This is a genomic window from Mucilaginibacter ginsenosidivorax (genome assembly GCF_007971525.1).
In the GTDB taxonomy this organism is placed as follows: Bacteria; Bacteroidota; Bacteroidia; order Sphingobacteriales; family Sphingobacteriaceae; genus Mucilaginibacter; species Mucilaginibacter ginsenosidivorax.
The window spans coordinates 6,332,640-6,390,310 of the sequence record NZ_CP042437.1 but is presented as its reverse complement, the minus strand read 5'-3'; the positions used below and the strand labels follow the sequence as shown (position 1 = coordinate 6,390,310).

Here is a 57,671-nt window from a genome sequence, read left to right as displayed (position 1 = left end):
GACGTAGACGGTTGTTTTACCATCTACCAGTATTTTAGGATCAAACCCGGTTTTTAAGGATTGTTGTAAAGCCGGCGATTTCAGGAAATCCGTTGCCTGTAATACCGATGATATTATCCCGCCAAACGTATCCTCACCGGCGGATTGTAATTTTAATATTTCCAACCCAGCATTTTTAATGGTGCCTTTGTGCAAAGCATGGTCATTAACGGCCATATCCTGAATGATTTTGTCCCAATCATCCGCCTGATATCTCACCCATTCCCACAATGTGGTTAATGTATGTAGTTCTTTGGGTTGCGAAGTAACAATATGCAACAGCAATCCTGAAACAATGGTACGCGCGGAGTCCGTCCAAAAGCTGTTTTTTTCATCATGACTAACAGGGACAATCATTTCAGCGATCACTTGAATATCATCTACCAAATGCAGGGATTCAATCGCCAGCATATCGAGCGGATTGTAACTTTGTGCCGTCCCAACATTGGCAGCAAGTAAATCCCAGGGATTTAGGATAATAACATTTTGGCCGATTTCCCGCTGATACCGTGCTGTTATGGCTGCGTTTTCCCCTTTTGGGTCAATAACGATCCAACTGGTTTCAAGGCCGCCAGCGCCTAACAAATTAGGAATGATAAGATTAGTTCCTTTGCCGCCCCTTGTTCCCGCTACAGTCAGGATATGGCCTTTATAATGAAATTTATGACCTTGTCCGATGTAAAAACCGCTTTGGTTTTGTAATGTGGTCAATTCATGTTCACGGGCAAAGCGGGCCGATCCAAATTTTTTACTCTCAATCATGGTGCTACTGATGCGAGATTGCCAAAACATGAACACACTAAGAACAAAAATTGAGGTAACGGAATTTACGATGATATAAATCGTTATGAGTTTAGGTGTGAAACCACTATTTGAAGCTAAAAAACTCAGACACACGATAAATAACAGAACAACAAGCCATGCGATGACACCGCCAGTAATCATCGCAACTCTGATAATCGGATTGTTCAGGTATAAGACTGGCGCTAAATCTTTGTCTTTGAAAAATCGATTATAGGCGCGGACATAACCAATTAACGCTCCTCCTAATGAAATCGCCGTAAGTGATATGCCCACCATTAACATGGTGAATCTGTTTTTGGTTTCGGGGCCTATTTCAACAGCAATAAGCTTTTTAAAATCTTCACGGGAGATTAAAAAACTTTGACTGAATGATGAAGATTGTACAGGGAGGCTAAACTTATTAGGAAGTTCGTTTGATAAGTTGGTTTTAGGGTTAGGTTCTTTTTCATTCATAAGGTTGCAGGTTTGATTTTCTGAAAGTCGGAAAATCATTTATTATTAGCAACAGTAATTCATATTTATTTTTTCAGGTTCACTAATCTTGTTTGTTATTTACAAACCCAGATTTCCATGAAAACAGCCTGATATCCAGTATATTATTCGTAAGTTGCAAGATGTGGTTTGTAGCTACAAAAACCGTTGGTTTTTTCCGTACAAACCATCTTGCAAGGGGGGACGTTTCACTCCCCCGCTTGACCCCCCTCGGGAAAATTGAGGGAAAATTTAAACACGAATAATTTTAGGTAACATGCCACGACCTGTAAAAACGGATGACGACAAGCGCAAGCTTGTCATACGCTTGCGCGTATCGTCATCAGAAAAATCCCTTATTTGGCAACTTGCCAAAAGCGCCGGAAAAACGCCGAGTGATTTTTTGCGTGGCTTGGCAATCGGTGCCAAGCCGGCACGGAGCGTGCCGACCCTTGATCGTGAAATCTTGCTCAAAATTTTATCGGAGTTAGGCAAGCAAGGCAGCAATCTGAACCAGATTGCCCGTGAACTGAACCGCCGCCAAGACCATGACGAACATGACCGCGACGGCTGGACGGGTATTGATAAAAAACAATTCAATCATGTGCTGGAGCATACCGATGAATTGCGCGCCCTTATCATGGAGGCTTTGGCCGTATGATTTTACGGGCCAATATCCGCAGTGACGGGGCGCAGCTTGCGCAATACCTGGTCACGTTGAAAGATAATGACGCAATCGAAATTCTGGAAGTCGATGGCCGGGAAGATGCAGACAAACTGTTTTTGCAGCAAGTTATTATGGAGATGCAACTCAATAGTGAGTTGACCAAAACTAACAAGGCTTTTTTTAATGTGCAGATCAACCCCGCTTACGGGGAAGATCAAACCATGACCCGTGAAGACTGGTACAAGGCGGCTGATATTTTAGCTGCCGATACAGGATTTGAAAATCAGCGCCGTGTTATTGTCCTGCATACAAAGAAAGGCCGCACCCATGCCCATGTCGTATGGGAACGTTATAATTTTGAAACAGGCAAGGTAATCCCAGCCAAGCACTTTATCCTGAAAGTGGATAAAGCCCGCCCCAAGATAGAAGAAGCTTTAGGGCATAAGCGCACTAATTACCGCAATCCACAACGTAAAGAACTGAAAGAAGCCGTTACGCAACTTTGGAATGATACCACCACAGGGCCGGAATTTATCAAATCCGCGCGTAAAGCAGGATATATGGTTGCGGCAGGCACAGGCAACAGGCCGTTTATGATTGTTGATGAAAATGGCCGGGCGTTTGACCTTGTGCGGCAGATTGATGGCGTTCGTACCAAAGAGGTACGGGCCAGACTTCGCCATGAGATGCTTGTTACCGATAAAGAAGCCATCGACCTGATGCGCCAAGAACAAGGCACATCATCCGGTAAACGTGAACAGGAGAAAGCCGAACTTAAACCAGTGGTGCAAGATCTTGCAGCCAGCTTTGCCGAAAGCCGCGACGATGCAACGAAAGAAAGAAAGCCCGACAAAGACAAGCGCAAAAACGATGACATCTTTGATGACTTCAAGGATAGTGGCAAGGATAAAACCGAGCCGCCACCGCCGCCGGAAAAAACCGACCAGCAGCGCAAGCAGGAGATTGCAGAACAGTTCCTTGATAATAAGCAAAGCGGAATTGATGAAAAATCTACCCAACAGGAACTTGAACGGCAAAAAATTATCGCCGAACAGGAACGCCAGCGGCAGCGCAACCGTGAAAGGAAACGCACCCGCCACTTTAGCGGGCAAATTCCTATCTTAGAGCAGATAAAAGAATTTTTCCATGACATTGCCGGAATTATACGAGCAGCAACAGCGCGAAATAGAACAATTCAAAACAATCCGCGATAAGGCTTGGGCTGATCTACGAAAAGAACAGGAAGAAATTATTGGGGCTTTTGGCTCAGAAGATAACTTGCCAGAAGATATCCGCAAGCGAATGGATAACCAAATGAACAGTTATCTAAATACTTGGTCAATGGAAGGTGGCGAGCATTACGAAGCTATTATGAAACGGCATGATGAACAGCGGGAGTTAATGGGTGTTAAGTCTGTACCCGGTAAATTACAGCCCAAGCCAGAAACAAAAAACGATAGCGATCAATTGACCGAACGGCAAATTGAATTACAAAAAATTATCCGGCAACAACAAGCTATCCGCGCAAGGCAACAAGAACAGAAAAGAAAGCGATAACGTCAAGATTAAACAAAACAAAAGGTTCAAAGCTTTTCATTAAATCCCTTTTTACCAATGTCGCGGGGATTAATATAACCTATATTACTACGAACTGTATTGCTCAATTTCTACATTCTGATCACCATATTTAAATATCAGTTTACCGCTATCAATTATTTCCTGTTCTACGTCTAATTCTTTTGTTAATGCAAGAAAATCGTTTTCATTAAGATACCATTTTAAATGAAAACTCGGGCTAAGGAAATAGCCGCCGAACTGATAAGGGTTTATAGGTTTGGAGTCACCTTCGGCTTTATCTTCTTGGTTCCAGTAATCGAGAAATTCATATAAATCTTTCTTTGTTATCATCATATCAATTTTAATGTTATTAACACGAATATATCCAATAAATTGATTACTATTTGCACAACTGCAAATCAGCTTATCCGCTTTATTTTGTGGAATGGGGTTTTGTATAAAAGTGTTTCCTATCCCCCGTTAATGTCTCAACAGCGGTATCAATGTCACCAATAAGTTTTTCTGCAAGCTTATAAACATTGCTGCCGATTGGCGCTTTAGTACAAACCAAAATACATTTTCCGCGCCAAACCCCTAATTCCTTTAATAGGCCTTCTTTATCGTAGTCACTGAAAGTTCGTTTTGTCGCAGCCGCCATCTAATTTTTGTAGTCAGCCAAAATAGAAAACTCCTTACAATTACTAAATTTATTAGCAATATAAATTTCAACAATCTGTTAAAAATCGAAGCCCCCTAACACTCGCTGCTTGGGGGCTTCACCTAAACCTTATCACAATGTAAGTGTTGGTCACTTACAAGATTTTCGAATATAGGATTAAGTTCATTCATTGCAACCATATGAATAAAATAATCGCAATTATTTATCCGAGGTGTTCTTGCCTTATTTGAACTGCCCAAATAATAAAAAGTGCAATGATTACGATTGAAACCAAAAACACACCGAACATTATAAAGGAATATGAATTGCGATAATTTTCGTTTCTGTCATTAAGATGATCCCAAAATATAATTCGACAGTATTGTACAATGCATGCGATAAAACAGATAATGGCCGATACAAAAACAAAAGTTTCACCACTATCAAGTTTACTAAATGGGCTACTCCCAATCCAGTCAATCAACCAACTGACAGCTAAAAATAACACTACAAAAACACCTATGGCGCCATATACAATTAATTTACTACGGGTATCAATTTCCACGTAATGGTAATTCGCATTAGTATTTGCAGATTGATTAATATTTTTTGTTGTTGTGTTTGGATAGTACGTTTTATAAACATTCAACTTTTGCCGTTGCTCGTGATCAAGGACTATATCGAAGTCAGATGCTCCACCACCGTATTTTTGTTTATTGATCTGCCTGTTCAAATATTCTTCCGATGCCATGATTATAATTTTTAGTTGTTTTTCATTTTTTTTAGTTGCTCCAAAGTGGGCGTAACACCCCATTATAGAGATTAGCTTTTGCCGTTTGCTGCTTATAAAATTCTATCGTCGGTTCTGCCTTGATAGTGCCACGGTTATAATACAGCCGTAACGTTCCATTATTATAGTTATCAGCCGTTAAAAACAGCCTGTATTGATTATAACCGCATACTTTCGGATCAAGTCCTGATATTCGTAGAAATGCTTTATTGACGGTATCAGATGGATAAGCAAACTGATCTACATCGCCACTTTTGATATTGGGTAAACTGATGTGATAAGTTGCATCAGCATCTTTGATGATTGTTCCTTTATCAATATTTACCCATTCCAGTTTGACATTGGTGCCGATATGGTTGGCATAGCCGTTATCATCCGGCATAAATTCAGCCCTAAAATAATTACCGGTAAAATCCATGCCCAGGATACGATCCTGCCCAATGTTATAGGTAGATATCCCGTAGGCGATATTATCATCCCTTGTCAGATAAGGGTGTTCAGATAATGGTTTTGCCATTTCCACCAGTTTGACACCGATTTTACCGCTATAGAGTTTTTTGATAAAATCCGCACCATAATCATCATTGGTTTTGCCAGCCGCCTTGTTCATCTTCACATAGGTATAATTCTGGTAATACCCGGCATTGCCGACCTCATTGGCAAACACTTCATCACAAAACACCACATTCAACTGATTATAGCCCGTTTTGCTTTTATCAAATCCTTTGATCTTAAAGACGGTGCCACTGCCAGCCGTATCAATCACGCTGCCGTTATCAATCGGCACATGGACGCACCCCACTCTTAATTCAGGATAAGAAGCTCTTGTTGCGGCATACAGGGAGGTTACACCCATTTCAACGGTGTTGGTCGTGCCAGAGGTCAGTACAACGCGGTTACCGCCGCCGTACAGGTCGGCTACGATTATTTTATTATTGTCATCAAGAGACACCCGCGCACGGCTGATGCCGATTGTTTTTACTACATAGCCGTTGTAGGACGTTTCATTGCCTTTATTAACTGGTGCGTTTGGATCAACCACTGGCCCGACTATCGGTGGGGCCGGATTATTACCCTTACCGCCACAGCTATATAACAGGCTGGCGATTGCTAGTCCTATTATCATTATAAGTTTTTTCATGTTCATTGGCTTTAGGTGGATTATTTAAGTTCAACGGCTTTACAGGTTTCGCCGCAATTGACGGTCACAGTTCCGGTGTAGGTCTTCCCTGTACAGGATAAAGTGTATGTATAGCTGTAACCCTGTTCAACCGACACAACCACTGTTCCCGCATTGTTGGTGCCGCAAGCCGGGGCGACATCATAAAAGCGGTCAATCTTGCCACTGAAATTAGGGTAATAGTCGCTACCTGTCTTTTGATTAACGATCTTGTTAAACGTGATTGGACCGCAATGCGAATCCGTCATAAGATAAAACATGACGACCGCTTGCGGCTCTTGGTTGATACCACCGCCCTGTACGGTGCAGCCTGATTTTTGTTTATCTTTTTTGCAGGAGATAATCAGTACCGTTATCCCGATCAACACGGTAAGTGCCATGCTGATAAATAATAGATTGCGTTTCATTGGGCTTTAGATTTTAGGTAAGCGGCTACATTGTCGGCATTCATGCGCTCAAATTCCATCGGAAATAAATCGCCCACGTTACGCGGATCAGTCAAAAGCAGATGGTCTTTGTCCTTTAGGTATTTAACGTTACAGGTCGTACCGCCAATAAACCCACTAATCGTTTTATATTCTTTGTTATAGATGAGTTTAACAGTATCGTTTGGTTCAAATTGAAATTGAACAAATGAAAATCGGTCATTGTCCATTTTGTCAATCTTCACATTCCAGATACGGTTGCCTCTTTGCAGCCGGGCATTAGGAAGATTGCTCCAATAGCCGGTAATTTTATCATTACTGCCGGAGCAGCTTGTTATTAAAAGCGCGATTGCGCCAATAAACAGGTACAGGATATTTTTCATGATTAAGATATTAAAATGGGGGGACTGGTTTTTGGATGGGCTGTTATAAATTCAGGAGTTTCTTTTTCATGGCATCATATTCCGCTTTGGATATAGCGCCCTGATCTAACAGCTTTTTGTACTTAGCCAGTTCATCGGCTGGCGATAGCGTTGCGGGTGCAACGGCGGCGACTTCACCTTTTTTCTTGCAATCAGCAATCTCGCAACTGGCAATTGCATCGTCAATATACATGTCGCAATTACTGATCGAGCCTAAACCAACGGTAAAAATCACCCGGTCAAGCTTGTGGTATTTTTCCGTTCTAATCTTTTTAATAATCGCGCCGGAACCTGCAAAGCTTCTGTCCAGGTTGTATTGCGACGAACCTTGGCTTGGTTCGGAGAACACCACTTTTGCCCAGCCGCCTTTTTGAACATACATGAAGTTGCCTTGCGGGTCGGTGCCATGACCCATTTTGATGGTATCGCCTATGTGATAGGTGATACCGTTGGACGCCAAATACTCGGTTTGTTTTTGCTTTGGCTGTGCAAAGCCATTGCCGATCATCCCAATCAGCAGCAGGAGCAGTAAAAAAACTTGTTTCATAAAAAAGGAGCTAAATGTCTTAGCCCCTATCAGACAGGTTTTTAAAAATTACGTGGGGCCTCACCAGCTACCACGCTCGTCGAAAAGCGTACACACGAATGATATAACCCCACGCATAGCGTACAGCACAATCATCACTCGTGTGTTTTTGCTTTGAAATTTTCGACGATTCGGTAGCTAAAACGAGTGCGTAATTACAAGAAATGTATTCTCAAATTTACGGACTAATTCTTCGCAATCAAATATTACAACGAATTTTAATTAACATTTAGCAAGGGGAAACATCTTATGCCCCCCTTGCCTTAGGTAGCTAACCTTTTTTGATCCTGTCGGATAGGAAGCTATCGCTGGTGTTGCTGCCGTATTTGTTATGGCGGCCGCCGTTATCAACGATTATCCCTTGTCCCGGACGTACGGTAACGGTGCTATCCCCATTTTTAAATTTGTAGGGATCGTTCGTTTCCTTATAGCCACCATCTTTGATCACTTTGTTTGTGCTCATGGTATTAAGGTTTCTGATATTGCTTACTCTTTTACAGCGTTTTCGGCTAATTCGCTACCTGATGTTTAAGTGTTTCGGTGTGATCACTATCTTAATATTTAGATGTTGACAAAGCACTAATTATGTATTATGTATATATCCCTTTAAAGACGATATTGAATTAACAGGTAGCAGGTGGCCGAGTGACTAATTTTTTTGATGATTTCAATTACTACGGCGGATACGATGGTGAAGAAAAAGAACATCTGAATAAAGCCAACGCCAAGCGTCTCATTAAAGAACACGGAGAGGAATGGACCAAAGGCTATTTGGCGGCACTTGAAACGGCTGCAATTAAGATTGCAGATATTTTGTATCCTGAAAAGGTTGCCGGTATTCCGCAAACGCCGCACATGGTGCGTAATAATATTAAGAAATATTGGTCTGAAAATAAATCCGTGATGCTGTATTTGATGTCTCATATTGAATCGTCATTAGATGATAAAAATAAACCTCAACCTTAATTGTGATACAAATTGAGGAGTTTTAAACTATATCGATCTTTTTAGTAAAAACTATTTTTTCTAAAAAATTAGATATCTTCTCCTGAAAATTCTGATTTTAACGATATGATACGAATAGATCCATTTCTCCACGAAGAAATGCTTAGAAGATTCGAGCAAAGAGTATGGGACGATGAAATAACACCGGAGCAAAAGGCGTCGGTAAACAACAACGTTAGGCGTGTATGGGAAATAATTAAGGTAGGTAATAAAGGAACAAATTTTTTTGACAGGTTATTTAAAGATGACTATACCGGAACTGCAAGAAATCATTTTATTAGAAAAATCGCCGCCTATCCAAGCGGAAACATTCCAATAAAGGAAGAATTTTTAGAGACCATTTTAAATTATATAGGAATCACTTTACCAGAGGGAACCAGATTAAGAGAGTCCTATATTGATGAAAAAAAGGCAAGATTGTTATACAGGGTATTTGAAGAGCAATTGATGAACGAAAGCGAAATGCTTTCTAATGCAATTCTAAATACTCCACCTACAAATGTGGTTGCAGAGCCTAACAGAAAACTATCCTTATCAGAAAACCAAGACGACAATGTTATCAGTGTCATCCCGAATATCGACAATGAGAAATTTGATAACCAAAAAATAAAAACAAAATTAGTTCATCTTATAACTCAATATTTCACTGCTTTATCCAGTAAAAATTACAATAAAGCATTTGAATATTGGAGTGAAGAAAGCCGTAGTGCTGAATATCATTGGAGTGGTGATCTTTTAAAATACATCAGAGAACATTATTCAATAAAAATGATAGAGCTTGAAGATTGTTCAGACTCGTTTTCTGCCGAAAACAAAACTTTCTGTTTCAAAATTCAATATAAAACAGTGCTTAATTCTTTTTCTTCAGATGAATTGGATGATATTAATCATGAATGGACATCTCTTCGAGAATTGTCAAAATCTGTTAAAAAGATGAATACCGTTTTAGAGCGGGCCAATAGAAATGATTTAAACTTGTTGGTGTTACCTATACAAAATTTTTTAGGTTATGAGATTGTTGAAAAAGTTCAATCTATGGCTTTCAATAATCAAGAGAAGGTAAGGGCCATATTTCCTAATAAGAAGATAATCTGTTATTCAAATTACGCAAAAATATTTTTCACTCAAATATCACAAAATGAATACCTTATCAGTGCTTGGTCTGTTTTGGCAAAATGGCCAATCCCTACACCTTATGAATTTAAGGAATAATCTGCTTATAAATGGTAAATGACTTAATCGTAGGTGTTACTATTATTGCTATTACAATTGTCGCAAAGAAAAATGTAAAGGGTGAGTTATGGCTCTTAGAGGATTTCTTTTTTGGAATTGAACTAACTTTGGTTTCTTTTCCAAGAGTAATAATTGCCTTAATAAATGCAGGTACAAGATTTAGCATTGTGAAACTTCTCCCTTGGTATTCTGATATAGTGGAATATTTGGGTTATTTAGCTTTTTTAGCTATGGTGTTTTACACTCAAATGCTAATATTTGATGACATCAAGGATGTTAGAATATCACAAAAAAGCAAACGCTTCATAATTTGGACTGGGAATATCGTATCAATTGTTTTGTATATTGTTTTTGCTTTAGTTATAAATTAGTTCATGCTGATAAATAAATTCATCGGATTAGTAATTAGTACATTTCTGTTTATTTTAGGATTGTCTATTTTTGAAAATTCATTTTTGAGAGGGTGTGTTGGTGTAATTTGTTATGCTGTTTTAGCGTATTCATCGTATTACGTTTTAGGATTTGAAAAGATATATAAACGTCGTCGTGGCGATGAAAATTAAATGCGTAGAGATTACAGATTTTGTATTATTTCCAGTTTAACAAAGTCGTGCCATTACATCATCCATTGCGCTATCAATTTCTTCATTCACAAAATTATTACCCATATAACCCTCGGTTGTTTTAAGGTCGGAATGCCGGAATATCTCTTGTAATGCCGAGGCGCTGATAACACCTTTCGCCATTTGTGCGAAGCTATGGCGGGATTTATGCGATGTAGCTTGTTTGTTTACATTGGCTTTTTCGGTTGCTTTTAACATGTGCTTATTGTTCGCCTTGATACGAACCTTGATATATTCCTGTACAGCTGCCTTGTCTTTCAGATCGACCAGTTTTTCCAGGTCAGGGAATACTAGATTGTGCTTAGGATTTTCCCGCCTGTATTGTGCTAAAATAGCCTCAATCTTTGCCGATATTTTTAAGGAACCGCCTTTTTCATTTTTGCCCATTGTATAATAAAGGCGGCCATCTTCAAAATCGGACCATTTCAGGCGCAAAACGTCAGATGCGCGCATCCCGCCACAGTAAAAGGCAAACAGCCACAAATTACGTGCATGGTTGGCAACGCCTGTTAGTTCAACATTTTCCAGTGCCACAATGTCCGCAGGCATTAGGCCGCTCTTTTTGCTATCCGGAAACTTGATAACAATGCCGCCTTTGCCAAACGGATAATATTTAGGGTCAACCAGTTTATCGGCGATAGCCTGATTATAAATTGAACGAATAACCACCAAGTGATTTACAGCCGTGCGCTCCGTTATCGTTCGGGTGCCTTTTAACCACGCTTTAAAGTCTTTTAGAAATGTAGCATCGATTTCAGGGAAATGAATATCCCGGTTATTCAAAAACTCTTTTACTCGTTTGATCCGTGGCTTTTCGGCAGAGGTGCGGTTAAAGTTTCCTGATTTTTCAAGGCGGGCAATGTATAAATCGGCCTGTTTGAAAAACGTGTTATCCTTTGCCGCTTTCACAGCTTTGCCAATAACACGCGCCGAAGTATCGGTGTTATTTACTTCAAGCTGTATCAGCTTGTCATTTGCTTCGGCTACGCGCTTGGCAATAAGGTTATTCAGCCAAGTAGAATTGGAATGTGATTTTTTGACCTTTGCGTTCTTTTCATCCCAATCCGTTTTTTTGACTGAATGCCCGACTGACAGCAGGGTATTTTTACGATCTTTAACTACACGGATTACAATTGGGTATTCGCCGTTTGCATTTTCCCGGGCGCGAAGCATTACTTTTATCGAAGCCATATATTTGTTGTTTGCTATGCTAAATATACGGATTATTGGTCTAACATTGGTCGAACATATTGCGTTTTTTTTCAACATTAAGCGGTTTTATCTGATATAAAAACTTCGTTTTTGAGCCGTATAGGCACTTTTTGGCTCGAATGAAACCGCAAGTCACATGACTTAAAATCCTGTTCCCGTAAACGGAGTGCGGGTTCGATTCCCGCTCTGAGTACTTGAAAATGAGGCGATTAGGTGAAAGACACTAATCGCTTTTTTATTGGCTGAAAATTTGAGGCTAACATTGATCCAACATTTGCAGGGTGTTGAAATTACTCAAAAAATTCTATTAGGATATCAGAAGGCCTTCACGATATAAAAAAACGAAAATAAATATCGCCTGATTACGCGATAGCGGCGAAATTGAAATCTCGCAACCTTCGAAGAAAGTTAACACCGAAGGTACTTATTTTGTTATCCATTCACTCGAAAGGTTTTTGGTTATTGAATTTAAACGTTATCAACTTTCAAATCACAAAACTTTAATTTGAAAAATTCTATGTGAAAGATATTATTTTCAATAATAAAGACTTATTCCTAAATTAGTCGGGAATGAAACTTAAACACTTATTTTATATCTTACCTGTTTATCTGGCTTTAAACACGCTGCTATCGTCTTGTAAAGAGTTTATAGAACCATCCATTGCCAAAAGACAGGTGATACTTCAAGCACCTGCAGACCAGTACCTAAGCACTAAATACACGGTAAACTTCTGGTGGGATGAGGTGGAGGATGCACTAAGTTACCGTTTGCAGGTTGTTACACCCGGTTTTGATTCCGTTGGCAGCCTGATACTGGATACACTTGTTAAGGGCAATAAATTTACCTCGACACTGGAACCCGGAAACTATCAATGGCGGGTAAGAGCCGAAAATGGTAGCTCCCAAACAGCTTATTCGCCGGCCAGGCGCTTCGTTGTCGAAGAGTCTTCACTAACCAATCAAACTGTCACTCTTTCATCACCCGCCAACAACGTTGTAACAAATACAAATGCAGCCCTTTTTAAATGGAACAGCCTATTTGGCGCTACTAAATACCAGGTACAGATTGATACAAATAACTTTGCAAATGATAACGTATTGGTTTATAACCAGGTTGTACCCGGGCTCCAGGTTAATTTTACCTTTCCAAAGGATCAGGTATACGGTTGGCGGGTTAGGGCCGAAAATGAAACAGAGCAATCTAAATGGTCGGCTATTAATTATGTAACCTATCAATTGCCGCTGCCCCCCCAGGTTAGCCTTGTGTCGCCGGCTAATGGAAGTAGCGTTAGTTTACCGGTGCAACTGAGCTGGAATTCGGTTACAGGTGTATCAGGATATAAATTATATGTATTTAAAAGCGATTCGACCACGCTGTATAGTAACAATTTCCCAATGACGGTCAATTCTACAGGTTATAGCTTTACACTTGGTGTTACAGGCGAGAAGATATATTGGAAAGTAAGTGCGCTAAATGCCTCGGGTAAGGAAGGGAAAGCCAGTGCGCTTAGAAATTTTGTACTGTTTTAAGCCAATAGGTCATGGTCAAAAAAAATAAAGCATTAACATACGTACTGATTGTTGTTGTATTGCTGGTATGGGGAATCATCATTTACCGGATAGTTATTGCATACAGCGGCGGTCATGATGACAGTTATGTGCCACCGCCACCACCTAAAGAGGTTTTTAATGATTATGCTGTGGCAAAAGATACCGCTCGCCTACTACTGAATTACCGTGATCCGTTTGGGATTGCTACCCGGAAAGACACCGCAAAGCCGCTGCTAAGGGTTCACCAGAACACCGGAATTGCACGAGCCAATGTCCCCCCGTCTTTCAACTGGGATGTTATACGATATTCAGGATATATCAAAAACCCAGGGTCTAAAAAACTGATTGCCTTTATGAAAGTAAACGGCCAGGAAGCTATGATGAGCGAGGGAGAAACGATAGGGCAATTTAAACTGATTCGGAATATGAAAGATTCTGTACTGGTTAAGAGCGGAGGCAAAACAAAATATATTCATATCCAACCTGCAATTTAATGAAATTCATTTATACAGCACTTTTTACCTTCTTTTACTGCTGCTCATTCGGGCAAAAAATGCCCGATTATGGTTTGCACAGCGTAAGGATAACAGATACCGACCGAACAATACTGGCAGAAATTATACCTGTTAATTCAAATCCGGATGTGCAAAGCACCCTTACTTATTACTGGTATGCCACAAACAAGGTGCATACCCTTCAGGGCGGATTCAGTGGCCGGCTGCTGAACGGCGCCTATACCGAAACATACCTGAACCATAACACCCGAACCCTGGGCACCTTTAAAAAAGGACTAAAGGACGGAACCTGGAGGGATTGGGATGAGCGTGGTATACTGATACAGGTAGTCAACTGGCGCAGTGGGATACGTTCGGGTAGCTTTAGCTTTTTTAACCCTGATGGCAGTTTAAAGGAAAGCGGCGAATACCACAAAAACGAATTGGATGGCCCTGTGATATTTCACGAAAGCCGTGATTCTTCGAGAGTAATTTATTACAACAATGGCAAGGCTTTGAATGGAAAGCCGCGTTCGCTTTTTGACAAGATCAATATTTTTAAAAAGAAGCCCAAGCCGGGTAAGGGTCATGCTTAAAGGCTCGGCACTTTATATCGTTATTATTATCAGCCTGGTAATTGCCTTAATATGCTCTACCCTTGTGCTTGCAGCATATTTTTTCAGGGGGCAATACCTTGTAAAATCGCGGTTCGACCGTTTACAGGATAATCTTTCGTCAGGCATTCATATCCTGCTACGGACAAATGATCCAGCCTACTTACAAGGGAAAACATTGAATTTGTTCAACAATGTTGATGATTCTGTGCGGATCAAAAATACTCCCTGGGGTATTTATGACATCGGCGTTGTAGAAGCATTCAAACAGAAAGACACGCTAATTAAAGTATTTTCGACTGCTTTTGCGATTGATTCATCCAAATGGGCCGCTATCTACCTGATAGACGAAGACCGGTCAGTTTCGGTAAGCGGAAAGACTGCTATTCGCGGTAACGCATACCTGCCAAAGGCCGGCGTAAAGGCAGCATATGTGGATAATAAAGCCTATGAGGGCGACAAAAGACTGGTTGTGGGTAACATTCACGACAGCCAGCGTAGCCTGCCCCCGTTAAATGATATTCGCCTAAACGGTTTAGCAAAGCAGTTTAATAATCCGGGGGGAACCGTCAATAAGAACTGGCATGTAGATACGCTTGCAAATTCATTTCGAAGCCCTGTTAATATCGTTAACCTGGGCAATGGCCCAAATACTTTAAAAAATACCAAACTGTCGGGCAATATTATCCTGTATGCAGATACGCTGCTTACTATAGATAGTACCGCGACATTGAATAATGTGCTGGTTTTTGCAAAGGCCATCGTTATTAAAAGCGGTTTCCACGGGAGTTGCCAGCTCTTCGCTTCAGATTCTATCAGTATTGACAAAAACTGCCTGCTGGAGTATCCTTCATGCCTGGGCCTGTTACGTTACAAGTCGCCGACCATTGGTTTTCCTCCACAAATCGTCATCGGGCAAAACGCCCAGATCAGTGGGGTTATATTTACTTACGAAAAAGAAGCTTCTGCCCTGCCTGCAACCATCAGTTTGGGCAAAGGAGCCCGGGTGAACGGACAGATATATGCGCAACATATTCTCTCAACCAAAGACAGCGTCGCGGTTAAAGGGAGTGTTTTTACCACGCGTTTTATGTACCAAACCACGTTTAGCCGGTATGAAAACTACCTGATAAACCTAAAAATAGATGCACCCGCTTTATCAGCCTATTACCTCACCAGCGACCTTATTCCTGTTGCCTCGTCCGAAAAAAAAATTCTGCAATGGCTGGAGGTAAAATAAATAAAAACGGGATGCTGAAGGCGGCTACCATTGTAGAGGTAGTGGTGGCCCTGGTAATTATTGTTGTGGTTTTTGGTATGGCCATGATGATATTTGCCAATGTGACACAACAAGCAATATCCACAAAAAAAATACGGGCCACGGCTGTACTCAGGAATGTCCTGCTTAAAGCAGAACAATCGCGGCAATTGCCACAGGAGGCTTTTAGCCAGGATGGCTTTAGGGTTATACCTGTGGTTAAACCATTTGAGAGCGGAACAGGCCTTAGCGAGTTTTATTTGACCGCCTATGATGAAAACCAACAGGAGATAGCAAAGGTTTCGGAAATTATGATCAATAACGACAATGTTAAACCATAAACTAAAGGCCTTCACTATTATGGAAGTAACCATTGCACTGCTGGTGTCGGGGATACTGATCGCTATTGTTTATGTGGCATTTGCGGTTGTTGGCAACTCGTACCACACGTTTGTATTCAAAAACGAGGAATCTGCAGATTTGGCACAGCTCGATCTCTTGCTCAGCCGCGATTTCCGGCGCGCCGACCTGATTGAAAAAACTGATTCCGGTTTGTTTTTTAAGAACAATAAAGACAACATACGATACGTGCTTAATAGTGATTATATTGTGCGTACCAATGGCATAACAGACACCTTTAAGTTTAAAACAACCCGTACCAATATGCTTTTTGAGCAACACGCCGTTGAAACCGGGCCCGATGCTTTGAATAACAGGGTTGACGAACTCGAACTTGATTTGTTACTACACAATGATAAGGTGACTTTTCATTATTATAAATTGTACAGTTCTGCTAACCTTTTTGAACAAGATACACATGCCGGCAATTGACCTGAGCCAATACGAAAAAAAGAAAACACCCAAGCCTGTCAAACAGGAACGTGATGGTGGCATTATTGGATTTTTAAACCGGGACATCAGTTTTGGAAGCAAGGAACTTAACGATAAAAAGAAAGAATACCTATACCTGGAGCTAAGTTCGCTCCTATTAGCTGGCATCAATTTAAAAACCAGCCTGGAACTGGTAACCGCCGAACAGGAAAAGGAAAGCGACAAAAAACTATTTGCAGCCATACAGGATAGTGTAGTGAATAACGGCATAGCCCTTTCCAAAGCCCTTGAAAAATCGGGGAAGTTTTCCCTATACGAGGTATATAGCATACAGATTGGCGAAGAAACCGGCCAACTGGCCATGGTGCTGCAGGATCTGGCCAAATATTACCAGGGCAGGATAAAGCAAAGGCGCAAGATAGTTTCCACACTTTCCTATCCATGCATGGTACTGCTGTCGTCATTTGGCGCGGTGTATTTTATGCTAAAGGTGGTGGTGCCCATGTTTGCCGATGTACTTAAACGTTTCGGCGGGCAGCTGCCCTGGATCACCGAGCTTGTGATTACGATATCTAAGGGAATGGAAACCTATTTTCTGCCCGCTTTTCTATTAATTACCGCTATCGTTGTTTTCCTCTTCCGGGTGCGCAAAACCATACCTTACCGCAAAATATCTTCCGGTTTTGTATTGAGGGTTCCGGTGGCAGGCAACCTGGTGAAAAAGATATACCTGGGCCGCTTCTGCAATTCCATGAGGTTGCTTACAGGTTCGCACGTGCCGTTGTTAAGAGCTATAGCTTTGAGCAGGCAGATGGTGGGCTGGTACCCTATTGAATCATCACTCCAAAAGGTAGAAGACGATATCCTGAACGGCAAATCGCTGCACCAGAGTTTGCAGCAGTTCAAGATCTATCCCTCCAAAATGATACAACTGGTAAGGATTGGCGAAGAGTCAAACAAACTGGACTACTTTTTTTCCAAAATAGCCGAACAGTACGGCGAGGAAGTAGAATACCAGACAGCCTCCCTAAGCAGTATTATGGAGCCCCTTTTTATCATCGTAGTGGGCTTCCTGGTGGGGGTGATTATGATTGCCATGTACCTGCCGATGTTCCAGATGGGCAATACATTTCAGTAGAAACCGCAACTGTAGGCGGCAGCGGAAGTATGCTGAATACCAGCTACGAAGCATGCCCGCAACAAAGAATTGGGTTAACATAACTTAACATAATTCAAAAAATATTTTTATAAAATTTTGATTATCAATATATTATAAAAAATCATGATTTACATGTTAACCCAATTATTATACTGTGAGTTACAAACCCGCGGCAACGGCGCTAGGCGTTAAGGCCTTCCGTTACAAGTCTTCGCGTTGCCTTTGCCGCCCCGGCCTGCCCGCGCTGTGGGCTTTTCACTGCAATCGTTGATGAGCGTTGCGGGTATACAAAAACACCCGGATTAAACGAACATCCGGGTGTTGCATATATTTGGCTAAAATACGGTAGTTACAAACTACAAGCATAGCCGTTCGAAGTCAGAGACATTCGAACAGCGGTAGACTACGAACAACTGGGGTAGCTGCACGAAGTTAAACACCCCGCCCTTAACCACTCCCATTTCTATTAACTGATTTCGTATATTCCACTACCGCCCAAGGATATTCCTGATTCTGATATTGCCGGAATTATCAATGCAAAATCGGTAATCTCGTACCCCTTAATCAGCGATTGCCAAAAAAGTTCATTTATCAAGCTTACATTCGAATCAACTAAAGCGTCATAATCAAACCTTTCTATAAAATCCCAGAATGCAAGTTTGTTTATAAATAACAATAGTCCGGTATCGGTACTCACAACATTCTTTTTAGCCAGAAGAGACTTATCATATGTAACTTTTTTTATTCTACTTACGTCAAAAATTGCTACATCGGCAACAAATTCACCTAAAGCCATCGCATTATACGAAAATACCACTTCTTGAATTTCTTCAATAGATCCGCTTTTTTCCGAAGTCTTAATAGAATTCTTAATATCGCCCACATAGAGCCCATCAATGATAACATAAGTTGAGCCAGTAGCCAATCTTATCGATTCGTGGTTTAAAGAAATATTATTCATTGCCTTTCAGAACCGATTTTTGAAGTTTCGAGGTAACACACGGTGTTTATCAATATTTTCCAGGCTGTTAAAAAATACAAACTCCCGGATGAAGTTTACCTCCGGGAGTTATATATTTATCACTTAGCTTGGCGTATACCTATCAGCGGGCCACAAGACTGGAGAGCCGGACGAGTGCCGCCCCGACAAACGCTTTCGGAAGTTGCGAGAATTAGCGCTGGTATCATGATTGCCGTAAACTATGATTAGCTCGGTTGATACAATAACTCCGATTTCTTTAACTTTTCAAGTTTTTTATTATTCTTATTTTCAGCTACTTTTTGTGCTGTGTATTCACGTTGGCTTAATAAACCACCTACTTGTTTAACCCATTGTTCAACATCGGCACCGCACAATTTAAAATGGCTTCGGTCCCAGTTTTGGCGTTCAATATTTTCAATCAATGTATATACTTTTTCTATGTCCCCTGTATATAGGGCCACCTCAACACCGAACTCCTTTAACTTAGCCTGTAAAAATGACAGGGGAGCTGCGCTTAAAGGTGGAGTCTGAGCATATAGGTCCAGCATATTTAAAAACTCGTTGAGGAATACATCACGATTAAACGGCAATGGTAACTGTTCTTTAACCCGTTCGCAAATCTTTGGAAACAATTCGTGATGTTTGATATAAGGCACTGCAAATGATCTTTCCGCTTCGTTTTTGAATTCAAGCAACATGGTGGGTGCGGATAAGCATTCATCAAGGTCATTTCCAAACAATGAATAACATACGAAGTAAGGCCTGTAGTCTTCAGATCGGGGAAGTTTTATTAATTCTATTCCTATAATGACAGGCCCTACAATCTTGAACAATTTATTTCCCCCCATTTGTACCAGATCAGGAAACGCATTTCCCCAGTTAGTTATTACAGTCTTTTTATCACTCATGGTTTAATTTGTTTTATAATATATCCGGCAAAATTACGAGCATATTTCGCTTGCTGAGCTCCCCCTAATTTAGCAGCTCCAAATTTAAAATCGTAAATTTTTTGACTCGCGTGGTCAACCACGTCCAAAAAACCTTTATTGCCAATGCCGAGACTTTGCTCATTATTAAAATACTCTTTGAATGTTAACCCTCTATCGCCATAAATATTTTGATACCTTTCTAACAATTTTGTTGCAGCCTCATGTTTTGCCGTTCCCAATGCTCCTGGGTTTTTCGCTTTGGTTACAAACTCATCCGCAAACTCAGCTGCTCTTTTAACTAATTGGTCATTAGTAAGGGCATTTTTTGCCTCTGTTTCAACCAGCTCCTTAGTCCCAACCTCAGCCAACTCTTTAACACCCGTTTTTATTCCTCCCTCAATCAGCGAAGAACTTCCAAGCGTGGCCACATCAAGAATTAAACCGCCTACTCCCAATCCCGCCTGCAGCCAATTACCATCGCGGATGCCCTGGTAAATATCCTTAGATGAGCCTACGATGGGAATAAAATTAGTGCCGATATCTAAAGCCTGTTCTGCGAGCGATGGACCAGGTTTGACATCAACTACCTTTACCTCTGCCAGGTTATAACGCGATAATGATTTTGTTCCATCGGTGTTAAACCATTCCACTTGTCCGGTTGCCTCATATATTCCCCAGCCCGATGGTCCTATATTAGTATAGCCTGCATGCGCCCCACTTCCCGGAAACCAAACTGCCTTTGTTTTATCTGTTTCTCCATCGGGTAAATACCAGTCCCACAGCCCATCGGGATCTATCCGGTTAACCGGATTATTACTCACATAGTTGTAAGGAGAAACGGCAGCGTCATTTTCCGCTAACTGGTCGGCGGCATTCCACCTCCCAATTACCGGATCATAAAAACGCCAGCCGAAATCATCCTGGTTTGTTAAGTCATTTTGTAACTCTTTACCATTATAAAGGTTGCGGTTGCCGTTAGAGAAATCATATACACCGGGAAGTTTCCTTAAGCCGAAGGTGTAGTAATCATCTTCCTGTATCTGCCTTACTTGCTGAGTGGATGGATCTTTATCAAAGCTGCTCCGTACGTTACCTAAATGATCTGTTAAATTATACTGATAGCTATAAGCTCCACCGTTGGGCACCGCGCGGCCCTCACTTGTTTCAATAAAAGCAATATTATTGTTGTAGTAAACAATGCCATCAACATAATCCCAGGTACTTCCGTCGCTGCTTGTATTACGTAATTTAACCCCGGTTGCATCATATGTATATGTTGCAAGAGGAACGCTACCCTGATCAACCTCTTTGGGAAGGTTTAATAAATTGTATGCTATTTGTTTACTGCCGCCATCAGATGTGGCATTACCATTTGGATCATAACTATAACTTCTGTAAGCGGTATTATTATTTTTTACAGATGCCAGCTGATTGCTTAAGCCATTATTTTGATAGGTATAACTTAACTGGGCCGCACTTCCGCCTCCGCGGGTTAAACTGCTGATATTACCGTTAAGGTCATAGCTTATCGTTTCATTAAGCAGTCCGCCAGTAGATGAAGCACCGAGCACTCTGTTTAACTGATCGTAACTGTAACTGAAAGCCTTGCTGCCCCCATGCGGCGCGGTATACAACATTTGAGCTACAGATCCATTATATTGCTTTGTTATACCAGCGTCGGGGGCGTTGTATCTTAAATCTATATTTAGCAGATTGCTGCTGCTGTTTAAGCTTCTCAGCCAGCCACGTTCGTTATAAGTATAGTTAACATCCTGCAAAAACGGTGCGCCACCTGTTTCGCTATGTAAATGTTTGGTTATTAACTGGCCTGCTTCATTATAATCACCCTGGGCAAGTAATACATTTTTCCCTCCGTTTATCTGTTCATATACCTGTTTTAAATTTCCGGTATGATCATATGTGAAGTTATTGGCAATAGTAACAACCGGTAAAGTATTTGTGGTGTTATAGTGGCTGCGGGTTAAATCCGTAGCCTGGCCTGTGAAATCATAGTTTATAGCGTAACTATCGTAATTGGCATAATTTGTTGTGCCGGCACCCAGGTAATGTTGCTGATAAGCTTTGGTTAATTGCCCTTTATCATCGTAATAATTTACAGCGAGCAAAAGCTTTGTTGGATTCCCGTTATTATCCAGAATTGCAGCTTTCGTTGCAGTAAGTAAACCCGATGTCATTTTACTGCCTGCTGCTACATTATTATAAGCAGCCGGCAAATTGGGTATATTGTAGTTATCAAAATAACTGATGCCTAAAGTATAGGTTAATGCCGGATAACTATTAATAACGTAGCCTGTAGGATACTGGGTTACATTGTTGGTATTATCTTTAGTATCCCATTGCGGGGCAGCATATATGTTAGCTTGCAAAGTACTTAGTGCCATTACCGAACCTGCATTCCAAATTCCGGACACAATCTGGCGGCCCAATGCGTCGTATTTAAAAACAAACCATTGGTTACCAAGTCTTTGATTACCATCCTGGCTTAATACCAATTGGTTTAATTTATTGTAAACAAAGTATTCCCAGTCTTTCCCCGGAATTTTCTTCCTTACCAAACGATGCCATTCATCATATTGATATTGATAGCATAAGTTATCAAGTATATTTTGCGACGGCAGGCCGGTATCTGGACTGGCGGCCGGAGGGAGTACAAATGCAAGGTTTCCAAAATCGTCATAAACATAATAGGTCGACAATATTTTTAAACCTCCGTTGTAAATGTACTTTCGCGTTAGCACCACGCGACCTATTTTATCGGTGTAGGTTTCAACACTTCCCCCCCTGCCGCTCTTCCAATTTTCGTCAGTTTGAACGGTTACGGTTAATGTGCTTGGGGCGTACGTTGCGGTGTTGTTTTGTCTGCCAATTGTTCTGCTTTGGTCGGCATTAGTAGTAGCTGTAAATAATGCTGCCTGGTAGCTGTGCGAGGTATCTGTTGCCCAGCTGGTATTGTTATTGGTGCCATAAGTTATCCTGGTGGTATGGCCCGGGCTGCTGGCTCCTATTGTATTAGTTAGCTGCCAGGCATCGCCAATAGCACCTTGTTCTGCTATACGGCTTAATGGCGACGGCTCGAAACCTGACCGGGAGAACGGAAACAAAGTGGTTGCAATATTAGGAGCACCCGGCGACGACGGATTATAAAAACTTGCTTGCTCGGTAAGTGCCGAAGAATGATAGCTCCCGCCATTTACCGTGCTGCCATAGGCCAGAAAATTAATGGAATCCCGGCCAAACTGATCGTAAAGGATTGGTTGTACAATATCTTTATCCGATACTGAACTTTGTATTCCCACATATTGTAAAGCCCTGCCCAGCCCGTCGGAATATTGTATTACCTGCTTTACTTCGCATGTATTGCGGTTTACAAGCTGCGATGCATCTGTAATGCCCCCTACCCGGGGAATAGAAACCAATATATAATTGAGGCCATTAGTTTGATTTGATACTATGGGCACGCAATCCGGGGCTGTAATATACGCATGAAAGCTTTGACCCGCCGCAGGGGTCGACGAAAAGCCATCCAACAATGAGATACTGTTGTTATTGTAATACTCACCGGTAGTACCGGTGCTGCTTAATGAGCTCACATAAGTTTGTGCTTGTATACTGTAGCCAGCAAATAACAAACAGACGCAAATCAACAGCTGGTTTAAAGCTTTGCTTGCAAGGATAGGTTTAGTGATCATTATATTGATAATAACTGGTTGATAATTTAATGATTTATTTTGCATCCGCCAACATAATTTGCATTGGCCTGCCCCTCGGCAATAAGTTCATTGTAAGCTTGCTGATTTGCATCGGCCTGAGAAATAACAGAAGTATATTTGTTTGCCGGGATAGTATAAGTTACAACCATGGGGTTGGGCGTGGCGTCTGTTCCGCAATTGTTCTTCGAATAGCCGCCGGATACTGCCTGGCTATAATAAGTTATGGTACCAACGGCGCCGGGCTGCTGTACAACGTAGTTATATTTCAAATTCTTTATAATATTTCCGTACTGATCTTTGGTATTCTTCAATTGTAAAAGCTGATCGTACTCAAAATATGTAGCTTCATTTTTAACATCCGTAGATCCCGTTAAACCGTTTAAAGCTGTATAGGTATTAGTCGACATTTGCGCATCAACAGGATAAAATCGCACATCATCTATTTGTCCGCCGGCAATATTTATGGTGTAACTATTACCGGTAACGGGTACGGTACTACTTTGAAGGGTCCATGAACTTCCTGTTTTAAGCCAATAGCTTAGCGTATAGCTACCATTATCAAGGCCCGTGAGGTTCCTGGAATAACTGCCGCTAAAACTAACGCTACCTGTTTTAGCCGATGTGCTTGTATTGCCGGCCCCTTCCTCAAAGCCTTCATAAAATACATCATTATCGGCTGCATTGAACGCTTTTGCCACCGCATACAGTTTATTATATCCAAATATCGTGGATTGTTTAGGTCCCGATTTGGCATTTGAGCAGAGCAAATTACCATACTGATCGTAATTAAAATATTGAATAGCATTATTGAATGTAATACCGTTATTCTCGTAACCCGTTTCGGGCAAAGTGAACGTTTGGCTATTAATTATCCAGTTTTTATACCCAACACGACTACCTTTTAATACCTTGTTATTGGTCTTGATTATTTGATCGAGCAGAATACCGTATTTACCATCCGCATATAGTTTATTAACTGCATCTGTTTCTGACTGCTTGGCATACGTTATCAAATCTTTATTCAATACATATTTATAATCAATAGTATTTGTACTATTGTCGCTGTTTTGAATTGTTACATTTGTTAATAGCGATGGATAGGGAGAATTATAGGTATATGATTTTACGGTAGATACAGGCAAAGCATTGCCCGTAATAAAATCATCTTCGGTAGTTTGGCTTAACAATAATTGCTTTGCTATATAATAGTAGTTGCCGATATTATAAAATTCGGTATTTACGCTTTGGTATTGCCCCGTTCCGGAGATATTTACCTTTCCAATAGCCACCCGAACACCTTTAACACTATCCATAACCGAATTAAAAACATATTTATTGGTTATTCTTTTAAGTAAATTATTGTTGTTATCATATACGAGCGACTGTTTAAGATGCCCGCGCGCAAACGCATAAGACGTTGCCGGCGTATACGGACTCATGTTGGGACTAATTCGTTCAAGAGTTTTAAACGAGCCATCTACTTTTAATTGGTTGGTATAATCAGGGTAATCTTCTCTGTCTGTAAAAAAGTTTACTGTTTTTCCTTCATTGCTGTTATTAATGGTAACCTGGCTATAGCCAATAGCACTTCCATCAATATCAAACATATTGTTAAAAGAAGTGGAGTTGATTACGATAAACGGAGAGTAGCTTTCTACCGTTGTTTTGTGGCTTTGGAACAGATCTATCACAGCAACTACAATTGCAGCATATATAGAGTTGTTGACATTAACAGGCGGAGCGCCGTTGCCTGAGTCTCTGTAAATAGGTATATTGGGGCTGAAAGTGCTGTATTGCGGAAGAAACTGACTTTGTGTATGTTCTATGTATCTGACATATATGGGTGCAGCGTTTATAAGCTTCCCGGTTGAATGTCCCAAATCATCATTATAATTATAACTTGTAATTACAGGTGTTGTGTTTGGGTCTCCTGCTGATTTAATTCTTGCTATCCTGAGGCCGCCGGCGTAGCTGTTGTATGAGATAGCCTGGTTGTAATAGGTATTTGCTTCAAACACAAATTCTTTGTATCCGCCGGTTGGCAAATATATTTTTTTTAACACATTGGCTGTCATCATCACCGGCGATGGTTCACGGTCCATATTCGCCTGCAATTCGGGAATTAGGTTGGCGTTATCGCTATTGGCCCCGGTGTTGTTATAATAACCCCAATGATCGAATTTATTTGACGCACGCGGGGGTAAATTAATATCCTGAACGTATTCAAAGCTAAATAACGGCAACGTAACGATAGGTGCTAAGCCCGAAGTAACCGTTATATTATTTAGCTTGAGCCTGTAATTATCGGCCGTCATCCCCCTTACGGTTACATCATTGGCGTCGTTGTAAAATGAATAAAAATAATCATGCAGAAGCGAGAACGACTTAATCAACTCCCCCTTATAATCTTTAATATCTACTTTATTTAATATTTTTCCATTTGCAAGGTCTTTTCTTACCTGGGTGTCATATGTAAAATACGCACTTTGATTTGATGTAACAATTGAACTCAAGTATTTAGGGCTTTGGATGAGTTCTTCAATATTACTATCCCATTCGGATTTATCTACGACTGAAAAATCGAGAGATGAACTTGGTTGCGACAATGGAATTCCTAAAAAGCTGATACCTTTATCGAAGGTGGATGTTATCTTATCCCTAAATTTTTCCGTTTTACGATAATTGGTTGTCTTAATGGGATCCCCTGCAGCATAACTGAAAGTAATAGTTTCTGTATTGTTTGAAGTTATTATTTTATTTAGAAACCAGGTAGAAGCATAGTTTTGTACCTGATTTGAAGTTTCACCATAAAATGTTAACTGGGTATTTTCGATGCTTGAGGCATCTGAACCAAGATAATAAAAAGTGCCTCCTATATCTTCAAATACCCAGCCGCTAAGCCCCAATTCCTGCTTAAACGGGGTATTTAAAATACGAATGCTCTTATCTGTGAGCATAACAGGAACACCATCTTTGTTAAATACAAATTTCCCGTACCTGCCATTAAGATTATAATAAAACAAATCAGGTTCGGCATCTAAGGTAGCCCCCATGATACCTCCCATTGTTGTAACATCCAGCGGTTGTGTTACTTTAAGCCCCATCGAGCTGCCAAAGTATCCGTTTGTGCCTTCATCCGGCAATCCTCTCATGTATCTTGACACCAGGCAATTGGTTGATATAGTCCATCCCAAGCCTATCGGACTCGACATATCCTGCACCTTATTGCCCGATCCGTTGTAAAGTAAGGCAATAGGTATACTATAGCCCCTTGCAGCAAGTGTATGCAAATCGGCACTGATATTAGGCACACCAGTATACATATTGACAGTTGTATTAGCGTATTTTGCTGTTGCCGAAACATTAGGCGATGCCGGCGCAGCCGAGCTTTTATCATCAAACTGGCAATATCCGTTTTGCCAAATCATCGAACAACATATAATAAGAGCCACCTTTTTAAAAGAGGCATAAATTCCTTTTAGCATCGCTGTAATTATTTATTAATATTGGTTGTTTTTTGTTTTTCCAGGTTATCAAGACGATCTTTGAACGCGGTCAATTGTTTCTCCTGTGATCGATTAACGGCTTTTTCCGTTGTCAGTTCATTATCCTTCTCAATCAAATACAACGTCAATTCCTCCACCTTCTTAAGCAGCAGTTTGTTCATCTCGCCCAGGTTGATACCGTTTTTAGCAACCTCCTGTTCCGATGGAATTTCGGGCAAGTGATGGTTTTGGTCGATATAGGTTTTTATGTCGGTAAGCGATGGCAATTCATAACTTTTGTCAAAAACATAATCGGCCCAACCAGTTTCTACCCTAATTTCCTTCGCCCTGATCTTGCCATTGACCGATAAACGGTATGCTGGATCGGGAGATGAAGTATTCAATCCGATATTGCCGTTCAAATCGGTTATGAGCACTGGGGTAACCGTTATCGAAGAGGTAATATCTGTACCTGTAGGCACTGTTGTTTGTGTGGCTATGCTCACCTGCTGTGCTGTAGTGGCATACCCAAACAGGTAAGCTTTTACAGCAAATGCCAGGTATTCGTTAGCGCTGTTCACGGCAAGATAAAAACTTGTTGTACTGCCGTTTTGATAGATTTTCAAACGACTTGCAGTAAAGGACGAACCTCCTTGGGTAACCTGGTTTACACTAAGCCCACCCCTGTTGGCAATGTAAAAGGTTGTAGTACCTTTATCATTAGCCCCCCAGCCGCCGCCAATGATATCAACCTGCAGTTTCTGGCTGTTTGCACTGTTATCCTGCTGAAAGCCGAGGCTTCCCAAAAAAACATAATTCATAGCGGGGGTGACATTTGGTCCACACGCAATGGCTGTGTATTGCGCTTTACAAAAGGGCAAGAAGATTATACTAAAAAGTATACTTAAACAGAGTTTTTTCATCATCATATTTTGTTGTCAATATTTTTCGCTAATAGGGTTACAGGTAGTTATTTTTTATTGTTAATGATTTTTTCCAGTTTTTCAATACGCACCTCCTGTTCCTGTTCTTTTTTATCCTTCTCAATCAAATACAAAGTCAATTCTTCTACCTTTTTAAGCAGCAGCCTATTCATCTCGCCCAGGTTGATGCCATTTTTGGCTACCTGCTCTTCAGACGGCATATCCGGTAAATGCTGATTTTGATTGATGTAGGTTTTTACATCGGCTAGGGAGGGTAATTGGTAATCTTTTTTGAAAACGTAATCGGGCCAGTTGGCGTAAAGTTTAACGGTCATAGATGTGGCTATTGCACTCCCGTTTACTGCAAATTTATAGCCTTTGGTATCGGTGGTATTAATACCAACAGTGCCCATGTTTATTACTAAAGGATAAACACCTGCTGTTGTGGGAGATGCCGGAAGCGTCCCTCCCCAGTTCGGCGTATAAGCTCCCGTACCATTAAAAAGCGCAGTGACTGAAGTCCCACCATTCCTGTTTGCAATGTCGAAAACAAGGTAAACAACCGAGTTGTCAGCACTAAAAACAAACCGAAAGTTTGTCATTACTACTGCGTTGTTATATGAGGTATTGGTAAAGATGGATAACGAGCTATTATAATCAAACTGAGTAGCATTAGCCATAATAGTAACGGTTTGTACTCTGTTGGCGGCTTCAAAATTAAGCATGTATGTACCTTTTATCCGCGCCCCACTCGCTACAACATATGTCCCATCCGAAGCTACCGGAATTGATTTTGATTCGTTGATATTGATCCCTTTGAGCGAAATTGCCCCATTTACATCAAGTGCCGATGCTGGTGATGTTGTTCCGATTCCCACATTACCGGTAGCCGGAAATGTATTTTGCGCGTAACAAGAAAAAGCTGAAAATAGCGCAGCCAATACCAAAAGAGAAAATTGTTTCATTTATTTAAGATTAGTAGATTAATTTTTATTTAAGAGCTTGGTTATTGATTCGAGCTGATTCTTAAGCATATCTATTTGTTGTGCATTTTTTTGGTTGATAGCTTCCTGTTCTTTTTCTCTCTGATCCTTTTCAATCAAATACAAAGTCAGCTCTTCCACCTTTTTAAGTAGCAACTTATTCATTTCGCCCAGGTTAAGACCATCTTTGGCAACTTCCGCTGCAGGCGGCATTTCCGGCAGATGTTGATTTCGGTCGAGATAGGTTTTTACCTCAGTTAGGGAGGGGAGTTGATAATCTTCTTTGAAAACGTAGTCGGGCCAATTGGTTATTTCTACTTTAATCTGTTTTGAACGAATGTTACCATTTACAGATAAGGCCTCGTGCGGCGTTACGGTACCTATCCCAATATTTCCGGCTCCGTCGATAACCAGGTCATTACCATAATACCATTGATTCCCCGTGCCCAACTTGTTAAATGACCTCCGGGTACCTATTATCATTTTTCCGGTTGCATCAGAACCAGTAGCAGTACCAGCTACCGTAATAATTCTTCCCTGCCCCCAAACATTTGTGCCGTCTGTATTTGCAGGAATTGCAAATTCCAATTGAGCTCCGTTGTTTGCCGACCGTGCACCTGTATTTCCTTGAATGATTAAGCCGCCGCCATTTACAGGGTGGGCGTTATCGCCATCAGTATTTGTACCGGCACCAACAATGTGAAGATTAGTTGATGGAGACATTGTTCCGACTCCCACATTGCCTGTAGCCGGAAATGTATTTTGCCCATAAGAAGAAAAAGCTGAAAATAGTGCAGCCAGTACCAGCAGAGAAAATGATTTCATTTGTTTTAAGATTTGAGGTTGAATGCGTTAAAGGCGTTGGTATTAATGAAAATTGATTATTTATATTGTTTCTTGAAGGTCATTAGTCCGATGTTAAATTAATAGTTAACATCATAATGAATGTATGCCGTCCAGATTATCGGGGCGAAACAAATGGCATCAAATTACATATACCGCACTATGAAAAAATAATTCATGCTATTGTGATTAGGTTTAACAGGTTGATATTATATTACTTACGCGTTTTTTATTTTTAGTATTTTATTGAGATTTTTTTTATAAAAATATTAAACAATAATTTATTAGCAAGCTTTTCATTTAAACCCAGTATTATATTTATATTAATTAATATGCAATCAAAACAGCAAACCAAGGCAGCCCGGTTTCTATACAACTTTTGCTAACTCTTAAAACTCAGTTTAGGTAAAGAACTCAGCTGAGCAGCTCGCTCACGATGCGAATGTCACTGCGTTAGTAAAGCTTTATTACTTTGTGTTGCCTATATATCGTTCGCTAAGACTATAAAACTAACTAACATGCTGTTCGCAACAACAAAACACTTTAGCCTAATTTTGTATACTCAGCCCCTTTGAGATGGGCATTGGCACATTAATTACCTGTATAATATTTATAAAATTTGCTTATCCCTCAATGGGAAAAGTTCCAGCTGGAAAGCTGGATTCCCGTTATCAATTTAAAATCGGCCCTCCGGATCTTAATATTTAGGGGCACTGCGAAAACTCTATCAACGATACTTCCAACTTTTCTAATTTTTCCTTTTGAATTAACAGCGTGTACCCAGCTGATAGAAGCGGCCCGCCAGGCCTTCCATCACAAGTCCCCGCTTTGCTTTTGCCGCTCCGGCTTGCCCGCGATGTGGGCTTCCACTGCGATCCTTAACGCGAGGTTGCCGGTATGCAAAAACACCCGGATGAAATTAAACATCCGGGTGTTGCATATTTATTACTTAGCATGGCGTTTACCTATCAGCGGGCCACAAGCTTGGAAGCTTGCGGAAGCGAAAAACGCTTGCGGTAGCTGGAGCAGCGACGCTTGCGATAGCGAGGGGCGGCAAGGGCTGAAGAAAGTGCCATTTTAATCAAGGCAACCATTCACCCTTGTAAGCATCTAATTTCCTTTTACTTTGTTTGTCATACAAGTTAGTCCTCTTGTAAATTACGCCGTTAAAAAATAACTTTTTTGTAGTGTCAATGGGTATTATAAGTTTAAATGATTCTTTTTTAAGCTTATAACTAAGCATTATTTTGCCAGAATCGACAAAACGCCATTTTCCTTTATATAAACTTATGCCGGGTTCAGATTCAAAAATTAGCGAATCATATTTTTTAGGAAAGCTCTGGGTTGATTGAAAAATGTAAAATCGATTTTCATTATCAAAGCAGAGTGTTCGAAAATTAGCATATCTAACTATCGTATCTATTGAGACATCACCAGATTTTGGACTTAACCATTTAATATTATCCGGGATCCAATATCCTTCAATAACCCCTGATGCTCCTGTGGCCTTGTTAGGCCTTCGATAACATGACAATAAAGTGGAGACTACTAAAAAGATGATCAAAATTTTCATTGACATATTGGTTATTTTTCTGAAATAGAAACGGGTATGTCTACCGCCATTGGCACGTCTGTTTTTACTGTACTACCTTCGCCTCCCCAAAAATAATTAAATGTGGCATCAGTTTTATCACATACACATCCATGTGTTCGAAAATTCCACCATTGGTCTTTTCCATGTATATAATAACCTCTGTCTCTTGAAGCATCATACTGCATGTCGTCATTTACCGGGTTCATTCTTATTCTGCCTCCACCATAGTCAGAATTAACACTATGGGTTGAGTGATCAGGATAATCTAAATTTGTATTGCTCGGTATTTGCTGAATTCCATAGGCCGGAGCTGGATTTGTTGCTCCCTGGGCTACTTTTTGATCATTTTCCATAACACTTCTTTTACCTAAGTGAAGCAAATAGTTCCCGGTTCCGGCAGCATCAAACCCTCCTTTAGTTGGATTTTGTAAAGTTGTCCACCAGCCAGAGCCAGAAAATACACCAGATTGCGTAAAAGTAACCTTGTTTTGGCTATAAACGGTAATTGTTCCGGTGGCTGCACCGAAAGCATTCGTACCAGTATGTTGGTATGTCACTAAATAGTCATAGCCCTTTTTGTCCGTAACTTTCTTACCTTTTGCATTAATATACGTTGCCTTATTGCCTTCCTGCCAATGCCATGTTTTTGTCTTTTCATCTTTCGACCTATAGTAGAACCAATCTTGCCCATTATGGTCTATTCTACTTAAAGGGTTGCCAGCCACAAAATCGTATTGAGAGTTGGCATAATATTTTTCGGCATGTGGATCGACACTAGTCCACCTCGCAATCACCGGGTCATAGAACCGTGCACCGTAGTCATACTGATTCAATTCCTCCTGCAACTCCTTCTTATTGTAAAGATACTTATTGCCGGCATTTTGTAAACGGTGTACATTTAAACCAAACGGATAATAATCATCCTCACCAACCTTACCACTCGTTTGATCAAGTGTAACGCGGTTGTTTCCTAAATGGTCGGTTAAAGTGTACTCGTAAGCATAACTGGCTCCACTCCGGTTTGCCTTGCCTTCTTCTGTCTGCACAAAATCGATTGTGCCGTCAGCCTTGTACTGGATGCCATCGATATAGTCGGTCGCGCTGCCGTTGCTCACCTTCCTCAGCTTGTTTCCTGCGGCATCGTATGTATAGGATAAACTCAGGCCGGTTGCTGTTACCGTTTGCGGCAAGTTGAGCAAATTGTAGGTAAACGCTTTGCCCGCACCGTCACTGGGTGCATTCCCGTTAGCGTCGTACGCGCCATAGCTCCTGAATGTTGTACTGCCATTGGCTACGGTTTGCAGTTGGTTGCTCTTGCCGCTGCTATAGTAAGCATAAATTAAGGTTGCCGCGTTAGGCCCGGTACGGTTAAGCGTTTGCAAATTACCGTTCACGTCATAGGTGATACCTGTTTCAGTGAAGCCGGTACTGCTGGTACCCGAAAGCAGTCGGTTCATAGGATCGTAACCGTATTTCACTGTCTGCACGCCTGCGGTTGGCGAGTTGTAAACATTATATGTCTGCTCGGCAATATTACCATTATATTGTGGCGTAGCGCCATATTGCGTACTGTTATAATTCAACCTTTCTGAAAATAGTTTGGTTGTGGTAGGCGCAACGGATGGGTCATTGATCTTTTGCAGCCATCCGCGTTCGTTATACGTATAGTCAATGTCCTGCAAAAACGGGGCTACACCGGTAGCGCTATGCAGGTGTTTGGCCATCAGCTGGCCTATCTCGTTATAGTCGCTTTTGGATAGCATCACATTAGTACCGCCGTTGATCTGCTCCGATGAGGTCAGTTTACGGCCCATGTGGTCATAGGTATACGTATTTACTATTGTCAGCACAGGGCTTGTAGTATTGGTGGTGTTGTAATGCTTACGGATACTGGTTGTTACTACATTGGTAAAGTCATAGCTATTGGTTATTATATCATAGTTATTAATATTAGGGGTACCACCGCCCAGGTTGTGTTGCTTATAACCCTGGATATTTCGCCCCAGGTTATCATAATAGCTCACGCTCCACAGCATACTGCTTGTGCCCAGGATGTTAATTTTGCTACCCGTTAATAAGCCTCGAACTGATGTGGCAGATCCGGCAGGGGCTACTGTAAATGCTGACGGTAAATCGGTGATATTGCTAAAGCTGTAATCGTCGTAATAATTAACCGATAAATAGCTGCTTGCTGCCGGATAGCTGCTGATGGTATAGCCAAGTGCTACGTCGGCTACATTCCTTACGTCTGATTGGGCTGCTCCGTAAATACTGGCTTGCAAAGTGGATAAGGGGATAGCCGAACCTGCATTCCACAGCCCGGTTATAATCACCCGCCCTAAAGCATCGTATTTTGTTACCATCCACTGGTTGGTTAACCTTTGATTGGCGTCCTGTGTTAAAACAGGTTGATCAAACCGGTTGTATACCGTGTATTCCCAGCCTTTGCCGGGCAACTTTTTTTGGCTCAGGCGGCTTCGCTCATCATAACGGTACTGGTAACACAGGTCATTGAGCAAGGCAGCAGGCAATGCGCTATCAGCCCCGCTTTTAGGCGGCAGCACAAAGGCAAGGTTGTCCAGGTCGTCGTACACGTAATAGGTGCTTAATATTTGTAATGTGCCTCCGGCATAGTTAAAGGTGCGTTTAAGCACCACATGCCCTTCTTTGTCCTTGTACTCCTCCATAGTGCCGCCGCGACCGCTTTTCCAGTTCTCATCCCTGGTGGTGGTTATTGTGAGCATGTTGGCCGGGTAATTTCCCCCATTGGCAGTCGCCCTGCTAAGGGTCCTGGTCTGGTCGGTGTTAATGGTGGCCGTGTACAGCGCAACAAGGGTGGTATTGGCCGTATCCGTTAAAGCAGTGGCGTTATTGCTACTATAGGCCAATTTTACTGTATGCCCGGTTAAGGTATTGGCTACGGGTTGCCAATCGGCACCTGGGGCGCCTTGTTCTACAGGCCGGTTCAGCGGCGATGGCTCAAAAACTGTTAGCCCAAACGCCGGTGATGTGCCATTAATGGCCGGTATGGTGACCACGCCCGGTGCCGAAAAGGCCGACGGATTGTTATAAAAGGCCGACTGGTCTGCAATGGCTGTACTTTTATATCTGCCATCGCTGGTTGCCGCTGTTGCTACGTAGGGTAAATACTTCTGCGCTTCGCGGCCATAGGTATCATAGCTGTACGGCTGTACAACGTCTTTATCCAATGGCGAGCCTTTAACCTGTATGGTTTGCAGCGGGCGGCCAAGGCCATCAAAGTATTGCACCGTTTGCATCAGTTCGCAGGTTGTGCGGCCGGCAAGGCCGGCCGTGCTGGTAATGCCACCTACCCGGGGTGCTGAAGTAAGGATATAATTTTGAGTTAGGCTCGGGGCCGTGGTTTGTGGTACGCAATCCGGGGCGACAATGTACAGGCTCAGGCTGCTGCCGGTAGCAGCAGTAAAGCTGAACGTAGGGCCAAGCGTAATGCTGGTGTTGCTGTAGTACGAGCCTGCCGCTGGTGTTGTGCTTAGCGTTGCAGGGGGGGGCAGGTAGGTTTGGGCTTTTGAGCACAAAGCGCAAAGCACAAAGCTTAAAGCAATACAGAATTGCCTTAGCTCTGGTTTTATGGTGATATAGGTAATAGCCATATTTGCCGTTTTTTAAGGTTTATTGGTTTAGGTAATGGTAATCTGTATGTTTAATGATATACCCGTCCTTATCCTTGATGTTTATTAACCGCTGAAAGTCATCGTACTCGTAATAGGTAGCCTGGCTCTTAGCGTCCATAACATTTGTGATGCCAACCAAAGGCAGGTAGGTATAAGTTGTCATTTGTGCTCCAAGGGGGTATAACCTTACCTCATCAATATTTACAGCCCCGCTGATACTAACGGATGTTACACCTGTAACCCGGTGCTCGTGGTAATACCAGCCTTTGGTGTTTGGCCCATTAAGCGAATACCCGCTTATGGTACCGGTGATGCTTAGCGGTGCGGCGCTTTGCGTCCAGTATGAAACAACGTAGGTGTTGGCTGATGTTAGCCCACTTTTGCTCAGCGCGCCCAGGCTAAGATTGTATGATTTGCTCCCGGTAACGCCGGCCGCTACCCTGGTTGCAGATGGAACACTCCAGCCGCCATCACCATCGGCTTCTAAACTGGTGTAAGCAGTTACATCCAGCCCCGCATTGCTTATTTGCGCCATAGGAAACAATAGTCCGTTGCCCCAGATATACGTAGTAGGTTTGCCCCGTTCCAGGTATTGCTGCAAAGGACGGCCCAGGTTATCATATTTTAGGCGTAAACGACTAGCATAGCTGCCATTTTTGGAAAAAACACCGCTGGCAACGGTTGAAAAGGCAAAAGAGCTTAAGGGCGCCACGGTTTCCAGTGCCTGTACCTGTTTGAGCGTAGGCAGATCGGGGTTAAAAATATTTAGCAACCCGCCCGAATATTGCCGGGTAACCGTAGGGCTCATGATCACGCGCTCGGCATAAGTTTCCAACGGTACAATCATATGTGTTTGCTGTAGCCGTTTTATACCCATGGATGCAGAATCAAGCGAAGTTGCGGCCTGCAGATCAGGGTAGTCCTGTGGGTACTTAAAATAAGTGTTCAGCGTATCTCCTTTTGACGTACCTGTAGATTTTTTGATCAGTTGGTAATGCCCGTTCACCTGGTCATAAACATAGCTTTCAAAGGAGCTTAATGAAGTATTCCCCGCTTGGTCATACTCAAAATGTTCTTTTCTTTGCAACACGTTACGGTAAACCGGTACAGCAAACTGATGTGCGTAGATGAGAAAGTACTGGCCATTATCAAATCCTGGCGAGGTATAAGCGCTCAAACCCGAGTTGAACAAGAATTGCCATATTTTGGGCGGATTGCCCCGGTCATAATAATAATGGTTCATGGAAACCGCTACCAGGTTGCTCCCTACTGATTTATAGTGTTTTTCTTCCGTAAGATCGCCGCGACCGAACGGTACCGACGGGATGGCCGGGATGATTGGATTAAGGATAGCCGCATTGCTGCCCGAATAATTTCCCAATTGATTGCTCATTCCATTGCTGTAGTAGAGCATGGTATTAACATTCAGGCTGTTAGATTTGTTATAAGTAAATTCCGTCACACCATTCAGGTTATTCTGGTCACTTTCAGAAACCTGTACCTTACCGTAGCCAAAAAAGGCCGCATCCCGTCCATCTGAGAACGGGTATACAGATTGGCCATATCTATAACGAAAAACATTAAATTCATCATCCATATTACCCCCGGCTCCGTTTTGCAGATAAAAATCCATTCCTTCCTGCGATTGATAGATAGGAATGTCGTCTGCAGAACCATCAAAGTATGAATATTTTTTAATGTTAGTAATCTGCGAAACAGGATCAAAACTGCTTATCTTACTTACCCTTAAGCCACCTGAATAATAGGTATTTAGCACATATGCAGACGAGCTTGAAGTGGCTTTTACAGAAACCTCGAACCTGATCTCGCAGTTATTATAAAAATCCTGTGTAAAGGGCTCAAAAACAAATTTATAGGTACTGCCGGCGTTAATAACAATCGAGGAATCGATAACAGGTGTGTAGCTTGATGCCGACGTTGCAATCCGCTTTAAAAACACGCCATCCTGGTAAACAACAATATTCAGGTCATAATTGCTTGGGTAGGTGCCGTGCCTGTCAACCAGGCAAAAAATCCCCAGGCGTTTGTTGCCCCATGTACCGGCAGTAAAGCTTCCGGTTGAATTAAGCAATGAAGAATAATTCATTGTAGATGATCCCGAAGCTTTATAACCATCGCCGATGGAATCATAGTAGGTGGTTACCAGGTCCTGCTGCTGGTATTGATTGGTTTCGTAATTAAAGGTTGTTGTGCCGCCGGTAGGATAGGTTATCCCGGTAAGCACATTGGCTTGCATGTAGTCAGGATTGGCATTCCTGTTGGCCCCCGGCAATGATTGCTGCACGCCATTAAGCATAATGTTAGCCGGTGGTACCAGCTGAGCGTTGCCCGGCCCATTGTAATAACCCCAATGGTCAATGGCTAATGACAGCTTGGCAGGCAGGTTTAGCTGTTCATTATAAGTATAGCCAGTTTTTTTATATTGATTGGTTCCTGTGGAGTCGGATTCTATGATCCCCTTAAGTTTCAGCCGTTTGTAATGGTTGTCGCTTGTGTACTGGCTCAGGTTGGTAAAAACGGCATTAAACGCAGTATTACCTCCAAAACCTGCTGTTGCCGTGAAATAGGCGTCATTATCCAGCGTTACTTTTTTGAGTAGTTTATTTTGTTTGTTTCTAACCTCGATAGATTGTAAGCGCCGCGCACCATCCAGGTCAACACGCTGATCGGCATACAGGAAATTAACCGAGCCTTCAGAAAAAGTAATGGACGATAGGTTTAATTGCTCATATATCGTAAAACTTGGAACAACACTCTCTATAGTTTGCTGCGTATGTGGAGATACTTTGCCCACAAGGTAAGTTTCTGATACGCTTGGCAGCGGATGAACAAATTGCTGGGTATTATAAAGATAGTTGAAATCAATTTCTCCGTTTACGGGAGAAACGATTTTGGTAAGGTGCCATGTGTTCATGGTGAGCGATGTGCGGTTACCTACGTAATAAGGATCGGTAGAATTGGTGGAATAAAATTGCCTTTGCGTAAAGTAATAGGCTACTCCGCTCTCATCTGTTACTTTCCAATCGGGATAGCTACCACTTGTTTGTATTAATTCTATTTTCAGTGAACCATCGCCAAGTACAACGGGTTTAAAATTATTATCGAAAATAAACTTATAGCTTTTGTCGCCAATAGTAATATGGTACAGGTCAGACGCAAAGTCGGGCGCACGGCCTTCATAACCAACCTGGAAATTGTAAAAATATTCCTTGCTTACGTTATTATGAGGCAAAGCTAAACCGCTGTAAATTGTTCCGGCCGCGCCGTTTGCTGCAAACTGATGTCCGTCACTGTTCCAGAGGTAATAATACCCCTCTATACTGTTTGTCGGAGACTTAAAAGTTTTGATAACATCAGGCGCATCGGGCATATCCACGTAGGAGTTCTGAAAGCCGCCCGGAAAATCCGGTGCCCCGCGCGTGGTGCTGGTGATGCTACCCGAGGCACTTAAGGCCCATCCTAGCCCAACTTCACTGGCGTCTTCTTTTACTTTTAAACCGCCTGCATAATATTTCAGCGAAACCGGGAAAGTTAAAGTGCCCTCCTTAACGGTATATATCGGGTAAGAAATATCTGGAATGCCCGAAAATGTGCTTACCGGAACAAGTCCGAATTTTCCGAGGGCGCTTACATCCGGCGGTGGTGGCGTAAGTACCTGTAGAGTTGGCCGCGTTTGGCCCACAGCGGTGTGATAAATCGCTATCGTAGCGAAAAGCATTAAAGCAAATGTAATAATAGGTTTAGATCTCATAATATTTTATCGTGATTTCGGGTTGTTCTGCCAGATATGGCAACATGCCAACATTTTTATTTATTTTAATATCATTTACTTTGATGCTGCCTTTTCCAGCTTTAAAATGCGCTCGTTTTGCGCTTTCACCTCTTTATCTTTCTCAATCAAATACAGCGTCAATTCCTCAATCTTTTTAAGCAGCAACTTGTTCATTTCGCCCAGGTTGATACCGTTTTTGGCAACCTCCTGTTCAGATGGAATTTCAGGCAGATGATGGTTTTGGTTAATGTAAGTTTTTAATATTTCTAAAGATGGCAGTTGATAGTCATTACCAAATACGTAGTCGGCCCAGCCGGTTTCCACCCTGATTTCTTTGGCCCTGATCTTTCCGTTAACTGATAAACGGTACGCCGGATCTGGAGTTAAGGTGTTTAAGCCCAAGTTACCGTTAAGATCTGTATACATAACCGGGATAACGTTTAATGCAATTTCATTGGCAGGTGCCGTGGTTGTAGTGGATAAAGTTACCAGTTGATTAGCTGCATTTCCTGACGAAAGCAGGAACGATTTGATGGAAAAGGCTTTATACCTGGCACCCGTGGTAACAACATAAAAATTAGTGGACGTTCCGCTTTGGTACGCTTTTAAGGTAAAACTGTTACCGCTTGAACTACCCAAGGTAACCTGGTTTACACTTAGGCCATTGCGGTTTGCTATGTAGTAAGTGGTTTCGCCGTTGGTATCAGATTCCCAGGCACCACCAAATATGTCTACCTTTAATTTATTAAAATTGCCTAAATCTGATGGAGAAACATTAATTGTGCCTACATATACATATATAGTGGCATTATCGCCCAAAATATTATTGCTATACTGCGCCTTTGCCAATACCGGTATCAGGAAGACAAATAAGAATATTAACTTTTTCATTTCGGTTATTTTTTATCGAGGTGGGTAACTTGTTTTTTCAGATTAGCAATTTCTTGTGCCATGAGCTTAAGCTGAGCAGTATTTTCTTTTTCATTTTTGTCCTTCTCAATCAAATACAGTGTCAACTCTTCCACCTTTTTAAGCAATAGTTTGTTCATTTCGCCCAGGTTGATGCCGTTCTTGGCAACCTCCTGTTCAGATGGAATTTCGGGCAAGTGATGATTTTCATCGATGTAGGTTTTCACATCGGTTAAAGCGGGCAGTGTATAGTCTTTTTTGAAAACGTAATCGGGCCAGTTGGCATATAATTTAACAGTCATAGATGTTGCGATGACATTGCCGTTCACGGCGAACTTATAGCCTTTGGTATCTATTGTTCCCACACCCACATTCCCCGCATTAATGGATAAATAGGTATTACCAGAAGTCCCCCAGGATTGTATATCCTGGTTAGGGTCCCTTTCCCACCAGGTCCTGGTATCCGTTTGGGGGTTGCCAAATGATACGTCAACGGAAATTCCATCGTGTAATCTTGCCGTCGTCCAGTCGCTGCCAGCAGCATTGCGTACAAGCCAGAGATTGTTTTTAAAGTTATTTGCTGTACCCGCAGTGCTGCTTACCGAACTTAGCAATACATTATTTTTCGCTGTAGAGCCCAGGGGGGTGCTATTATAAACAGTAAACTTGGCCGATAAGATGTTAGTTCCAATACCGACATTCCCACTTATATATAATTTATCGGGAGAAGACCAGGCTGGCGGATCATATCCAATTCCGATACCTGTTCCGTTAACCTGCAACACTTTCCCACTTTCGGTGCTGTTAAGGTCAATAAATCTGAAGCCACTGGCATAAGCAGGCGTGCCCCAGGTTCCCTGGTAGAACATTTTTAAGGCCGTAGGCTGGTTAACATCATACTGATTAAACAGATGTAATTTTGCGGTTGGGGCATTAGTACCGATACCTACATTGCCCGCAAAATAACCCTGCCCATCGGCTCTCACACTGAAGTTTATTGTACCGTTGGTTAAACCATCATAATAATAGTTCGCCGATCCTGTGGGTTGATCTGTCCAGGCCCTAAAAATTCCGGCTGCCGGATATGAATAGGTAGAGCCCAATTGATGCCCCGTAAAAAAGGATTGTCCAAGCGATGTTTGGGCAACTATTTTTGTATTATTATTTAATACATCATTGGCATCAACGGTAACCGTTTTGGTTTGCGCATTGGCAAATTGCACACTGGTTAAACCGGCCAGAATCAGAAGTAAAATCTTTTTCATATCTCTATTTAACTTGTTTCTTTAAATCCTGCACTTGTTTTTTTAATTCGTTGATCTCCTCTTTGGCTTCTATCATATACAGCGTCATTTCTTCCATCTTTTTAACCAGTAACTTGTTCATCTCGCCCAGGTTAAGACCATCTTTGGTAACTTCCGCTTCAGACGGCATGTCCGGCAGATGTTGGTTTCGGTCGAGATAGATTTTTACCTCAGTTAGGGACGGGAGTTGATAATCTTTTTTGAAAACGTAGTCGGGCCAGTTGGTTATTTCTACTTTAACCTGTTTTGAACGAATATTACCATTTACCGATAAGGCCTCGCGCGGCGTTAATGTCCCTATCCCTATATTTCCAGCTCCGTCAATAACCAGGTCATTACCATAATACCATTGATTGCCTGTTCCTAATTTATTGAACGACCTTCTGGTACCTATAATCATTTTTCCTGTAGCATCACCACCGGTGGCTGTGCCTGCTACCGTGATAATTCGTCCTTGTCCCCAAACATTAGTACCGTCGGTATTTGCCGGAATTGCAAATTCTAACTGCGCGCCAGCGCCGGCCGATCTTGCTCCAGTATTTCCCTGAATGATCAACCCGCCGCCATTTGTTGGGTGGGCGTTATCACCGTCAGTATTTGTACCGGTGCCAACAATGTGAAGGTTAGTTGCGGGGGATGTTGTACCCATGCCAACATTGCCGGTAGCCGGAAATGTATTTTGCGCATAAGACGAAAAAGCTGAAAATAGCACAGCCAATACCAGGAGAGAAAATGATTTCATTTATTTAAGTTTTGAATTTTGTAATTGAAAGACGAAGTTGTTAAACAGGGCTGATTGAAAGGCGATTCATCGCCCTCATAGCCGCACAAATAAAATAAAACCGAATAGCCTTATTTGCTATAAGTAAATACTTTACTTTAACTAATATTAAAAGATTATTTGCCTAATAAGGCGAACTTTTGAGGGCGTTTTTCATGGTGTTGTGATTTGTTTAAGTTTTACGAAAGTATTATTTGAAAACCAAAACTCCAAAGGTTTGAGATAATAAATTTGGGGGCATCATAATATATATTCACGCCGCCGCATATTAAACGATTTAGCATGTAGTTTTCCTGCTAAAGATCGTCCGCCGTAAAAATCCTTCGTTTACCGAAAACCTATCACTTAATCACCGCAACAAACACCCGCATGCCAAGCACCTTTGTTTCCGTATTCCCCCCTATCGTCTTACCCGACACAAAGTCAACGGCGCGTATCAGCCCGGTACCGTCTGTAGATTGCAGTTGCTGCAATAATTTGCAAAGCGAAAAAAAATCGCCTTCAAAATCCAGTCGCTGAATGATGTATTTGTCGTCGGGGGCCGAGCTGGGTTGCACCGGTACTCTCGATAGCCTCACGTTTAGTTTTTCGGCCTGAAGGGCAATCGTGGTGATCATATTGCTGCGCATGGTGGCCGTGTCTATTTTAAACCGGGCGATAATATGATCAAGGTTATTGTCTTTCCGCTCCAGGTAGCCGGGCTGGTAGGTTAGGTCGCCGGCCTGGGTTATTTTTTGCTGTAACTCGCGCCGGAGTTTCCAGGCGTCTACGGTATGGCTGAATGAAAAGCGGTAGCATACCAGTAAAAGCAGTACCGATCCTGCTATCAGCAGATATTCCTTTTTGATGTTCAGGTTTTTCAGCATGCTAATAGTTGATGATAATATTAAACTTACCCGTGTTCTGGTCGTTATCGAATTCGAAGTTATCAAGCCCCGCGCCCTTTACCCACTTTAATGTTTTAATGCGCGCTATCCATTCATTTACAGCAATAACTTGTTGCGAATTCCCTGAAAGCTTTATTCTCCTGTCTAAAAAATGCTGCCCGCGCGAATCTTTATTGTTGATATCTGCAGGGTTTATTGCTATTTCCTTCAGGGTTACCTCACCCGGCAGCAAAGCTGCAAGCTGATCTATAAGCCTGGCTTTGTTAAAGCCTCCGTCCCACCCCATATCCTTCAGGAGGGCTTCTTTTGCTTTAATCTGCTCGGTGAGCACCTGCATATCGCTATTGCTGTTTGCAGATAGGCTGGCCTGGCCGTCGAGCCGGCTATTTTCAGAATTGAGCCAGGAAAGGGTTACAAAATTGAGCAGTAAAAGAATAAAGAAAACACCCAATATTAAGGCACCCGTTACTTTGAGTTTTTTTGTTCCTATAATTTGTAAGTACCGGGCATCCGTGGCATCAACCTTTGCTTTAACCGGCTCCAGTTTATCTGCCAGCACCAGTTGAAAAGCTGCAGCGTAGGGCATAATCAATTGTTGGTCGATGGGCTCCGTCCCGATTTTAAGGATGAAAGGGGCCACAAATGCGGGGCTGTATTGCACGGCCGTCCAGTTCAGTGCGGCATCCCGGTTTATCTGGATGCCGTTAAACACTACATCGCTTTCGTAAACATTAAGCTGGTTTAACATATGGGATGTGGCGAATGGGCCAAGGCTCAGCATCAGTATGGTAAAGCCCTGCTGCTCCAATATATTTATCCAATGGTCGGCCAGCGTTTTCCTTACCAGGGATACAAACAACTGATCGTTGGATGTAAATTGCTGCAGGTAAAAATCGTCTACATTCAGGTTAGGTATTATTTTGGCCATGTCCTGCTGTTCATCGCCGGAAGCGGCTGTTACCTGCTTGGTTAAGATGCCTTTGCCCGATAAGTTTAAAGCGATGGGTATTTTGTTGTCAAGTTTTTTGGCAAGCCCCTCTGCATCATCTTTTACACCAAGCTTTTTTTCAATCGTAAGCTGTTTGTGATCGGTACTAACCTGGCAGCAGTTTATGGTATAGGAGCCATCCTGTGCAATATCTATAGTGATACCGGCCGCCTGGTTAATATGGTAATATGGCGATAATAAACCCATAATATTACCTGATAATAGTGGATTTGATAAACAGTACCGTAACCACCTTTGCATTTGTGCGGGTACGGCTGCTGAAAATCCATTTTAAAATAGGGATCCTGGAGAGCAAGGGTATCCCCGAGCCGCTATCGTCGGTTTCTGTACGCTCCAGCCCGCCCAATACTATGGTATCCTCGCTGTGTACCCGCAGGCTGGTTTCAAATTTGCTGATGGCCTGCGGCGGCGGCGAACCATCGGTAGGAATAGCAGTAAAATCGGATATATTTATTTTAATGCCAAGGGTTACCTGATCATCGCCGGAGACAATGGGTTTTATAGCGATAGACAAATCGGCATTTACTTCCTGGTACACATTGGTAAATATGGATTGCGCGCTTTGGATGGAAGGGATAACGTTCTGTGTTGTGTTTTTGTAGTAACGCTTGCTGCCGATACTCAGGGTTGCCGAATGCCCGTTAAGCGCCGTTAATTTGGGCACCGATCGCACATCAATGTTGTTATTATTCTCCAACGCCTGCAGCCTTACGTAAAAATTAGGCACCACATGGCCAAGGTTAAGCGAGGTAGCTTTGCCCACGCTGTTTAAAAAGTCGTTAACTCCCTTTGCGCCAAAAGTGTAATCTATGCCAGGTAATACCGTGCCACCCGTTTTTACACTGTCAGAAACGCCGGCAGAAATTCCGGTTGAAACGCTCCGGGTTTTGTGTACATCAATCATCGTAACTTCTATCAGCACAACCGGAACAAGTACGTCCATCTGCTTAATGAAGCCTTCTACTTCATCTATCTGTGCCCCCGACCCGGAAAGTAAAAGGGTGTTTTGTTCACGAAATTCTTTGATCTCGATACCACGCTTCCATTCTGAAGGGATCATAGTTACAATGGTGTCAATTGCGCGGTTTTGCAGGTGAATAGCCCTGAAAGTACGCAAGCCTTCCAGCTTGCGGTCGCCAATTACATAAATACCTTTTTCGGAATGGAAAGTGTATTCGGTACTTTTAAACAGTAAGGTTAGCAGGTCATCGTAGCTAACATCATTTACATGAAGGGTTATAGCTCCTTTAATATCCGAGTAAATGGAATAATTTTTTCCTGTTTCCTGCGAGGCACGTTTTACCAGATCAATAATGGGGCTGTTAACGGCATCCACCGAGATCAGCTTTTGTCCGTTAACCTGCCTCACAAACAGTCCGCTGGCACCGCCCCCTCCTGGCTGGCCTCCGCCAGCGTTATTGCGGAACGATTTCCTTACGCCAGTATTTTTATCCCCATTAACATAAACCTCTTCATTTTCTTCCAGCGGCTGAAAAAGGTAAAAATCATCCGCGGTATGTACCATTTTTATCTCATTAGCATAGGCCAGTTTACCCAAAGCCGCCTCAAATGGAGCATCTGCAATATACGAGGTAACTATTTTGCCTTGCAATGTACCTGGCACCACAATATTTTTTCCGGATAGCTGCGTTATTTTTTTCGCCGCAGCCGCCAGGCTATCGTTAGTTAATGATAGCGAGAGGGTATTGTTTGCCCCGTTATATTTTACGCCCAATTCTTTAGGCGGCGGCTTTAAAAACTGGTTAGGGTCCCGGTAAGGGGTAATATTAATAATGGAACCCACAACAGCAATGTCCAGGTTATATTTTTGAGCAAGCAGCAACAATATATTGGATGCCGAAACACCGGTAAAAGTATCCGAGATGCTAAAATTAAGCCCGGGATCGGAGCTTATACTCAAATTATTGGAGCGGGCAATAGCATTCAGGTATTCGTGGATGGAAACACCGGTAACCAGTAACTGCACTTTTTGGTTAAGCCCAGGAACATCCGTTGCAAGCTCATCCAGTTTTTGCTTGATAACCTGTAGCCTGTCCTGCTGCTGGGCGCTGGCTGTTATAGCTGTGGTAAACAAGTAAAAACAAATGATAAGGCAGGTAATTTTTTTTAGCATATAATACTTTAGTAATTAAATAATAGCGGGTATATCTCGTCAATAGATGTCTGGCCATCGGCAAACAGGCCGAAAGCGTTTTCGGCAAGGGTTTTAATGCCCCGTTCTTCTAAAAGTGCCTGCACCTGCATATTGCCGTTTTTTATTTCGTTGGCTAAGTCAAGGTCTACAGGTACCACTTCGTAAACGGCTTTTCTCCCTTTATAACCGGTGTAATAGCATTTTTCACACCCCCGGGGTGTATAATGGGCCGAAACCTCGCGGTAAGGTTTAAACTGCCGCGGATATAATGTTTTGTCAAAGTCCTTTTCCACTTTACAATGCGGGCAAAGCAGTCGGATCAATCGCTGGGCTACGGTAGTATTTAGCGTATTGGCTACCATATATGATGGGATGCCCATATCTATCAACCGGGAAACCGTTCCCCAGGCAGAATTGGTGTGGATGGTTGACAACACAAGGTGACCGGTAAGCGCGGCCCTGATAGCCATATTAGCTGTCTCGGTATCGCGTATCTCGCCAACCATAATCACGTCCGGGTCCTGACGCAGGAAGGTGCGGAGCGCCGCCGCGAAAGTAAGGCCGATAGCCTCCTTGAGCTGCACCTGGTTTACCCCTTCCAGCGTGTATTCTACCGGGTCTTCTATAGTCAGGATATTACGGGTTTCCTTGTTAAGCAGCTTCAATGTGGCATACAGCGTGGTGGTTTTGCCCGATCCCGTAGGGCCGCTAATCAGCAGGATACCATTTGGCCTTTTGGCCCCCTGGAGGTAATTATCCAAATCAAACGCCGAAAATCCGAGACTGTTCAAATCAATATCTGTAGCATCGTTGTTCAGCAACCTTAGTACAACCTTTTCGCCGTAAAGCGTAGGCAGGATAGACGCCCGGATGTCAAACTGGTGCCCCTGGTGACTAAAATTGATCCTGCCGTCCTGGGGCAGGCGTTTTTCGGCAATATCCAGGTTACCCATGATCTTTACTTTGTTAATAAGCGCCGGATAGTCGTCCTCTTTCAGCAGGTAACGCTCCACCATGTTCCCGTCAATGCGGATCCTTACCCTACATTTATTCTCGTAACGTTCGATATGAATATCGCTGCTCTTCAGGTTTTTTGCCTCACCAATCAGGTTCATTAAAAAACTATCCTCATCATGGCGTACATTGGCCTGCAGCGCCCCGGTTGTGGTATTATCCTTAATATAGTAGGTAGCCAGCAGCCGGGCAATTTCTGATGCAGCGATGGGCTCCAGGAGAATATCCAGGCCAAGCATTATTTCCAGCTCGGCGGCAAGGCTGCCGATATCGGTATTTTCTTCGCAATACAAAGCCAGTTGCCCATTAACCCGCCCTTTGGGCAGCACACGGTAATGCCAGGCCAAATCCTTGGAAAGGATATGGATATGCTCGGTTAGTAAGGCTATCTTTATTGCTGTATCCATGGCGTAAGGTAACGGAGCAACCAGTAATCATCGGTAATACGGATATGAAAATACCACCAGTCGCCGGCTAAAAATACAATAAATAATAAGGACTGTAACCCGGCCAATGGAATATGTTTGCCTTTATTGCCGGCTATAAGCTGATAAAACAACCATAATATTAACACTATTGGGATACTAACGATATAAAAAAAAACATAGTTAAGTACCGACAAATAAAACCCGATAGCTGCTAAAAATAAAATATCGCCCCATCCCATTAACCCTTTAGTAATGTTGATGAACCGCCTCCTGCTCATGAAAAGGTAGCCGGTTAATATCGCCAGAACCATCACCAGGAAGCTTAAGTTAACGGCAATCTGTTCGCCGGCTAAGGAAGCATCGTTACCTTCGAGCAGTTTGAGGCTTAACAGGCCTATAGTCAGCAACGGAAACAGCGCCCAGTGCACAGCCCGAAAACAAAAGTCCTGCAGGAGAATAACGAGCAGCGACAACAACAAAGCAAAACGGATAGCCAGCAACACTTTAATCCGGGGTTACTTCTTTCAATACCTTGTCCTGGTTCATCTCCCAAACGTTAAAATTACCGTCCTGGTTAAAATCAACTACCGAGGTTGCCCTGGCGGTAAAACCGGTGTTGGAAGCATTGGTGATCTCTATCTTATAGTTCGCCCTGGCGTCCTTGCTTTCGGTGCTTAGCTTTTCCTGGATAAAGCCCAGTTCGTTAAGGTCATTGGTATATTTGGAATGCTCGTAGAAATAGGTTTTCTCCAGCATCGATACGTGCTCAAGCTGCAGTTTAGCTTCGGTGGTTTTTGCACGGGTAATCACGGGCAACAGATTGGGCAGAGCCAATAACACTAAAATACCGATAATGATCAGTACAACCAGTATTTCCATGAGTGACAGCGCTTTTAACGCGCGTTCGGGGTTTGGTTTGAGGTATTTCTTTACAAAAAACATAAAATAGCGAATATACGGCTCAGGCTTCAGGGCAATAATTTTAATTTGGAGTGAAAGTTAATAAAATATCGTTAATTAAAGCTTTAATATTTCAGAAAAAATATTGTGAAAGCATCATGTGTTTGAATTGAAATCTAATTTTTGATGAGGTTCAACATCAGACTATGGAAATAAGTGAAGTTTTAGAAAATGGCTTATTGATCAATAGCGCATAAAGCAAAAAAAACGGATCTGTAAATGACAACCCCGTTCTTGTTTTCATCATTAAAAAAGTGGGGTTACAAGTCCTCGGTTTGCCTTCTGCCCCGCCCTGCTCGCGTTTTGGGCTCACTGCAACCGTTATCGCGAGCTGCCGGTATATAAAAACACCCGGATGTTTAATTTCATCCGGGTGTTGCATATTCATTACTTGGCATAGCGTTTACCTATCAGCGGGCGCACAAGCCTGGAGGCTTGCGGCAGCGAAAAAACGCTTACGGTAGCTGGGGTGGCTATTTTATTACACCAAAGCTTACAAGAATTCTACCAACCAAGACCAAAATAAAAAAACACCACAATAAATACGACCATTTATTGTTATAATTTAGTCTATACCGATTGTTCGATCCGGCGACAATTATGCTTTTAGAACTTTCATCAACATAAAACAAACCAAATTTATAATACTTATTCGGTCTTTTACAATCTTCTTCCATAGCTATCTGTTATAACTTCAATTTTTACCCCAGCTACCGCAAGTGTTTCGCTGCCGCAAGGCTCCAGCCTTGTGGCCCACATGCCAAGTATACGCCATGCCTTTAGGGCGGTGCGCTACGTAATTATTACTTTTACCAATCCCTTAGTACCAGCATAATCCCGTGCACTACTGTGCAGATAATCATAGTCGTTTTCTACGAAACCTGCTACAACCGGGTTATTATGCGTATAGTCAATTTTTTGGTCAATTACCGCCGCACTCCATAATTCGATAGGTTTGTTATGCTGCTGCCAAAACTGGTTGCTGGTGTTATTGCTATTAGCCAAACCCGCTTTTTTAAATGAGTTTGGCAGCCATTCCCGCCTGCTTTCCTGGTTATTGTCTTTTATTAAGGCTATCATTTGTTTTGACGTAAGCGATTTAAAATCTCTGATCAAGTCTTCTGGTTTTTGAATTGTCGATCTAAAAACCAGGTGTACATGGCTCGGCATTATGCACCATGCATAAATTTCCATGCCTTTATTGTCGACACAATAATTGAGATTCCTCACCAAACAGTCGAAGTAGTGTAGCCGAACAAACACATCTATCCAAAACACAGTGGCAAAGCTTACAAAATATAATCCTTCAGGGTTTTTGAATTTATAATTACGACTCATAGGTTAAAAATACAAAATCCCGGATGAAACAAACATCCGGGATTTGCATATTCATTACTTAGCATGGGGTTTACCTATCAGCGGGGCACAAGGCTGGAGCCTTGCGGCAGCGACAAAACGCTTGCGGTAGCTGGGGGAATTAACAGCTATATATTAATCACAGAGATTCATATCATTTTCTGATAGTCCATTGTTTGCAAGATTCAATTCATACTCATGAATATCTCCTGTTTTGTAAAAGAATTTTATTTTTTTATTGTTTTTGATGTTCACTTCTACATAATTTACTACACCATAATAAGGAACAAAAACGCCCGCCGATATAGTTGCAATATTATTTTTAATTTTAAGTGCGCTCCGCTCATTAAAAACATAGAATTTTTTAACATTACAAGTGTCCAACTGAATACAAATCATATAATAATTCTTTCCTGCATATTCGTAAATTTTAGATTTTATCACTTTCCCTTTAAATTGAACATTTCCGGTAAGGGCAAGTCTATCTTTATCAACTTGATCTGACCTATTAGATTGCAGATTGAATACAATAATGAAAATTACAATGATGGCAATCAGAAAGAATAAAATGAAAAATATTCCTTTAGTTTTGGTGTTCATCTTTTGAGATATGTAAATAATAAATTTAATTTTTTTAACAATTATAGGCCCATGTATAAATGTAACGCCCAATTAGCCATTATTCCAAAAATGGACCTTTTACCAGTTGGTATTGGTGTGCCTCCAATTAGTTTAGTTGTTCCCATATGGCCTTCGGCACCTATACTACCAGTTGATAGAAGTCCGATTGACGGACCAATAGCTACAGATGCACCGAAACTTAATACGGTCCAAGCTCCATCTTTTGATTTTGAATATTGACCAGTTACATTTACGTCACCTAATAAAGGCTTCCATCCCACCATAGCCCCACCTCCAACATATGCTCCAGCGAAGCCATCGGGAGTGTCGGTTTCTGGAGCAGATTTGGGATTATTAAATGCAATAAAATAGCTTCTTCCTAACCCTACGCTTCCTTCAGCCGCTGTTTCAGCAATGATTTGGCCTTCAATTCCGAGGTAATCATACCAATATCCCTTAAATGGGCCGCCTAAAAACATAGCACTTTGTATATAACCATTACCACTAGTACCAAATACCGATGCACCAGTAGCAGCACCGGAAGTTTGAAAGCCAATTACAATTTTACTTAAATCATAATGTCCTACAATTACTATAAAGGTAGTCATTCCCGGTATAGGAATAATTATACCATTAATTATTATTCCACCGCCATTACTACTTGTTGATTGATTACTTGAAGTAGTTGCATTAGTTTTTTCTTTTTTTTGTTCGTCCTCTTTATTTACTTCCTTAAATGCACTTGATAAGTTAGGATCAGATGAAGGATTTGAAGATTCAATCCATTGATCGTCGGTCAAACCGTCTGCTCCGACAGCAGGTTTATCCTCCATTCCATCCGGATCTATAAATCTAACGGGGTTGTTCGCTGCATAGTTATAGCCAGACCACCTCTTGTTTTTTTCGGCCAAGGGATCCGTGTTTGTCCACCTTGCGATCGCGGGGTCATAAAAGCGTGCCCCATAATCGTAAAGATTCATACTCAATTCATCCTGCAACTCCTTCCCGTTATATTTATATTTATTATCCGGGTTGGGAACCACCACGCCCCCGCGGTTCATTTCCAACCCAAAGGCATAATAATCCGTTTGCTGCGCTACCTGTCCGTCCTGCCCTATAAGCACCCGCGTATTACCCAGGTGGTCCTTCAGTGTGTATTCATAAAAATAGCCACTCGCATTCGGCCTCGCACGTCCTTCTTCAGTGGCCAAAAAAACCAGGCTGCCCGCAGCATCATACTCTATACCGTTTATATAATCCCGGTTGCCGCCTGTTATTACCTTGCGTAATTTGCGCCCTGTTGCATCATATATGTAGGTAATTGCGCTGCCTGTAGCGGGCGTTACGGTATATGGTAAATTTAAATGATTATAAGTAAAGGTAAGTTGTTTTTTATTATCAACCCGCAAATTTCCATTATTATCATAGGTATAACCCGCTGTGCCGTTTAGCTGCCCCTCATCGCTACCGCTTATGTCGGTTACCGACAGTAACCTATTACTGTTATCGCCGTTATCGTATAGATAGGTAAGCTGGTCAATAGGTGTTAGGCCATTGTTATCGCGGTAACGGTTCAGTTTCTTAATATTGCCCATGGCATCATAAGTAATAGCCTCATTATACCGGCCCGTGAGCCCGGTTGTGGTATAGTTGGCCAGGGTAAGCCGGTTAAGTTTATCGTAACTGTACTCATACCCCTGCACAATTTGCGCTGCCAGGCCCGACGGCTGTTTTTTGCCCTGCCAGCTTACCGCGCTGATGTTTCCATTGTATTGTTTTAAGGCAGTGGTGCCGTAATCGTCATAGGATACCTCTTCGCCAAATGCATCGTTGGTGTCGTTATTAATCAGTGGATCGGCATTGTTTAAAGCAGCATTATTGATGCTTTTAAGCCAGCCCCGGTTATTGTACCGGTAATCAACACTTTGTACAAATGTTTTTCCGTTATCTGCCGAGTGCAGGTTTTTTTCAGATACCTGGCCAATTTCATTATAAACATAGGAGTTAAGCAAAATAGTGTTACCATTAATACCTTGCCAGGTACGCAATTTTCTGCCCAAATGGTCATAATCGTATGCTAAATTTACCGCTACAGACTGCGTTGCTGTATTGCTGCTACTATTGATGTAATTTACACGGCTATTGGTAAGTACAGCACTTGTAAAATCATACGTGCTTTTAATTTCGTCATAATTATTTACACTTACCAGGCCACCTTTAAAATGTTCTGAAAAGCCGCGGATATTGCGGCCAAAGTCATCGTAATAACTTACATTCCACAACATGTTATTATTGCCAGTGGTTCCGTCGAGTATTTTAACCAGGCTGGCGGTTGGTAAGCCGGTCGTCATCGTGCTCATACCAGCCTCTGCATGCTTATCAAAAACACCGGGAAGCGATGGAATGGTATAATTATCATAGTAATTAACGCCAAGTGTAGTGTTAAGGGTTGTTGGGTAAGCAAGGTAAACACCTGCCGATGTATTGTAACCGTTGCCCCCGGCTATCCGGTTTTCCCAAAGGTTGGCATTATTGGTTACGGCGGCCTGTATACCTGTCCTGTTTTCGGTCCCGGCCGCACTCCCAGCGTCAGTATACAACCCGGTTACTACAACCCGGCCCTGCGCATCGTATTTAATGACCGACCATTGCGGATTTGTGCCGGTCTGGTTGGTGTTGCCACGCTGGTTGGCATCCTGAGTCATAACAACCTGGTTAAGCGTATTGTAAACTATAAATTCTTTTCCTTTACCTGGCAGCTTTTTTTCTACCAGCCTGCCCCGCTCATCATAACGGTACTGGTAACACCAAAAATCAAGTGTGGTTGAACTAATGGTGCCGCCATCGGGCAACGCGCCGGGGGGCAATACAAAAGCCAGGTTGCCATAATCATCATATACATAATAAGTAGATAGCATCTCGATGCTGTTGTCGGGCTTTTTATTAAAACTCCTTTTTAATACTACATGGCCCATCTTATCCTTAAACGTTTGCACCGTCCCCGCCCGCAGATCGCCCGACTGCCAGTTTGCGTCTTTACTGATCGTTACATATAACTGGCCGTTAGTATAGGCACTGGCTCCGGCATTTACAAGGGTGCGGGTACCATCTGTACCAATATTTACTTTATACAACATTGCCTTAAATGTTGTGGCTATATTGGCAATATCTGTATTATCATTAGTAGCGTAAGCTACACGGTCGGTATGGCTCAGGTCCGCATTGGTTAAATTAGGCTGCCAGGTATCGCCGGGAGCACCTTGCTCTGTTACCCGGTTTAGCGGCGACGGTTCAAAAATGGTTTGGCCATAAGGGCTGTTAATATGCGAAATTGCCCCGGCAAGCTGCGTTTGTGCGGCAGCTGTGTTTGCAGGATTGTAAAAAGCTGAGACACCATAACCCGCTGTTAACGCATTTGCCTTATAGCTGCCATCGCTTGTTTCGGTAGTAAGCGTGTACGGGAGGTACTTGAAGGCTTCGCGCCCAAATTGATCATAAATTACCGGTTGTATGAAATCCTTATCAGCAGGCGATCCTTTTACCTGTACAATCTGCAACTTTCGGCCAAGTCCATCAAAATATTGCACGGTCTGCATCAAATCGCAAGTACTACGATTAACCAGGCCGGAAGGGTCGGTAATACCACCGATGCGGGGTACCGATGTTATAATATAGTTTTGCGCGGTACTTGGGTTTGCATTTATCGGGACACAATCAGGAGCAGTAATAAACAAACTCAGGCTGCTGCCCGTGCCCGCGGTAAAACTAAATGTTGGGTTTATAGTAATGTTGCTGTTATTATAATACGAACCCGCAACTGGTGTGCCTGTCATGGTACTCACATAACTGGGGGCTTGGGCATAACAAACATCCAATGACTGGCGAAGAAACAAGCCCAAAAAAACAAAAAATATTTTATAAATCTTATTCATATTAACATTCTTCAATCGAGTTATTGTCATCTTGATAAAATATTTAAGGTTAGTTAACGGTTATGGATAAATTACTACCAGAGGCGATGACCACACCTGAAAATACATTTCGCGGTGCCGTTACTGATTGCGAACCGCATGTAATGGTGTGATTAACATATGCGCCAGTTGGGTATACATCTACAGAATAAGTACCCGCAGGAACCTGTATGGTGCTACTCCCGGAGTCAGAGAAGCTAAAAGTTAATGAGGTTGAACTGTTTGAAAAATACACTTTGTAGCCAGTATTCGTATAATTATTAAGCGTAACCGCAAAGCTCTGCATACACGTTCCGTTAACATTGGCATAGGCCTGCCCATTGGCATTAAGGTAATTCAGCGCTTGCTGATCTGCATCACTCTGTGATATCGTAGAACTATAAGCCCCGGCCTGAACGGTAAAAGTAACGGGGCTGGAAATATAACCCGCGCCACAATTATTACGGGTAAAACTCCCGGACTGCGCTGCGCTGCTATAGGTTATAACCGGAGGTATCGCGTAGTTGTAATTATAATTGCTAACGATGGCCAGATCTTTATCTTTAATATTCAATAACCGCTGAAAAGAATCATATTCGTAATACGTAACTAATCCTTTCCCATCGGTACTGCTCGTCATTCCAATTTCAGGGTCGTAGGTGTAAGAAGTCATCTGTGAACCTTGTGGGTAAAAACGTACATCGTCTATCTGCCCGCTGGGGATAGCAATTGTATAAGAAGTTCCTGTAACAGTAACAGGAACACTTTGTATTGACCAATTATTGCCGGAGGTATTTAGCCAATACGTTAACATGTAATTACCTGCATCTAAACCGCTAAGCGTTTTATTGTATCCCCCGGTGTGGCTATAGTGCCCGGTTTTATAAACAGTACTATTCCCTCCCGCTTCTTCGAAGCCATCAAAAAAGATATCATTGACTTTAGAAGCATTTACTTTAGCCACGGGGTAAGCGGCATTGTAGCCCCACTGATAGGCCGCTGACGGAATGCCCTGAATATTGACCTGGGCTGTGTTGCCAAAGGCATAATTAAAAGTCGCCTTTTCATTGTACGACGCATCTTTAACCAGCGAATAATTATCTGTTCCAGTACCTGTATAGGTAAAACTGGTTGGCGGAATAAAGAAATCGGTTTTGCTTATTTTAGAAAGATAAATCTGGTTTTGCGACGTTGGGAAGTAATCATAAGTATAAAGAGTTGAACTAATTACGTTGCCATTTTTAAGATTAGTAGTTTCCACTGGCTGGTAATTATTTTGCGTGCGCATGGCTATCAATGGCTTCAGATCGGGACCAACATTGGTTACTGCGGTGAGGAGCTGTGCACTGTAAGTATTACCGCTACCTGTAAAATTAGCGATTCGGTAGCTGTTGAAATCCTCTCGCTTATGTGCCAGTCCGATAGTATAGTCATACCATGCGCTACGCTGGCATCCTACGCTCCCGCTGCAACTTGATATACTTGAATTAAATGTACTATTAACGGGAGTTAATTGCGCCTGGTAATTGGCAAGGCCATCGCTTAAGCCATCAACATTGCTTAGCCTATAATCCGGCACATAACGATATCGCGTTTCCAAGGCATCTCCAGCAGAATTAGTAGTAGTTTTTTTGGTTAGCTGGTGATGATACGGGCTATCAAAATATGAGTCTTCCTGGTTGGTAACCGTACCATTGACTGTGTAAATGTTTTTCACCACCGTCTCTTTTACTTTACGGCCTGTCTTTTGATCATACCATGTAAAAAAAGATGGGATATTACTACTTGTAGGATTACCAACAATTACAAAAGCTGGCGTAGTCATCGGGTTATCCTGATACACAGTAGTGAAAGAAGCATCGTCTAACAAGGTGCCACTTTCACTATAATCTGCCTTGTATTGCAATTGGCCGCGATTAAAACTATTAGGTTCCGGTGCCGCAGGATAATTGGGGATATCACTTGTACAAGTGTTTGGTGTGGTCACTATGGTGCGGTTTACAATATCATCGCGGCTGATGTCATTTTCGCCATCGGTATTAAACATCGAAACACTGTAGCCATTACCCGTTTGGGCAACGGTTACTTTTTTATAGCCTATGTGACTACCCTGAGTGGAGTTCATGGCGCGCACACTACCGGCTGATGTGAGGTACTGTAAAGTCGATCCGGGGCTAACAGGACAGCCTTCGGCATAAATATCTGTTTGGTGGGTTACGGCGTCTACCTGAAAATAGTTTTTATCAATATCATTACGCAATACCTGCGCCACAGTGGGTTTACCAAAAAGAACTCCGGTAGAAAGGCTGCTCTGGCCATCATTGTAGTTATAGCTCGTTACCATATCGGGGCTACCGTTGCCACTACTCTGGGTAATTGATTTAATTCTTAGCCCTCCCACCATCGCATTTACGCTAGTTGCTGCGCCTGCTAACTGGTAAATACTCAGCTGAACACCGTTTCCACCATAGGCATTCTCTTTAATGATTTCAAACTTGTAATTCCCAGGAGTGTAATTGCGGATAAGCTCTTTCGTTTCATTATTATTCAGATTTACCTGGTCAACCAATGCGTTGTTGCTATTATAAATATTAAGATGACCGGCACCGCCGTAATTGCCATTTGAAACATCGAAAGCATACTGGTGATAGTCAATCGCCTGGATGACGGAATTGGTCTTGGTAGTTTGGCCGCCGTCGTAACCAACGCTTATGCTTTGCACAGAAGTCCTGGTCCCGTTCGTTCCCGAAATTGTAGTTGTATAAACTTGGTTAGGCTCATACTCGTAAATGTTATACCCGCCCGTAGGGAACGTAATTTTACTTAAAGTGCCCCCACGCATTGCCGGCCATTTGGGGTCTCGGTCGGCGCCGGTCACTGTTGCCTGCGTATTATTGGTATTGTAAAAAGTAGCGATGAGGTTATCGCCGTTTGTTGTTACGCCATTGATAAAACCCCAATGATCTTGAGCAAAACTCATCCTACGGGGTACCAATTCCGTAAAATAATCAAACTTATACGGCGGATTAGCAATTCCGTTGCTGCTTTTTTCCTGTATACTCAGCAACTTTAGTCTCGTTTTATCTGTTGTTAAGTTGCTGAAGTTGGAGGCGATGGTCGTGGTGTTATCCACAAAATAATCGTAAGAGAAATTAAAGCTTTTGAGCAACGCTTGGCCATTTTTTTGAAGGACATCGATTCGAGCCAAGGCTTTTGCGGTGGTGTTTACGGCTTCTATACCGTCGGTATTGGAGCTGGAAAGATCTTGCCTTGCCGTTGTTGCCGGAATAAAATTGACCTGACCGTTTGCTGACATGATGTTATCAAGCTCAACGCCATTTACATAGTTCCGCACTTGCTTGTACCCCCGTGCGCCAAAACTTCCCTCAACGTTGGTAGAGATAGTATAGTAACTGTAGTTGGCGGCGCGATAGTTTAACGTAATGGTATTATAGCCGTCGGCAGATACTATCTTGTTGAGGTACCAGCTTGATATCACTTTATCCCAGCCCAGTCCGTTCTGTGAGGTAAACACCTTGGTATATTCAATTGGATCGACATCCGTTGTAGAGGGAGTTGCACCAAAATAGTATTTTACGCCATCGGGCGTAGTCAAAGTAAAGCCCTGGATGCTTAGTGCGGAACCCTCGGTGTAATTGTATTCTATTTTAATATCCTGTTCTGGCAACAGCATGGGCGTGCGATCATCATTAAAATAGAATTTCCCCGAATAGCCCCCGAAATTAAAAAAGAACAAGTCGGGTTCTGAATCAAACTCGCCAGATACGAAACGCTGATAGTT

Annotated in this window: 46 protein-coding genes (2 of these 46 cut by a window edge); 13 read left to right on the top strand and 33 right to left on the bottom strand. The window is 42.3% G+C overall.

What is annotated here, in order from left to right; genetic code table 11:
* Positions 1-1,296, bottom strand: the 5' portion of a protein-coding gene (locus tag FSB76_RS26580) for a type IV secretory system conjugative DNA transfer family protein (RefSeq protein WP_225976322.1). The gene continues 534 nt to the left of window position 1, outside the view; 1,296 of the gene's 1,830 nt are visible here — the first part of the coding sequence; it begins with the start codon at positions 1,294-1,296; its stop codon lies beyond the left edge, outside the window.
* 295 nt (positions 1,297-1,591) lie between these two features.
* Here FSB76_RS26580 and FSB76_RS26575 point away from each other — a divergent pair, with 295 nt between their 5' ends.
* Genes FSB76_RS26575 through FSB76_RS26565 form a run of 3 tightly spaced genes read left to right on the top strand, consistent with a single transcriptional unit; the run spans position 1,592 to position 3,538 of the window.
* Positions 1,592-1,975, top strand: coding sequence for a plasmid mobilization protein (locus tag FSB76_RS26575; protein WP_147058841.1), 384 nt, complete (start codon positions 1,592-1,594; stop codon positions 1,973-1,975).
* Entirely contained in the window at positions 1,972-3,195 is a 1,224-nt protein-coding gene (locus tag FSB76_RS26570) for a relaxase/mobilization nuclease domain-containing protein (protein ID WP_147058839.1), read from the top strand. Before FSB76_RS26575 ends, FSB76_RS26570 begins: the two co-directional genes overlap by 4 nt.
* Positions 3,128-3,538, top strand: a complete 411-nt coding sequence (locus FSB76_RS26565) for a hypothetical protein (protein WP_147058837.1) — start codon at positions 3,128-3,130, stop codon at positions 3,536-3,538. Before FSB76_RS26570 ends, FSB76_RS26565 begins: the two co-directional genes overlap by 68 nt.
* Before the next feature lie 87 nt (positions 3,539-3,625).
* On the opposite strand, the gene FSB76_RS26560 is transcribed toward FSB76_RS26565, so the two are convergent.
* From FSB76_RS26560 to FSB76_RS26525, 8 genes are all read right to left on the bottom strand, one after another.
* Positions 3,626-3,892 (bottom strand): hypothetical protein, encoded by a 267-nt coding sequence (locus tag FSB76_RS26560; RefSeq protein WP_147058835.1) that lies wholly within the window; start codon positions 3,890-3,892, stop codon positions 3,626-3,628.
* Positions 3,893-3,971: 79 nt separating this feature from the next.
* A complete protein-coding gene (locus FSB76_RS26555) occupies positions 3,972-4,196 on the bottom strand; it encodes a hypothetical protein (RefSeq protein ID WP_147058833.1) in 225 nt (74 codons plus the stop codon).
* Between the two features lie 223 nt (positions 4,197-4,419).
* Complete coding sequence (locus tag FSB76_RS26550) at positions 4,420-4,947, bottom strand: hypothetical protein (protein WP_147058831.1); 528 nt, start codon at positions 4,945-4,947, stop codon at positions 4,420-4,422.
* A 31-nt stretch (positions 4,948-4,978) separates the two neighbouring features.
* A complete protein-coding gene (locus tag FSB76_RS26545; RefSeq protein ID WP_147058829.1) occupies positions 4,979-6,127 on the bottom strand; it encodes a hypothetical protein in 1,149 nt (382 codons plus the stop codon).
* A 20-nt stretch (positions 6,128-6,147) separates the two neighbouring features.
* Positions 6,148-6,573, bottom strand: a complete 426-nt coding sequence (locus FSB76_RS26540; protein WP_147058827.1) for a hypothetical protein — start codon at positions 6,571-6,573, stop codon at positions 6,148-6,150.
* A complete protein-coding gene (locus FSB76_RS26535) occupies positions 6,570-6,974 on the bottom strand; it encodes a hypothetical protein (protein WP_147058825.1) in 405 nt (134 codons plus the stop codon). Before FSB76_RS26535 ends, FSB76_RS26540 begins: the two co-directional genes overlap by 4 nt.
* 43 nt (positions 6,975-7,017) lie before the next feature.
* Entirely contained in the window at positions 7,018-7,560 is a 543-nt protein-coding gene (locus FSB76_RS32565; RefSeq protein WP_147058823.1) for an SHOCT domain-containing protein, read from the bottom strand.
* A 310-nt stretch (positions 7,561-7,870) separates the two neighbouring features.
* A complete protein-coding gene (locus FSB76_RS26525; protein WP_147058821.1) occupies positions 7,871-8,062 on the bottom strand; it encodes a hypothetical protein in 192 nt (63 codons plus the stop codon).
* A gap of 182 nt (positions 8,063-8,244) precedes the next feature.
* On the opposite strand from FSB76_RS26525, the gene FSB76_RS26520 reads away from it, so the two are divergent.
* The 3 genes from FSB76_RS26520 (at position 8,245) to FSB76_RS26510 (ending at position 10,208) form a co-directional block, all read left to right on the top strand.
* Positions 8,245-8,565, top strand: a complete 321-nt coding sequence (locus FSB76_RS26520) for a hypothetical protein (RefSeq protein WP_147058819.1) — start codon at positions 8,245-8,247, stop codon at positions 8,563-8,565.
* A gap of 105 nt (positions 8,566-8,670) precedes the next feature.
* Positions 8,671-9,816 (top strand): hypothetical protein, encoded by a 1,146-nt coding sequence (locus tag FSB76_RS26515; RefSeq protein WP_147058817.1) that lies wholly within the window; start codon positions 8,671-8,673, stop codon positions 9,814-9,816.
* An 11-nt stretch (positions 9,817-9,827) separates the two neighbouring features.
* The gene (locus tag FSB76_RS26510) at positions 9,828-10,208 is read left to right on the top strand and encodes a hypothetical protein (RefSeq protein ID WP_147058815.1); all 381 of its coding nucleotides are present in this window, start codon (positions 9,828-9,830) and stop codon (positions 10,206-10,208) included.
* Positions 10,209-10,436: 228 nt separating this feature from the next.
* Here the strand turns inward: FSB76_RS26510 and FSB76_RS26505 are convergent, their stop codons facing one another.
* Positions 10,437-11,651: a site-specific integrase gene (locus FSB76_RS26505; protein ID WP_147058814.1), complete on the bottom strand. Its 1,215-nt coding sequence runs from the start codon at positions 11,649-11,651 to the stop codon at positions 10,437-10,439.
* A gap of 591 nt (positions 11,652-12,242) precedes the next feature.
* Between FSB76_RS26505 and FSB76_RS26495 the strand changes: the two genes are divergently transcribed.
* From FSB76_RS26495 to FSB76_RS26465, 7 genes are read left to right on the top strand one after another with little or no spacing between them, the layout of a single operon-like run.
* Positions 12,243-13,202: a fibronectin type III domain-containing protein gene (locus tag FSB76_RS26495; RefSeq protein WP_147058812.1), complete on the top strand. Its 960-nt coding sequence runs from the start codon at positions 12,243-12,245 to the stop codon at positions 13,200-13,202.
* Positions 13,203-13,213: 11 nt separating this feature from the next.
* Positions 13,214-13,717 (top strand): hypothetical protein, encoded by a 504-nt coding sequence (locus tag FSB76_RS26490; RefSeq protein WP_147058810.1) that lies wholly within the window; start codon positions 13,214-13,216, stop codon positions 13,715-13,717.
* Positions 13,717-14,313 carry a toxin-antitoxin system YwqK family antitoxin gene (locus tag FSB76_RS26485; RefSeq protein ID WP_147058809.1) on the top strand — a complete coding sequence of 199 codons (597 nt, stop codon included), beginning with the start codon at positions 13,717-13,719 and terminating at the stop codon, positions 14,311-14,313. Before FSB76_RS26490 ends, FSB76_RS26485 begins: the two co-directional genes overlap by 1 nt.
* Complete coding sequence (locus FSB76_RS26480; RefSeq protein ID WP_147058807.1) at positions 14,306-15,571, top strand: hypothetical protein; 1,266 nt, start codon at positions 14,306-14,308, stop codon at positions 15,569-15,571. Before FSB76_RS26485 ends, FSB76_RS26480 begins: the two co-directional genes overlap by 8 nt.
* A complete protein-coding gene (locus FSB76_RS26475) occupies positions 15,553-15,930 on the top strand; it encodes a hypothetical protein (RefSeq protein WP_147058805.1) in 378 nt (125 codons plus the stop codon). Before FSB76_RS26480 ends, FSB76_RS26475 begins: the two co-directional genes overlap by 19 nt.
* Positions 15,917-16,420 (top strand): prepilin-type N-terminal cleavage/methylation domain-containing protein, encoded by a 504-nt coding sequence (locus FSB76_RS26470; RefSeq protein ID WP_147058803.1) that lies wholly within the window; start codon positions 15,917-15,919, stop codon positions 16,418-16,420. Before FSB76_RS26475 ends, FSB76_RS26470 begins: the two co-directional genes overlap by 14 nt.
* Positions 16,392-17,558 (top strand): type II secretion system F family protein, encoded by a 1,167-nt coding sequence (locus FSB76_RS26465; protein WP_225976321.1) that lies wholly within the window; start codon positions 16,392-16,394, stop codon positions 17,556-17,558. Before FSB76_RS26470 ends, FSB76_RS26465 begins: the two co-directional genes overlap by 29 nt.
* Before the next feature lie 487 nt (positions 17,559-18,045).
* Here FSB76_RS26465 and FSB76_RS26460 read toward each other — a convergent pair whose 3' ends face one another.
* From FSB76_RS26460 to FSB76_RS26350, 23 genes are all read right to left on the bottom strand, one after another.
* Positions 18,046-18,540 (bottom strand): hypothetical protein, encoded by a 495-nt coding sequence (locus tag FSB76_RS26460; protein ID WP_147058801.1) that lies wholly within the window; start codon positions 18,538-18,540, stop codon positions 18,046-18,048.
* 245 nt (positions 18,541-18,785) lie between these two features.
* Positions 18,786-19,469: a hypothetical protein gene (locus FSB76_RS26455; protein WP_147058799.1), complete on the bottom strand. Its 684-nt coding sequence runs from the start codon at positions 19,467-19,469 to the stop codon at positions 18,786-18,788.
* Entirely contained in the window at positions 19,466-23,200 is a 3,735-nt protein-coding gene (locus tag FSB76_RS26450) for a DUF6443 domain-containing protein (RefSeq protein WP_158642992.1), read from the bottom strand. The genes FSB76_RS26455 and FSB76_RS26450 overlap by 4 nt, the downstream gene beginning before the upstream one ends.
* Before the next feature lie 26 nt (positions 23,201-23,226).
* On the bottom strand, positions 23,227-26,706 hold the full coding sequence (locus FSB76_RS26445; RefSeq protein WP_147058795.1) for a DUF5977 domain-containing protein: 3,480 nt from the start codon (positions 26,704-26,706) through the stop codon (positions 23,227-23,229).
* 8 nt (positions 26,707-26,714) lie between these two features.
* Positions 26,715-27,527 carry a hypothetical protein gene (locus FSB76_RS26440; RefSeq protein ID WP_147058793.1) on the bottom strand — a complete coding sequence of 271 codons (813 nt, stop codon included), beginning with the start codon at positions 27,525-27,527 and terminating at the stop codon, positions 26,715-26,717.
* 149 nt (positions 27,528-27,676) lie between these two features.
* A complete protein-coding gene (locus tag FSB76_RS26435; protein WP_147058791.1) occupies positions 27,677-28,594 on the bottom strand; it encodes a hypothetical protein in 918 nt (305 codons plus the stop codon).
* Positions 28,595-28,612: 18 nt separating this feature from the next.
* Entirely contained in the window at positions 28,613-29,437 is an 825-nt protein-coding gene (locus tag FSB76_RS26430; RefSeq protein ID WP_147058789.1) for a hypothetical protein, read from the bottom strand.
* 1,099 nt (positions 29,438-30,536) lie between these two features.
* The gene (locus FSB76_RS26425; RefSeq protein WP_147058787.1) at positions 30,537-31,028 is read right to left on the bottom strand and encodes a hypothetical protein; all 492 of its coding nucleotides are present in this window, start codon (positions 31,026-31,028) and stop codon (positions 30,537-30,539) included.
* Positions 31,029-31,039: 11 nt separating this feature from the next.
* Positions 31,040-34,681 (bottom strand): DUF6443 domain-containing protein, encoded by a 3,642-nt coding sequence (locus tag FSB76_RS26420; RefSeq protein ID WP_147058785.1) that lies wholly within the window; start codon positions 34,679-34,681, stop codon positions 31,040-31,042.
* Between the two features lie 19 nt (positions 34,682-34,700).
* Positions 34,701-38,474 (bottom strand): RHS repeat protein, encoded by a 3,774-nt coding sequence (locus tag FSB76_RS26415; protein ID WP_147058783.1) that lies wholly within the window; start codon positions 38,472-38,474, stop codon positions 34,701-34,703.
* Between the two features lie 75 nt (positions 38,475-38,549).
* Positions 38,550-39,386 (bottom strand): hypothetical protein, encoded by an 837-nt coding sequence (locus tag FSB76_RS26410; protein WP_147058781.1) that lies wholly within the window; start codon positions 39,384-39,386, stop codon positions 38,550-38,552.
* A 5-nt stretch (positions 39,387-39,391) separates the two neighbouring features.
* Complete coding sequence (locus FSB76_RS26405) at positions 39,392-40,669, bottom strand: hypothetical protein (RefSeq protein ID WP_147058779.1); 1,278 nt, start codon at positions 40,667-40,669, stop codon at positions 39,392-39,394.
* A 4-nt stretch (positions 40,670-40,673) separates the two neighbouring features.
* A complete protein-coding gene (locus FSB76_RS26400; RefSeq protein WP_147058777.1) occupies positions 40,674-41,450 on the bottom strand; it encodes a hypothetical protein in 777 nt (258 codons plus the stop codon).
* A 380-nt stretch (positions 41,451-41,830) separates the two neighbouring features.
* Positions 41,831-42,355: a hypothetical protein gene (locus FSB76_RS26395; RefSeq protein ID WP_147058775.1), complete on the bottom strand. Its 525-nt coding sequence runs from the start codon at positions 42,353-42,355 to the stop codon at positions 41,831-41,833.
* Between the two features lies 1 nt (position 42,356).
* Positions 42,357-43,571 carry a hypothetical protein gene (locus FSB76_RS26390; protein WP_147058773.1) on the bottom strand — a complete coding sequence of 405 codons (1,215 nt, stop codon included), beginning with the start codon at positions 43,569-43,571 and terminating at the stop codon, positions 42,357-42,359.
* 4 nt (positions 43,572-43,575) lie between these two features.
* The gene (locus FSB76_RS26385) at positions 43,576-45,519 is read right to left on the bottom strand and encodes a type II secretion system protein GspD (RefSeq protein ID WP_147058771.1); all 1,944 of its coding nucleotides are present in this window, start codon (positions 45,517-45,519) and stop codon (positions 43,576-43,578) included.
* A gap of 8 nt (positions 45,520-45,527) precedes the next feature.
* The gene (locus FSB76_RS26380) at positions 45,528-46,961 is read right to left on the bottom strand and encodes a GspE/PulE family protein (protein WP_147058769.1); all 1,434 of its coding nucleotides are present in this window, start codon (positions 46,959-46,961) and stop codon (positions 45,528-45,530) included.
* Complete coding sequence (locus FSB76_RS26375) at positions 46,946-47,482, bottom strand: hypothetical protein (RefSeq protein ID WP_147058767.1); 537 nt, start codon at positions 47,480-47,482, stop codon at positions 46,946-46,948. The genes FSB76_RS26380 and FSB76_RS26375 overlap by 16 nt, the downstream gene beginning before the upstream one ends.
* Before the next feature lie 4 nt (positions 47,483-47,486).
* Positions 47,487-47,924 carry a general secretion pathway protein GspG gene (locus tag FSB76_RS26370; RefSeq protein ID WP_147058765.1) on the bottom strand — a complete coding sequence of 146 codons (438 nt, stop codon included), beginning with the start codon at positions 47,922-47,924 and terminating at the stop codon, positions 47,487-47,489.
* An 810-nt stretch (positions 47,925-48,734) separates the two neighbouring features.
* Entirely contained in the window at positions 48,735-49,280 is a 546-nt protein-coding gene (locus FSB76_RS26365) for an REP-associated tyrosine transposase (RefSeq protein ID WP_147058762.1), read from the bottom strand.
* Positions 49,281-49,433: 153 nt separating this feature from the next.
* Entirely contained in the window at positions 49,434-49,898 is a 465-nt protein-coding gene (locus FSB76_RS26360; RefSeq protein WP_147058760.1) for a hypothetical protein, read from the bottom strand.
* Positions 49,899-49,939: 41 nt separating this feature from the next.
* Positions 49,940-53,851, bottom strand: coding sequence for a DUF6443 domain-containing protein (locus tag FSB76_RS26355; RefSeq protein WP_158642991.1), 3,912 nt, complete (start codon positions 53,849-53,851; stop codon positions 49,940-49,942).
* 49 nt (positions 53,852-53,900) lie between these two features.
* Positions 53,901-57,671, bottom strand: the 3' portion of a protein-coding gene (locus tag FSB76_RS26350; protein WP_147058756.1) for a DUF5977 domain-containing protein. The gene runs 504 nt beyond the window's last position; the window shows 3,771 of its 4,275 coding nt (coding positions 505-4,275); the start codon falls outside the window, past its right edge — the gene reads right to left on this strand; its stop codon occupies positions 53,901-53,903.

Bases quoted from the DNA above. Each gene is read 5' to 3' on its own strand.
- FSB76_RS26575 (WP_147058841.1), top strand. From the start codon at position 1,592: ATGCCACGACCTGTAAAAACGGATGACGACAAGCGCAAGCTTGTCATA.
- FSB76_RS26570 (WP_147058839.1), top strand. From the start codon at position 1,972: ATGATTTTACGGGCCAATATCCGCAGTGACGGGGCGCAGCTTGCGCAA.
- FSB76_RS26565 (WP_147058837.1), top strand. From the start codon at position 3,128: ATGACATTGCCGGAATTATACGAGCAGCAACAGCGCGAAATAGAACAA.
- FSB76_RS26560 (WP_147058835.1), bottom strand. From the start codon at position 3,892: ATGATGATAACAAAGAAAGATTTATATGAATTTCTCGATTACTGGAAC.
- FSB76_RS26555 (WP_147058833.1), bottom strand. From the start codon at position 4,196: ATGGCGGCTGCGACAAAACGAACTTTCAGTGACTACGATAAAGAAGGC.
- FSB76_RS26550 (WP_147058831.1), bottom strand. From the start codon at position 4,947: ATGGCATCGGAAGAATATTTGAACAGGCAGATCAATAAACAAAAATAC.
- FSB76_RS26545 (WP_147058829.1), bottom strand. From the start codon at position 6,127: ATGAAAAAACTTATAATGATAATAGGACTAGCAATCGCCAGCCTGTTA.
- FSB76_RS26540 (WP_147058827.1), bottom strand. From the start codon at position 6,573: ATGAAACGCAATCTATTATTTATCAGCATGGCACTTACCGTGTTGATC.
- FSB76_RS26535 (WP_147058825.1), bottom strand. From the start codon at position 6,974: ATGAAAAATATCCTGTACCTGTTTATTGGCGCAATCGCGCTTTTAATA.
- FSB76_RS32565 (WP_147058823.1), bottom strand. From the start codon at position 7,560: ATGAAACAAGTTTTTTTACTGCTCCTGCTGCTGATTGGGATGATCGGC.
- FSB76_RS26525 (WP_147058821.1), bottom strand. From the start codon at position 8,062: ATGAGCACAAACAAAGTGATCAAAGATGGTGGCTATAAGGAAACGAAC.
- FSB76_RS26515 (WP_147058817.1), top strand. From the start codon at position 8,671: ATGATACGAATAGATCCATTTCTCCACGAAGAAATGCTTAGAAGATTC.
- FSB76_RS26510 (WP_147058815.1), top strand. From the start codon at position 9,828: ATGGTAAATGACTTAATCGTAGGTGTTACTATTATTGCTATTACAATT.
- FSB76_RS26505 (WP_147058814.1), bottom strand. From the start codon at position 11,651: ATGGCTTCGATAAAAGTAATGCTTCGCGCCCGGGAAAATGCAAACGGC.
- FSB76_RS26495 (WP_147058812.1), top strand. From the start codon at position 12,243: ATGAAACTTAAACACTTATTTTATATCTTACCTGTTTATCTGGCTTTA.
- FSB76_RS26490 (WP_147058810.1), top strand. From the start codon at position 13,214: ATGGTCAAAAAAAATAAAGCATTAACATACGTACTGATTGTTGTTGTA.
- FSB76_RS26485 (WP_147058809.1), top strand. From the start codon at position 13,717: ATGAAATTCATTTATACAGCACTTTTTACCTTCTTTTACTGCTGCTCA.
- FSB76_RS26480 (WP_147058807.1), top strand. From the start codon at position 14,306: ATGCTTAAAGGCTCGGCACTTTATATCGTTATTATTATCAGCCTGGTA.
- FSB76_RS26475 (WP_147058805.1), top strand. From the start codon at position 15,553: ATGGCTGGAGGTAAAATAAATAAAAACGGGATGCTGAAGGCGGCTACC.
- FSB76_RS26470 (WP_147058803.1), top strand. From the start codon at position 15,917: ATGTTAAACCATAAACTAAAGGCCTTCACTATTATGGAAGTAACCATT.
- FSB76_RS26460 (WP_147058801.1), bottom strand. From the start codon at position 18,540: ATGAATAATATTTCTTTAAACCACGAATCGATAAGATTGGCTACTGGC.
- FSB76_RS26455 (WP_147058799.1), bottom strand. From the start codon at position 19,469: ATGAGTGATAAAAAGACTGTAATAACTAACTGGGGAAATGCGTTTCCT.
- FSB76_RS26450 (WP_158642992.1), bottom strand. From the start codon at position 23,200: ATGATCACTAAACCTATCCTTGCAAGCAAAGCTTTAAACCAGCTGTTG.
- FSB76_RS26445 (WP_147058795.1), bottom strand. From the start codon at position 26,706: ATGCTAAAAGGAATTTATGCCTCTTTTAAAAAGGTGGCTCTTATTATA.
- FSB76_RS26440 (WP_147058793.1), bottom strand. From the start codon at position 27,527: ATGAATTATGTTTTTTTGGGAAGCCTCGGCTTTCAGCAGGATAACAGT.
- FSB76_RS26435 (WP_147058791.1), bottom strand. From the start codon at position 28,594: ATGAAACAATTTTCTCTTTTGGTATTGGCTGCGCTATTTTCAGCTTTT.
- FSB76_RS26430 (WP_147058789.1), bottom strand. From the start codon at position 29,437: ATGAAATCATTTTCTCTGCTGGTACTGGCTGCACTATTTTCAGCTTTT.
- FSB76_RS26425 (WP_147058787.1), bottom strand. From the start codon at position 31,028: ATGAAAATTTTGATCATCTTTTTAGTAGTCTCCACTTTATTGTCATGT.
- FSB76_RS26420 (WP_147058785.1), bottom strand. From the start codon at position 34,681: ATGGCTATTACCTATATCACCATAAAACCAGAGCTAAGGCAATTCTGT.
- FSB76_RS26415 (WP_147058783.1), bottom strand. From the start codon at position 38,474: ATGAGATCTAAACCTATTATTACATTTGCTTTAATGCTTTTCGCTACG.
- FSB76_RS26410 (WP_147058781.1), bottom strand. From the start codon at position 39,386: ATGAAAAAGTTAATATTCTTATTTGTCTTCCTGATACCGGTATTGGCA.
- FSB76_RS26405 (WP_147058779.1), bottom strand. From the start codon at position 40,669: ATGAAAAAGATTTTACTTCTGATTCTGGCCGGTTTAACCAGTGTGCAA.
- FSB76_RS26400 (WP_147058777.1), bottom strand. From the start codon at position 41,450: ATGAAATCATTTTCTCTCCTGGTATTGGCTGTGCTATTTTCAGCTTTT.
- FSB76_RS26395 (WP_147058775.1), bottom strand. From the start codon at position 42,355: ATGCTGAAAAACCTGAACATCAAAAAGGAATATCTGCTGATAGCAGGA.
- FSB76_RS26390 (WP_147058773.1), bottom strand. From the start codon at position 43,571: ATGGGTTTATTATCGCCATATTACCATATTAACCAGGCGGCCGGTATC.
- FSB76_RS26385 (WP_147058771.1), bottom strand. From the start codon at position 45,519: ATGCTAAAAAAAATTACCTGCCTTATCATTTGTTTTTACTTGTTTACC.
- FSB76_RS26380 (WP_147058769.1), bottom strand. From the start codon at position 46,961: ATGGATACAGCAATAAAGATAGCCTTACTAACCGAGCATATCCATATC.
- FSB76_RS26370 (WP_147058765.1), bottom strand. From the start codon at position 47,924: ATGTTTTTTGTAAAGAAATACCTCAAACCAAACCCCGAACGCGCGTTA.
- FSB76_RS26365 (WP_147058762.1), bottom strand. From the start codon at position 49,280: ATGAGTCGTAATTATAAATTCAAAAACCCTGAAGGATTATATTTTGTA.
- FSB76_RS26360 (WP_147058760.1), bottom strand. From the start codon at position 49,898: ATGAACACCAAAACTAAAGGAATATTTTTCATTTTATTCTTTCTGATT.
- FSB76_RS26355 (WP_158642991.1), bottom strand. From the start codon at position 53,851: ATGAATAAGATTTATAAAATATTTTTTGTTTTTTTGGGCTTGTTTCTT.